Here is a 55,474-nt window from a genome sequence, read left to right on the forward strand (position 1 = left end):
ACGCGGATGGAGACATGCATTATGATGTCATTTCAGCCTTTCAAAAATCTATCCGCGGAAGCGACGTGGACGCTGCCCTCTTATACGCAGCACGCTTAATTGAAGCCGGTGAATTAACTATTTTATGTCGGCGATTATTAGTCATAGCCTACGAAGATATTGGTTTAGCCAACCCACAAGCAACTGAACGAACGGTAGCTGCAGTTCAAGCGGCCAACCAATTAGGCCTACCAGAAGCTCGGATTCCTTTAGCCAATGCCATTATCGATTTAGCCCTATCGCCTAAATCCAATTCGGCCATTCAAGGAATTGATGCCGCCCTTGCTGACGTGCGGGCTGGTAAATCTGGTATCATTCCAAAACACCTAAAAGATGCGCATTATAAAGGCGCTGAAAAATTAGGTCACGGCAATGAATACAAGTTTCCACATGCCTACCCTAACCACTGGGTAGCCCAACAATACCTGCCAGATACCCTAGTTGGTAGACGGTATTACGAAGCAGGAGACACTGGGAATTATGAGCGGGCTTTAGCTGAAAACCGCCGTAAACGTGAAGGTAAATAATCACTTATAAATATTAAATTTATAGTAATTGTCGGCTTTTTCAGGCCCTAAAACTTGAAATTTCCCTCAAAAGATTGTATGATATTTATAAGAAGAATTCCTCTGTAGTGTTCGCGATTTCTTTACATGTGTTGACCGAACAATTAGCTATCTAGGGAACTGCCAAGGTTTATGGATATAACGCCTCATCACGAGGACTGTTGAAGTAGATATGTGGTTCCCACCTGTATATCAATGCGGGTTCAATACAGATAGATCTCATCACGGCACATAACGGAGCTCTTTTATAAAATTAACTTTTTAGAGGATGCGTTTATCGCATCCTTTTTTGTTGTGGAAAAAATCCTCGGAACTAATATTGGAGCATTAGCACCGAGGATTTTACTCTCTAAATTTCAAATTTATTATGTATGTCGTTCCAGTCATTATTAAATTGAGTCACAGCATGATTAATATTAGCATCAGCTAAAAATGCATCAACAACATCCGTGCCAACTGTGACGAATTCTGCACCTGCTAAATTTGCCTTTAGAACTTGATCAACGTTCTTAAAACTGGCTGCCAGAATTTTAGTTTCACTATCAGTTCTTTTGATATTTTCATAAATATTACTAATAGCTTGGTAAGGATCAGTATTTAAATTTGACATCCGATTCACATATGGCGCTAAAAAATCAGCATTTAATTCAGTTGCTAGAATTGCCTGAATTTCATTATAAATGGCAGTAGCCGTTATCTTAACCCCTTGTGCTTTCAAAGTCTTAATCGCTGCGAGTCCGTCCTTATTCGCTGGGATTTTAATATATGTATCTTCCCCGATTAATCTTTGAATTGTCTCAGCATCTTTTAAAATCCCTTCATAATCACTGGCAATTGTTTGAACATGCATAGATTTGTCGGTTCCTATGATTTCTCTAATCTGTTTGATATGCTGCGCAAAATCAATTTTTCCTTCTTTTTTTAATATACTAGGATTAGTAGTAACCCCTTCAACAGGAAGGTATTTAACGTACTCTTGTATTTTTTCAATATTTGCCGAATCAATAATTAATCTCATTTGCTTCTCCTTAAAATCATCTGAACTGATCGATAGGAATTTGTTTAAAACTAGTTACGATTTGATCTGCAGCTGACAGGTCCTGATCAGGATAATCAGGATTGTTGAACCCAATTGTGTACATACCAGCAGCTTTTCCAGCTAACACACCATTTTTCGTGTCTTCAATCACTACACAATCTTCTGGTTTACTGTTTAGTAAGTCTGCTGCAAGTAAGAATACATCCGGTGCTGGTTTAGAATTTTCAACTTCTTCTCCACTTACCAGGTATTTAAAATGATCATTTAAATCTAAACTGGACATCACATGGTTGATATCTTTTTTAGGTGAAGAAGAAGCTACAGCCATTTGAAACCCCGCATCTGATAATTTTTTTATAAAATCTTGTGCCCCTAGAATGGCCTTCACACCATCATTTTGAATCATGAGTTTTCTTTTGTGATTCATCAATTTAATATATTTATCAATACTCAAAGGTAGTCCAAGTTCATCTTTCATAGTTTGCCACATATATTCGTAAGTGGTTCCCATAAATTGATATTGATAAGATATGTCTTTATCAAATCCTGCTTCTTTAAGAATCTCCGTTTTGGAATTTAAATATGTGTATTCGGAGTCTGTAATAACGCCGTCCATATCAAAAAATATATTCTTCAAGCTATACATCCTTTCAGACAATTACACTATTGAGATTTCTGAACCGTTTTCAACATTTGGAATAGGCTTATCTTCCACATATAATGTTCCTGCCAACTCAGGCGATACCGCTCCATCAAACTTAATCGTAATATGGCCCAATTCTTGTAAATTTTTATTCACAACATTACCAACAGCCGTTATTTGGAACTCATGACCTTCGATTACAACATATTGTCCTACTTGAATTTCTTCGGAAAGATTAGCCTTTTCAATTCCATAGCAATAATCTGCTAGGTCCGCTGGCGCATCATCTCCAAATAAAATCATCATTTTCTCTTCTTTAAATATTTCGGCTTCTGGACCAATATTTAAAATTTTAGTTTGATAAATACTCAATTTAATTTTCCTTTCTATTTATATAATCCGAAGCTTGCTAACCAAGCCACTACAACACGGGGAACACCATTAATAAATCTAGAGTATAGTACTGCAGGTACACCTACTTCTACCGTTTCTGAATCTGCTTCAGCTAACCCCAATGCAACTGGAATGAAGTCACAACCATTTTGTGTGTTAATCGCAAATAATGCTGGTAAAGCTAATTGAGGTGGAATATTACCTTTACCGATTTCAACCCCAATTAATGCACCAATTACTTGAGATACTACGGCTCCAGGTCCTAATAAAGGTGATAAAAACGGAACTGAACAGATGAAACCAATAACAATCAAGCCAAATACATTACCAGCTAAAGGTGCCATAAAGTTCGCGATGATTTTACCTACTCCCGAACCTTGAATTAACCCAATAATTAAAGATACGAATGCCATAAATGGAATCACAGTAGTCAACATGGTTTGCACTGCTTCACGAGCAGATTGGTTAATTGTAGCCATAAAGCTACCAACAGCTAAACCTATTTTCCCAATAATACCACTACCGCCTTGTTGGGTCATTTTTTTACTAGTATCATATGTAGGTTTCTTTTCATCTTTATTATGAGGCGATGCAGTTTCCTCTGATACAAGTGGCTGTCCTTCTTCACTTTCTTGATATAATTCAATTTGGCTATTACTTACTTTTGAAACATAAATATCTTCAGTAATATACTGTGCTAAGGGGCCAGCTTTACCAGTTGGAAGGACATTTATTGTTGGTATACCCTTTTTAGGGTAAATACCACAGCGCAAAGTCCCACCACAATCAATAATTGCTAAAGCAATTTCGTCATCTGGAATAGATGTCTTAAATCCATTAACAGCTTCCATACCTGTTAATTCTTCAATTTTATCGACGATAGCAGGTCGTTCTCCACCACCAACTACATAAATGAACTTGTGCTTCTGCTCTGTCGGTGTAATAACAAGTGGTCCACCAAAGCCACCACTGCCTTTTGAAACTTTAATACTTTTGTATGTTGTCATAATGAATTCCTCCCTTTACACTACCGTTTTAGCATCTTTACTCAACTGTATACCTTGAGATTTACATAGTCGCTCAGTAATAAAGTCAGTTGACCATCCACCAATGAAATTCATGACTAACCCAACTAATAAGTAACGTACTGCTAAGTCCATCTCATTTAATCCTAAATCAATTACCCCTTGTGCGATCCCCAACCATACAAATAGTTCTCCCGGATTTATATGAGGGAATACACCATTGCTAGTATGGCAAAATTGCATCTGTGATGCGATATAACTTGGTTTATAAAATTCAGGTAGGAATCGTCCCATAGTCATCGACATTGGATTTCCTAACATGAAAGCTGAAACAAATGGTAATACTAAGTAGCGTGTTACTGGATTTTTAGCGGATACTTCAGCTAGTTTTTCCACTCTCTCTTCACCTAAGAAGTTAACAATTGCATTCATCGCTACCATTAACATTAATACCAGCGGTACAATTGAAGTCATCATGCCAATAAAGGTATCTGCTCCTGATTGAAATAGGTTCATGAAACTTTCTGCAAATTTAACTATATAATTCATTCTTATATCCTCCCGTTCAATTTACTAACTAATTTTGATTTGTAAACATTCATCATATACATCATTCTATCTACTTGACCAGTAGTCTCTGGTTCATGGTATTTACCTGCATCCACTAATACGAATAAATCCCGTGCATTTTCCATTGCAAACTGAGTGAGTTTGTTTTCTTTTTGGACTAAAGGATGATGTTTATCAATAAAATGTAGATTTTGACCGACATACTGGTCTATTTGTTTAAATTTAGATAATACAGTTACTCCCTGCATTAAATAAGCATCAAAAATTTGACCATCATCGTTGATACCAAAGAAAACAATAGTACCTGCTCGAACTTTTCCAGACTTACGTCCTATTGCCACTTTTCCTCTGCTTCTAATATTTTGATATATTTTGTTGAAATTTCGAATTTGTATGTATCCAAATATCGTCTGTAGTACAAACGCACAAAACATTATTAGGCCTACGATCAGTATGTTGTCCATAAAATTTAGTCCTCCATTATTCTTTGCCGTAAATTGTCTTCGGAATCAACATCAGATAATTTCTTAATCAAATTCGAATCACTACTGATCCTGAAAATAAAATCGTAAACATCCAAAAGTAAATTATTAATTTCTTCATCTGCATTATTGGGAATTGCTAAAAGAAAGACAAATTTTGGAATATCATTTGTATCCTTATCGTATTTCCCAAAATTTAAAACTATCTTTCTATTTTTGAAATTCAAGGCGTGAGGCATGCCAATTGTAGGATCAAAAATAGTAGATTTCATATTTTCTCTTTCTAAAATACTGTCCTTAAAATTATCATCCACCAAGTTTGCTTCAATCAATTCCTCGGACATTTGGTTAATAAGATCTAGATAATTTGAATTGGCAGAGATTTTAGATATAACAAGTTCCAACTTTTTATCAGAAATTAGAGAGTTTTTCTCAATCTTTCTCCACTGTTCTTTAACAAATGAATCATTCACTATAGAATTCATCTGTATAACAGGCACCTTAGTATTTCTTGTTCTTAATGGTATTGTTGTAAATATAGCAAAATATTTATCCAACGTTTCATCGGAAACTTCTTGCTGTGAGTATGCTGTTACATGAACATCATGTCCGATTACTTTTTGTAGCTGGTTTTTAATGATCAAGGCCGTTCCCATCCCCGTATGACAAATCACTGCTATATGTCGCTTATTTGGTACACCGTTTCCACTAAGTTCCATTTCAAAATATAGGGTTAAATAATTAATTTCAGCTTTAGGAACATCTCTACCTACTACATCTGCAATTGTTCTTGATGTTTCCTCAGCAATCGCATATGAGGAAGGATATCTCTCTGCAACTTCTTCAAAAAATAAATCGTTCATATCCAGCTGCATAACTAACCTGTTAGTGAGATGGGTTAAGTGATATCGCATGATGTCGAAAAACTGGTCCTTAGATATAGATATTGAAAATACTTGCTCTACTTTTTCAATTATTTGATTAAATAAATGTCTAGTCTTGTTCATGTTATAAACTTTTTTAATCCCGCTACCTTGGTTAAACACATTAAGCGGGTAAACAATAAAGTCCATCTCAGTTGCACTCAAAGATATTTCAAAATTTTCTTCAATTAGGTAATATATGTATTCAAAAAATTCTGTGTTTTTTATAAAATTCTCATAATAAGGATTGATAGATTTGAGCAACTGTTTATTTCTAACTCTTAAGATACTTACTTCTATTACACTCGTTAACAATCTCGTGATATGGGCTGGGATATCATTCTTATGACAATAGGAAGATAACAAATTCTTAAAAGAATCATTTACTAGTTCAGGTGGGAAATATTCCATGACATAGTTAACATAAATTAGGCGTATGTCCAATTCTTCACCAATAATTACTAAGCCATTGTTAGTCTTTCCAATAATTTCTACCTCATAATCAGATATAATTTTTCGTAGCGTAGATATATTATTTGAAACTGTTCCCCTACTAACCATCATTTCTTCCGAGAGTTGATCAATCGTAATTATTTCTTCTTGTCCAATTAACCGTTTTAAAATATACGCCATTCTTTTAGTTGTAGAGTTAAAATCACTTTCTCTTTTTAATTTTCCTGCTAGTATTTTTTCATATTCATTGATATCAAAAACAGCTAAAGTATAAACGCCATCTTCAGTACTGATTGATGCAATTTGATCTAGCTCATTATTTAATAGATAGATATTTTTGGATAAAGTTTGACGGCTAATCTCTAATAAATCAGCCAATTCTTTTTGCTTTATACTTTGATAGTTATTCATAATTTGTAAAATTTGGTACCATCTATTAATAATTGCCATTTCAAATCATCCTAACCTCTAGTTTTTCCACCAGCCACATTAATTGTCACACCAGTAATATAACTTGATTTATCTGAAAATAGATATGCTACTAAATCTGCCACTTCTTCTAGTTTTCCACTTCTACCCAGTGGCGTAGTAGATGTACTAGAATAGCCATCTCTTAATTTTTCAACTGTGATGTTTCTAGTATAAGCTAATGATTCTTCATAATCTAACGTTCTTAAACCTGTTTCTTCCATTATACCTGGCGCAATTCCGACAACACGTACACCGTGCTTACCTAATTCTTTTGCCCATGATCTTGTATAACTATAAACAGCTGCCTTAGTTCCTGCATATGGACTTTGTCCTTCCGAACCTTCTAAACCAGATTCTGAACCCATATTAATAATTACACCAGCATTTTTGTTTACAAGTACTCTTCCTACCGCTTGTGCAACCAAAAATACACCTTTCTGATTAATAGCTAACATCTTATCAAACGTTTTTTCATCTAGTTCATATTTACCATGTGGATCTTTTGAGTCTACCAAAAGTCTCGGAATGTTTATACCAGCATTATTCACGACACCATCAATCGTTCCAAAAGTTGCCACCACTTCATTTACAGCATTTTCTACAGCTAAAGCAGAAGTTACATCTGTTTGTACGAATAATAGTTTTTCATGTGTCAGTCCATTATCCGAAATATCAAGATTTGCCACCTTTACATTCAACGCTAGTAACCTTTCTACAATAGTCCGACCAATTCCTGAGGAACCACCCGTAACTACTAACACCTTACCTTCAATATTTAACCAATCAGCCATCTAATTGCCTCCTTATTTATTTGATAGCTTTAGTTTAGCAAGCCCTTACATTTTTATTAATACAGGCTTTTTTCAACCTTGGTTAAATTTGTTGTATTAATCCATTTTTCGATCACGTAGGATACAAGGTAAGAGAAGGAACCTTCTACAAAGTCAATCATTATTGCTGTTTTTCATTTTTTTATCTATATAACTGCTAAATGATACTTAAGCGCTTACTTTATACTTTTTAAGTGGTATAATAAGTACAAAGGAGCGTGAGGAAAATGTATCAAGAATATTCACGTATATTAGCCCCAATTGATGGTTCCAACGAGTCAAGATTAGCGTTTAAAAAGGCTGTAGCTGTTGCTAAGCGTAACAATGCTACCCTAATTGTTGCCCATATCATTGACACCTCTGCTTTCCAAACAACAAATATGTATAATGAGGTCATTCCTGAAGCCGTGACGACACGTGCTAAAGTCATGTTAACTGATTATGAAGAAGAAGCACTAAAAGCAGGGATTGAACGAGTGGAAACTGTGATTGATTATGGTTCCGCCAAGTACCAAATTTGCCATACTTTAGCGCCAGAAAATAAAGCAGATTTAATTATGATTGGTGCGACTGGTTTAAATGCTGTTGAGCGTTTATTTATCGGCTCTGTTTCTGAATATGTGATTCGTAATGCCCCATGTGATGTGTTAGTAGTTCGTACGAATTTAGACAATGAACAAAGTGCTGACTAAATTTTCAGCAAAAGATTCATTCAAAGAAAATAAACCGCCAACTAGGCGATGTCATGTCTCCTGGTTGGCGGTTATTTGATTTGCTTAGTTTATTATAAATCTAAAATGGCTTGAATAGATAGTGCAACTCTTGGTACAAGTGAGGTCAAATCAGCTTCTTCCTCAAGGGTGTGGGCACCTGTCCCCACAATGCCCAAGCCGTCAACAACGGGAATGTCTACAAGAGATGCTAGAGAGGCGTCGGATGCACCTTGGCTTTCGACCTTAGCTAGAGGACCATAACCCATTTTGTAAGCCGTGGCTACGTAATGGTCTGCTAATTGATCGACTTTATCGGTGTAAACCATGGCATCTACGCCAGATTCAATTTCAAATTTGGTCGTTGTATCTTCTATATAGGGTTCAGCAATAACGCGTTCGATGTCCGCGATAATTTCCTCTTTAATGGTCTGGTTTGGGAATCTCAGTGAGAAGTTTCCTTTGGCAGTACCTGGAATCGTATTGGCAGAAACGCCCCCATTGATAATGCCGCAATTGATCAATTTCTTGCGCGGGATATCGGTTAAGGCTTCTAGGGCAACGACTTTCTGGGCTAACTCCACAACCGCTGACCGGCCGATTCCAACTTCCATACCGGAATGACCTTGGACACCTTTGACGGTTACGTTCATCATCATACCACCTTGACGGCCGACCACAATTTCATCAAAAGTTGGTGTGGGTTCAAAGTTCAGCATTAAGGCTGCGTCCTGTAATTCTCCAATCATTTCCTGGCGGGTATCTGAATACCGGTGGAGGGTTTCTTCATCCGGAATCAAAATTAGACTTAGGGGGTGTTTTTGATAGCCCATTTCAATCAAGTTTTTCACTACATACATGGCGATGACGATGCCACCCTTCATGTCCATCAGGCCGGCACCCTTGGCGAATCCTGGTTTATCCGATAATATACGGAAGTGATGGTCTTTAGTTACACCGGCATTGAAGACAGTATCCATATGCCCAGATAAAACGATGGGTTTCTGGTGCTTGTTTTCAGCTGTTTTATATTCAGCAATCAACAAGTCCCCTGCTTGGTCATGGGGAATGGTCCGGGTGGTCATGCCAATATTTTCACACCATTGGCTTATAATTGCCCCCACTTGATTGACACCAGAAATTTGGTCAATTCCTGATTCTGTATTCACTAATTCTTCTAAAAAGGCGAACATGTCGCTTTCTTGCCCTGCAATTAAGTCCTTTAAGGCTTCAATTTCCAAATAAAATCCCTCCAAGAATCTTTATCCTATAATTTCTCTAGTCTTAACCTTATTTTCCTAGCCTTATTTGCTTAACCAGATCCGGTCCAGAAAATCGACTTTTGACCCTGCTGTAGCGACTTCATCGCCAACAATTAGTGGTCGTTTAATTAACATGCCCTGTTCAGACAGTAAGTCTAAAAATGCCTCTTCTGACATATCGGTTAGCTTGTCTTTTAAGCCTAATTCACGGTACAAACCGCCTGATGTGTTTAATATTTTTGTATATTTACCCTCTACTTGGTTCAGTGCCCAGGCAATTTCTTCAGCCACGGGTGGTTGATCACGGATGTCGATGATTTCCCCGAAGGTTAACCCTTGGTCTTCCAAGTGTTTTTTCACCTTTTGTGTTGTGGAACATTGTTTTAAGCCATATATTTTTAGCAACCGTCTTCATCCTTTCTCTTTCAAGTTTCTACCTACCATCATAGCAAATTTTGCCCTTCATTAAAAGTCGATTAAATCCCCTTGAAAAATGACCACTCTTCGCCAAACTAAATGATCAAAGAAAAAAACTAGCACTTTGGAAAAGAACTAGTCTACCTAGCATAAATTTACTTTCAGTTTTAAATATATGCTGTCGTTATTCAGCACTCTTTTTTAATCTTGGTAAAAGCTGTCGATTGCGGTGGTTGCTTCTTTAGATATGGCTAAGTTTTGAACATGGGTGTCATAATTTTTCGTCATATAAGAAAAGAACAGCAGGTCAATGGCATAAAGCTGGGCTAACAAGGAAATGGTTGCCCCACTCCGTAACAAAGCCTCCTTGGTATCGGCCGTATGTAAGGGAATATCGGCTAAATTAGCAAGAGTATTGGCACCCGCTTTAGTTAAGGAAACGGTTTTTAAACCAAGTTCTTTGGCCATCTTTATGACTCTGGTTCCTTCAGCTTTTTCACCTGAATTGGAAATCCCAATATATAGTGAATCTTTTGGGGCAATGGCCATGGCTGCGACTAGTTCGTGTTGGTCTTGGGTCACCATGACTTGCTTACCAATCCGGGTAAATTTTTGCCGGAAGTCTTGGGCTACAATATTTGATGCACCGAGTCCATATAAAAAGACCACTGGACTAGCCATAATCCAGTCCGTAACTTGATCGATATCTTGGTTTAAAAGACTGACATTGGTATCGGCGAAGACTACACTGGCATTGGTTGCCAGCTTTTCTTTGATGGTATCTAGACCTTCGTTTGCATCAATATCCGTATAGTTTAAATCGCCTCTTTGACTTGTTTGTGCAGATAAAGCGAGTTTTAACGCGGTAAAGCCACTGATCCCAATCGAACGGCAAAAACGGATAACCCCCGCTGGACTTGACTTGGCCTCTTTTGCGAGCTCGGTCGCGTTCATCTGGATAACATCTTTTGGCCGCTCTAAAACAAGTTGACCAATCTTTTGTTCAGATTTGGGTAAGTCTTTCAGCATTTCGTTGATTGTTTGAAGGACATTTCTTGCCATCTTGGCACCTCTCTATCGTCTATCATTTCACAAATTTAAAGGGCTGCCAGCAAGGAGTTGACAGCCCTTTTCCACTTATTCATATCTTACTATAAATTGTCTAAGCCATCCATGGTATTTGATGGCGATCCAGTAATTTCACTGGCTTCTTGGGCAGTTTGGGGCACACCGAAGAAGTATGTCAGGATGAAGCCACCAATATAAGCTGCGACAAGACCCATCACGTATGCTGGCCATTGTCCGTCAGCAATCAATGGAATTAAGGCGACACCTGATGGTCCAATGGCAGTAGCACCAACGCCACCGATTGCCCCAAGGACAGCACCCCCGATTCCACCACCTAGACAGGCTGTAACAAAAGGACGACCTAAGGGCAGAGTTACCGCGTATATCAAGGGTTCACCGATACCTAGAATACCTACTGGTAGAGACCCTTTAATAATGTTGGTTAATTGCTTGTTCTGGCGACATTTTAACCAAAGCGCGAAGGCGGCACCTACTTGACCGGCACCCGCCATAGCAAGGATTGGTAGTAGTACGGTCTTACCTGTAGCCGCAATCATTTCAATATGGATAGGGGTCAGGATTTGGTGCAGGCCAAACATTACTAGCGGAAGGAAGCTTGCCCCAAGGATAAAGCCGGCGACTGCGCCACCTACTTGTAATACCCAGTTGATGGCACCAACAAGTGAAGTGGATACGAAACCTGCAATCGGCATAATCAAGAAGATGGTCATCATCCCAACAACTAATAGGGAAATGGTTGGGGTCACAATGATATCGATGGCATCCGGAATGACTTTACGTAAGCCTTTCTCAACTAGTGACAATAGGTAAACGGCGATAATAACTCCGATGACTCCACCTTGACCAGCCGCTAAGTCGCCACCTGTAAAGATATTTGGCAGTGGCGCTTCAGGTAACATACCAGTTAAATAAGTAACCCCTGCCGACAACCCCACCAAGGCCTTCTGTTGCACCGAATACCCGGGCAGCATTAATACCAATGTAGATGTTTAAGTAGGCAAATAACCCGTTTTGAAGGATTTTAAGGACAAGAAAAATGTTGTCCCACATACCCGGCTCTAATGCACCCGCCGTCAGCATATTTTGGATAATTGAGGCAATTCCCCCAATAATACCGGCCCCGACAAAGGCAGGAATTAAAGGCACAAAGATAGAGGCAATGACTTTTAGTGCTTGTTTAAAAGGTGTATTATTCTTTTGTTTTTGTTTGTTTTTATTTTCTGCAGTGATTCGTTCAGCTTCAGAACGCCCTGAAGTTAAATCTTGATCAAGATTTTCATGAACTTGACGCCCTTGTTGGACATGCCCTTGGTCGGCCATGACAGTGGCTACTTTGGCTGCCGTCCCTGGGCCAACAACCACTTGTAAGGTGTCCCCATCTTCAACGACACCCATAACCCCTTCAACTTGCTTCAGGGCTTCCATGTCCACTTGTTGGTCATCTTTGATGTTTATCCGAACACGAGTCATACAGTTGTAGACTTTACTCGTGTTAGTTGGTCCGCCAATATGTTGGTAAATTGCTTGTGCTAAACGTGCTTCATTACTTGTTTTAGCCATGATACCCATCCCCTTATCATTTGATTACTTGGTTAACAAAACCATTGGCTGCTGTAATTTTTTGGCTGGCTTCTGTCGCATCTAAATTAGTTAAAATCATCACGATGGCGACTTTGACATTTTGATTGGCAGCTTCAAAATAGCTTGCTGCATCTTCATAAGTACATTCAGTTGCTGCCATAATAATCCTTTTTGACCGTTCTTCTAACTTTTCATTGGTCGCTTGCACGTCCACCATCAAGTTTTGATAGACCTTACCGATACCAATCATCGATACCGTTGACAACATATTTAAAATCAACTTTTGTGCTGTCCCCGCTTTTAGTCTGGTTGATCCAGTTAAGATTTCCGGTCCACAGTCCACTTCAATTGGAATCTGGGCATAACCACTAATTTTTGCCTCCTTGTTGCAGGCAATTGAGACTGTTTTGGCCCCAACACTTTGCGCATACTTCAAACCACCAATGACATAAGGCGTTCGGCCCGAAGCAGCAATCCCAACAACTGTATCATTGGCATTTAAGTTCAACTTCTTGAAATCTTCTTCTGCCAAGGTCAGCGAATCCTCAGCGCCCTCAACCGCTTCAACCATGGCCTTGTCACCACCCGCAATCAAGCCGACCACCAAGTCTGGTGAGACCCCAAAAGTCGGTACACACTCAGCTGCATCCAAGACGCCTAAGCGACCAGACGTTCCGGCCCCAAAATAAATTAACCGGCCGCCAGCTTTTAAAGTCTGAATAATCATTTCAACCGCCGCTTCAATTTGTCCAAGCGCTTCCGCAATCGCTTCAGGCACCTGTTGGTCTTCCTTATTCATCAGCTCAAGTACCTGACCAACTGACATCTGGTCCAAATGCATCGTATTTGGATGCCGCTTCTCAGTCGTTAACTGATTAATTTCTACACTCATCTCTTTTCCTCCATTACTTATGCAACAATTTAAATGTTTGTCCTGGTCCAATGAAGGCGATCAAGTCTCTATCTGCCTGAGTCACCCGTCCAACCACATTGACTTTCTCATCTTCTAGTAAATCGACCTTACAAATTTGTACTTCTCCCTGGTAGCGTCCGTAGCCTTCATTATCGACAGTGATAGCGCCAAATTGTCGCGCACTAGTATTCACTGCTTTGATTGGGTCATTTGACCTTAATTGTCGTCTTGATTCTTGGCTCCTAACCACAAAAGCTGCCGCATCTTGCCGATTAGTGTGGTCGCCTAAAATCCATTCCACTTGTTCAGCAACCGCGTCCCTTGCACTTTCCACCCTTAAACAAATCCGGTTTTTTTCAATATATTCTTTAAATTGAAAAAGGACTTCCCGTGAAATTGCTGGATCACCGATATAGACATCGTCAATATAGCCATTAGTGATTAAATCTAGGGTTCCCGCCATAGGATGCAGGCTTCGGTGGGCTTCAACCGTCGGCAAGCCAGCGTGGATTGGCCCCCTCATTTTGTCATCACCAGGGACGAAAGCCATGGTCCGAAGACTCGTCGACTTCAGCCACCGGTTGTGGCGTTTAAAGGTGTCCATGTCTAAGCCAGTTTCGGGCCTTGGATAGTAGTTATGCCAGGCGGTTATTTGATTTAAGTCTGCTTGATAATAATGGAGTTGCTCTAAATCTTGTTCAGTCAGCGTGCTAGCATTTAAAGCGATATGAATTTCACGACTTAAACGAGCTACCGTTTCAAATCCAATGCCATAATCAATCCGCAAACCCGTAATCCCTAGATCAATGATTGGCCTGATATCTTCAAATGACCCACCAATTTTATGGAGGCTGGTCCCTGAAATATCTACAACTAGCGACAAGTCATAAGCCTTCGCAATGGCGCCAAGGTCTTGCATCCGATCTAGATAGGCGGTGGGATCATCTTCTGGAATATGGATTGATGTAAAGATACCAGTAAAACCAGCAGCAACCATGCGCTCGATGTGATCACTGTCAATTGCTTCATTTAAATATACGGAAAAACCATACATATACTCACCTCATTCAGCTTTTAACTTGCGCTCTTTTTGCTTGAAAACGTTTTAATACAAATTCATTATAGCACGTTGAAATATTTTTTCAATAAATTAGGAGTTATCCTGTAAAAATTTATTATAATGAAATTTAATTACATAATTTGATAAAAAAAGACCCAAGCTGCCTAATCAGAGACAACTTGAGTCCTTTGGAAAATGTTTGATTATTCGTTAATGTTACCTAAACGTACAGTATCGCGAACGATTACTAACTCTTCGTCCGTTGGAATCGTATAGATAGCAACTTTTGAATCTTCGCTAGAAATTTTTGCTTCATCACGTGTATCGTTTGCTGCTTCATCGATCTTCATACCAAAGAATGCCATGTGATCATCAATGATTTCAGCACGTGTACGTCCTGAGTTTTCACCAATTCCAGCTGTAAATACAACGGCATCAACGCCACCCATAACTGCAATATATTGACCAATATATTTACGTACTCGATCGTAGAAAATTTCTAGAGTAGTTTGCGAACGTTTATCGCCATTATCAGCTGCATCTTCAACATCACGCATATCGGATGACACACCTGATAAACCTAATAAACCAGATTTATTATTCAAAATAGAGACCATATCATCGATATCAGTAATATTCAATTTCTTCATTAAAAATTGAACTAGAGATGTATCAATATCACCAGAACGTGTCCCCATTGTAATACCTGCTAATGGTGTGAAGCCCATTGAAGTATCAACAGATTTTCCACCATCTACAGCAGTAATTGAACCACCATTACCTAAATGGCAAGTGATAATTTTTAAATCTTCAATTGGTTTACCCATTAGTTCAGCTGCTCGATTTGCTACATATCTGTGTGAAGTGCCATGTGCACCATAACGACGAGCACCAAATTCTTCATAGTACTCTAATGGAATAGAATATAAATAAGCTACTTCAGGCATTGTTGTGTGGAATGATGTATCAAAAATTCCGACAGCAGGTTTTCCAGGCAATACTTTTTGGAAAGCGCGAATAGCACGAGCCTCTGGTCCATTATGTAGAGGCGCAAATTCTGCTAAATCCTCAATCTTTTGAATTGCCTCATCATCTAATAACGTAGACTCTTTAAATATTTCTCCACCAGCTACCACACGGTGACCAGTACCAGAGATTTCATCATAGCTAGTAATAATGTTTAAAGTGCTTAATTGATTTAATAAGAATTCAATAGCTACTTCATGATCATCAATATCTTTAACATCCTCAAATTTTTGGCCTTCACCATACTTAATAGAAATGTTAGAGTTACCGATTCCAATACGGTCGATTTGACCTGACGCTACAACATCTTCGCTAGGCACTTCGTAAATTTTAAATTTTAAACTAGAAGAACCTGCGTTTACAGCAATTACTTTAGACATGCTTTCTCTCCTTTAATCTTAAATCAATATTATTTAATATACTTCATTATAACATGACATGTTTCGTTATGGTAAAGACATTTGTATTCTATTCCCTGTGAAATGCATTTTTTGCAAAGTAGCTATTTCAAAGTCTACTTCATTTTCTCAAGAAAGTTTTCAAAAGCCCCCAAGAACTTAGGCAATTCTTCCTTACTCTTCAAGTCCGGAATTTCACCAACAAGTACATTCTCACTTTGTTTAGCCTTGTCGCCCGCTTTTTGCACTAATAAAATGGCTTTTCTAGATTTCTCATTATTGAAAAGATTGCTTGGTAGCGACAGTAAAGCTTGAAAATAACCATGCTCACCAATGGCTTCAATTAAGGTCTTAATATTTTCATCTTGGACAAGGCCAGCAGGCACAATATAAATACCCCAACCATTCGGTTTCAGGTAACGTAATCCTTGTTCTACCATCAAATAATGAACAAAAGCATGTTGCCCTTCCTCACGGTTCTTCGCAGAAGAATAGGTGTCAGCTACTTCATCCACTGGATAATAGCCTAAGGGTAGGTCACCTACAATTAGATCACTTGGTGGGACAATCAGATTTTGTAATGAATCCCCTAAATATAAATTAGCTGGGATATCTTGTAGACGGGTGGAAACGTCCGCTATTGACAACATTAAGTCATCGTTATCATAGCCGAATCCTTGAATTTTATAACCAGAAGCCTTCAAAGCGTTATAAATAATGGCGTACAAGTTTCCAGTCCCCATTGTCGCATCAAAGAAGGTGATCTCAGTATCATCTGCTTTGTCAGCTAAATGCCCTTGATCTACCAGTTTAGTGGCAAAATAGCCCATTAAAACAGCGATAGCTTCAGGTGTCATATGGTAATTAGCTTGTAATTGATCAGCTTTTTCCCCTTCAATAAAGGCAAATTGAACCGCCTTACGAATGTCTTCAGCTTCGAATTCTTGGAGATTGATATTGCTATAAATCTCTCTCAATTGCTCAGCTTCTTCATCACTTGGTCGTTGGTCGATTTGTTGCACTTCGCCATCAGCAAGATTTTGCAAAGTTTCAAATAAAGCTTCTAGGTAAGAAAACTCTAGCGCTTCCTGAATCAAAATCGTTGAGTCATGCAATACACCAAATAATTGGTTGATATTTTCTACTGACATAGTACTTCCTCTCTCTCATTATCCTACTACATACCTATTTTCAACGAAGAATGGCTTCCTGTCAATCATTGCGACTATAGTCCGTCCTAAAACATACGATATGCCATCACAGATACATCCACCTTGTCTTTCTGCCTAAATAGGACCGCTAGCCTAAGCTGTTCTAGACTCATAATAGGATTTTTTTCGGGCAAAATAAAAACGCCTGAACCTTAAGTTCAAGCGCTCTTTGAATATCAAATTATTCAGCAGCTACTGGATAAACTGATACTGATGAAAGCTTTAACTAGACATCGTTATAAGTAGAAAATGCATAAAATCAACTTTTTAATTTTATCACAGGTCACCACAGATAGAAAAGAGAAAAATATTTGCCACTTTTTTGCCCCTCGTTTTATAGGGGCTTTTTCTATATTAATGTAGATATTTCCTGTTCAAACTCTTGCTCAATGTCTCTGCTGCCTTTATCCATCTCAAAAATGTATAAATTACCAAATACCGCAACCGCTGTGTAGGTAGTAAAGACATCATTATCTAACTTGTAAATTGCATACGCTGGACTATCATAGCACTCCGCTAGCAAACTGTAATCAATGTTAGGCTTATAACCAATCGATTGTAACCAAGCTGGCGTACTAAAATTTTCCTCTACTGGTGTTGTTGAAATTAACTTCATGTCTTTACCAACCTTTTATTGTGATGGCTAAATTATAGCATAAAAAAATGCCCCACTCGGTTAGGAGCGAGGGGGCGACATATTTAAGTAAGCAATAAGTTTTTTACTTCATCATCTGTGGCAAAATATTAATGAGGGCAACTATAATAGGGGATATCAATCCAATTATGGCAACAATTAAGCCAATAAACCAATATCGATTTTCATTTTTAGTATCTTTTATTTGTTCATTTAATGATTCAAACTGTTTTTCAATTCCATTTAACTTATTATCCATCTTTTTATCAATCTGGTTTAACAAGAGTTCCTGTTGCACTTCAAATCTTTTCTCGGAACGTTGTTCACGTTCTCTCATATCATCCTTTAATTCTTTGAACAGTAAATCAAAACTACTATTGTTGCTCATTTTTTCACCCCTCTCATTATCAAGATTTTGTTTAGATAGATTTATTGAGTCTGGAAATCGGTTCGCCGCAGCTATAACACTGCTCTCACCCTTACCATCTGTACTCGTATAATCCCAACGATTTGTTCCATCTGTCCCGATATCATCCATAGATTTTAATGATGCTCTGTTATTGTCAATAGAACTCGTGTTTGTACTTAACTCATTTTCAACAACGTAAGATTGATTTTGAATTGGATCATCTTGGTTCATAATTTTTAATCCAACTTATCTTGTATTACATCAAAAGTTGCTTTTGCTACTTCCTCATCATCAATCAATACCGTTAATTGCTGTACTCCTTCTTCAAGAATAGTTACTTTTCTCAAATTAATCACATTAGTAGAAGTTGTTGCTCGGATATTTACTTCATCTTCAATAAAAAAATTTCCTTGAACTAATACTTGGCTATCCGTATTTCTACTTAAAATAACTTTCAGATTATATTCTTTGCTAACCTCAAAGCCGTTTAAAGTTAGCAATGCATCCATGGAGATATATGCAGGAAAAGCTAATGCTGAAAAAACTGCTCCTGGTTTTTCTAAAAATACTGAGTTACCTTGATTCATATTTATCTGTTCTGCTAACATAATATTACCAAACATCAGACCAACTCACTTTCTTTTTTTATATAATATAAAACAAATTTATGTAAAAAGAAAGAGGACACATGTTTAAAACAAAAAAACAGGGTAGCAGACACTTAATCCACTACCCTGTTTCCTTACTACTATTTAACTGTTGCACCAGTACCTGGACCAGCGTAAATCGCAACTCGTCCTTTGACTTCTGTATCAATTAAGTAAATGTCTTTCGCTGGGTTACCCACAATATCATAAGTCAAACCACCGAATTTCTTAGGTGTTAATAGATGGATCTCGTTGCCAACTGTATAAGGTCCTTTGACACGATATACACGCCAAGTATCAGCACTTGCTGGTAAGTATAGTTTCTTATTTGTGTTAGCAACGCTACCACCTTTACCAGTAATTGATGCCCCAGTACCAGGTCCAGCATAAATAGCTACCGTACCTCTAACGCCTGTCTTAATTAAGTAGACGTGTGGAGCTGGGTTACCTAAAATGTCATAAGTTAAACCACCAAAAGCTGATGGTGTTAGTAGATGAACTTCGTTACCCACAGTGTACGGACCATTCGCTTTATATACTCTCCAAGTATCAGCGCTTGATGGTAAACGTAATTGTTGACCAGTTGACGTAGTGGTTGCTGGATTAGCCACATACAGTTTTGATTCTGGGAAAATAAGGTTAGGGTTCTCTAGCTTATTCCATTTCACTAGATTATCAACTGTAACGCCATATTTCTTAGCAATCGCACCCAGCGTTTCGCCAGTCTGTACAGTGTGCATTTTAGCGGTTACAGATACATAGCCATCATTTTGAGTGGCGTTTGTCGCTTGTTCTGCAACTTTGTATCCTGCTAATTCTGCTTTAAATTCACGCCATTTTTTCCAATCGTTCCATTGCCAATTACCGGGGCATAATTTACCAGACACGTCATAATGACGAATAACACGTTCGTCAGGGATATTGTACTTAGCTTGTAATTGCTTAGTTAGCCACTTGGCACGCTTGATAGTTTCAGGGTCAAATTCCCAATGCCAAACGTCTTTACCAGTGGTAACGTCCTGACACATCTCAATACCGATTGAGTTGTTATTTGTAGCACCATAACCATGGTAACCGTTGTAAGCACCTTTACCAGTACGATACCCATCTCCAACATGCCATGCTGGTGTATCGTCCTCAACCACTTGTACAATGTTATTAGGGTCAACAAAGTAGTGTGCCGAAGCCCCACGATACACTGATTTAAAGTAGTTAGCATTTCCCCAAGCCTGACCTGCTGCGCCCACAAAGTGTTCGATAATCCATTGTGGATTGTTCAAGCCTTTGGTCCCCTTGTTAATTAAGGTTAAGGCCTTTTGGATTGTGTAAGACATATTTAGTCCTCCTTGTTAAACTCTCTGTTAGACACCCCTGTAATAGCGCCTAAAAATGCCGTAAATGCCGTTAAAATAGTTAGTGCTGTATCTGTGTTAGCCCAACCGAAGGACTGCCCTAATACACCTAGAAACACTCCTAATGCCGGTAGGAATACCCACACTAGCCATTTCAGCACGTCATAAGTTTTGTTACTTAATTTCATTTGAACGCTCCTTTTCTATTAATTGATTTTTCAAATTTCCATTTTCAACTCGCAGTTGTCTATTCTCTTCCTTCAGTTCAGCATTTTGATGTTCCAACTCTTTTACTTCTTTGGCGTGCTTGGTTTTCATTTCGTCCATTTGTTTTCGCAAATCAGTCATATCCGCTTGCATGCGATCCATGCGGACTTTGTTTTCCTCTAATTGTTGCTTAGTTTCGTCATACAATTCTTTCCAAGCACTGCTGGCATACTGTTCACGCTCGTTTTGGAACTTGTATTTCGTACCAAGATATGTAAGAAAAGCTGGTACAATGGCGATTAAAAGTGGGTTTAAATTATCCATCCTTAAAATCACCTCTTAATGATATGCCGAAACCTAAAAGTGCCACACCTAAGGTCAGTATTCCAACCGTATTAGGTGGCTCACTTAGAATGAAGCTAAAGCCAAAAAACGTCCAAATAAAGCTGAAAATAGGGAGGGTTACCCTTTTCACTTTCTTTAGATTTAACATTGTAGCAATGGCATATAACGCTCCAAGTGCCACAAAAAATACGCCTATAAACCGGTGATCGAATACATCACGAATTTTCTGATAAACTCGATAGGTTTGTAAAATGTTTGGGTGGGCTATTAATTGCCAACCGTACGCAATGGAAATTAAAGCTAGCCAATATGAGTTGTAGTAGTAAATTACATGCTCTTTAAATTTCTTCATTTCTCACGCTCCTTTCTAAATTTGTGCATAATAAAAAGGCAGCCGGATGAGCGACTACCTTTAGTTCGTTAATTTACTTTTCAAATCTCTTATACATTTTAATTAATTTATTTAAATGTTCTAACTGGTTTGATTTTTCATTAAATCCTTTTTCTATTTCTGTTAGCCTATCAATTATTATGTCAATGTGCGGAGAGTTTACACCTTCATTTAACTTTCCTTCATTCTGAGTGACTGTTATCAAACCAGAAATATCACTTACAAAGGAATTGAAATTACGAATATTGTCAGAAATATAGGTATTATAAGCATCTATGATTAATGGTATACGCCACAGGAAAGTTTCTTCGTATTGTAACGGTATCAGTTCGTAATATAAACGAGCCGCATCAGTTCTATCTCTTTCTTTTACTATATCTCCAACTTGGTTATGCATGTCATATTTTAGATTTGTAACTTGTTTTTTTACGTAATTTTTAAACTCTTCAATACTGGAGACTCCTAAAGACTCCTCTATTTCTTTTATAACTTCTTGTTTGGTCAGTACCTTTATATGTTCCATTTGTTTATTGTTTAACCACCATTGCAAAGCTAATATAATAGCGATAACAATACCTAGAAACCATAAAAATATATTAAGGTATGTTGTTTGTAGATCCATTAATCGGTTAACTTGGTTTACATATTCTTCTGATGTCATAATAACCCACTCCCAAACTTTTACTATAATATAGCATAGTTTAGAAAATGTTCCATATTGTTTTGGTGTTCCAAACAGTTCCTACGCTTACCATTTCCTTAGCCGAGTATGACCAATAAACCTTATTGTAGTCATGTTGCTGATTAATAAAATTACGCATCTTATCAAAATTATCAACGTCCACACTCATACTCACTCCAGTTAAATCGCTAAATATTTTAATTTCCGACACGCCTGCCGTCATTTGACGTGTTGGCAAGCTAGTATCAACAGTAGACAAATCATATTCTGTGTATTCATCATTTCTAATTACTGATGTTGAAAATTCCGGTTTAATTGGCAACATAGATACATACGGATATACAACTTCTAAGTTTTCTAGCCACTCAAATCTTTGTTTTAATAGCAATTCATTATTTGCAAAAATATAGTGGCGTGTGAAATTTAAAAATTGGTCATCTTGTGTACCTTGTTTAATTAAGTATCCTTTAACTAGGAATTCAAACTTTTCAGCTTTGTATTCCCCAGTTGTGACCTTCTTATTATCGACAAACAGTATAATATTCGTACATTTTTCATATCCGTGCATCGTACCCATGAAGTCTGGTAAATCTTTTAGACTTATTGCAGTCTCCCAAGCCCCATTATTTACAATCGACTGACCTTTTACCTTACAGTCGGTTATCCGCCAGCTATCGTAATTTTGAGTAATACCGCCGTCAGAAAATGGTATCTGTCCATGCGTTAAAGTATATATAGTGTCTGCAATTTTAACTGTAATTTCAGTGTCCGTAGCATTCACATTTATTTTAGTAGAGATTTCAGTAATTTCTGAAGATGGTAAAACTATGTCGTTGGTAAATTGATATTTTTCTTGGTTGTAACCATCATATAGTGGCTCTGTGTATGCGCCCTCCAACACTTCGACATAAGCATCAGTATACCTAGAAGCCTGAATAACAACTGATTTATCGTTCGAATCACTCGTAAGCTGATAGTAATTTTCATTAATTGGTCCTGATTGAACAGAACCATCTAAACTTAAATTACCAATATGACTTTTAATTTGAGCTGCAGTCATGGTTGACGTTGCTAATTTAAAGTAATTAACACCATTTTCCAAAGCTTTATTTGGATTAATTACAGAATATATAACGTTTGGTTTAATGTCTAGAACAATAATTCTACCTTCTGTGTTTAAGATTGTATGCGATCCGTCTAAATATTTCCCTTGGATATACATGCCATCAAAAAGATTAGGACTCGTAGCTAACTCGAGAAAACTTAATTTTTCAGGTTTTAAGCTTTTAGTTTTTATGAGTTTTCCGTCCACATCGGATATTAGAGAACTACCTTCTATTTTCACATCATCAGAAAGTGTGACTTCTTCTACATCTGAACTAATATCGGTTGTACCAAATAAAATTCGTCCACTCTCCAAGTTACTTGTAGCTAGCGAAATATAAGCCAATTCCGCAACACTAGGAATGGTAATTGCACCAGCAGGAGAATTTACACTCGTAGCTTCACTTTGGATATTATTACCATTCTTGTCCATGTAAATGACGCTTGACGGCACACTTCGGTATAGATTACTCTCACCGCTCACATTTATCGGTTCTAGCGAAACATAGCCATCAATTTTTGTCTTGGTAATACCAGAGCTATTAACTGACCACATATAGTTAACTGAGTAAGTAAGTTTTTTAAGTAAATTTTTTGGCGTGTATATAAAATCCGTTTTCTCGTAAGTGACCGAATTGTTGGCTAATTTCGGCGTATCCACGGCACCATCTTTAATCTCAATCCCTTGATAGTCACCAAAATCTTCCCATGCTGTACCATTCCAAACATATATCTTAGCTGGGTCAGTTTCCCTTACTAAAGCGACCCCTGCAGCTCCGTTTGGGTAAGTCGTTTGTAGTTCGCTTAAAGTGTTCATGAAAATAGATGGTCCACCATCAAGAAGTGTTGCTACCCAACTATCAAACTCCGATTGCGGTAATGCTTGCTGTAATTTTCTTGCCCAATCTAATGTCTGGTCTGGGTCTAAACCTAAATTGACCGCAAATTGGATAATCATTTCAGCTAGTTGAGCTAAAGCCTCGTTGGTATCAGTTAAGTATTGCTTATATCGAATATAGTCTGGTAATTTACTCGACTTAATGCCGTGAGTAATTTCATCTTGAGTAAGTCCAGTTAAATCCAATTTATCGGGATGCGGACTATATGATCTAAGCACGCTCAAGGGTATGTATTGTTCATCTGCCAAATTTATCAGCTCCTTTTAATTAGAATAAAAAGACCAGTAATTAAACCGGTCTAGGTAATATTGTAGTATTGTCTACCGTAATGCCTAAGTAGTTCTGCGGATTCACTGTATTTCCACCACTGTGGAAGTTTCCATCAGGGCTAATTTCAAAGTGTAAATGTGGTGCATAATCTCCACCAGTACCGCCAATTACACCAATTACGTCACCAGATTTAATTGTCTGACCAACCGACACACTTATCGATTTCAAGTGCATGTAGTTACTCCAATATCCATCAGCAGTATGTTCCACGTACACCGCATTACCAATTCCGCCAGTCATAAATTCAGCCTTACGGACAACTCCGTCAGTCGTTGCGTGAGCTGTGTAGTTTCTATCTCCATTAGTACCAATATCATGACCACTATGAAGCACACCGTCACGCATGCCGTACGTCATATCGTACTCAATTGAGCCGACTGCTTTACCTGCTCGTACGAAATAGTTAACGCCCCCTAGAGTGTAGTCGACTGGGAAAACTCTGTTGGTCGCATATCCGTTTTCATCAACATCACTTCCACCGCCATTTTCAAGGCTTTCTAAAATCTGTTTTAGTTGTTTCTCAATATCTGGTACCTTACCAGCATTTTCAGAAACGGCATTGTACAGTTCCGAAAGTTGCTTTTGACCAGAAGAAACTAAATTCAACTGTCTAGACTGCCTATCAACTGTTGCTTTCAGCGTGTACACTTGTGTTAGGCGTTTAGCTTGCAGCGCTTGATATTGCGTTAAAGTCTTGAATGTAGATCCGACTGTTATCTGGTTTTTCTGTAAGTTTTCAGAATCAATGGTCATTTCGACAATCTGCAAATAATCAACTGTGTTAAATTCAATGTTGGCCATAATTGGATAAGTATTCCCTAGAACCAAAGCTTCAACGTCAGTCCTAATTAAGTCAATGTTCAACGCTGTAATTGAATAGCTTATTTTGGCTGACTGCTGTGCATCTCTGTACGATTTGGCACGATTTAAAAGTGTTGTAGGCTCACGGACGTCATCATAAATGATAGTCCCGTATTGAATACCGAATTCATTTTCTAGCGTTTCATCCACAATATAATCAAGACCATTATTCACACTAGCCATGGTAATTCTAGGGCTACTAACAGCTTGTGTTTCTTCAGCACCTTCTTCTGGTTCGTCATCAATCGTTGCACCCAACACTCGAATTCTAGTGATAACTTCAGTTGGGTCAATTTCACTTTCAAAAGATTGCAGTCGATTCTTTAAATGAATAGGTTCTTCTCGAACTTCCCCAATTTCCTCAAGGTAGTCAATATAGGTGCCGTCTGGCTCATCGCGCAACTGCAAATATCCGCCTAGAGAGTCCATTAAGTCCTCTTTAATCTCATCATAGGTGCTACCATATCCGATATACCTATAAACGTTATCAGTGTTGTTTTTGACCGTTACACGACCAACTTTAAAACGCTTATAAGGTTCAACTTGCCGATTATGATTGTCAATTAACTTTTTGAAAAAGTTATAGATGCTTGTATCTTGAACCTTCTCCCAAGATTGATGAGAATCATGCAAATAGGCCAATCGGCCTTCACAAGCAAAAGTTTTCGTAAAAATGCCAGTTTCATTCATTTTTCTTGTGGGCTTTAATACTCTACCTTTAAAAATATAGTCGCCAGTACGTTCATTGTAAATTTCAACCAGTGTACGTTTTGGGTGCATTTTATGCCATCCGGGATTGTTGACATTCATCTTGATTGAAACATCATCAATACCTTCTTTTCTCAAATTCAGCTTAAAAGGAGCTTTCCGAACTTTAGCACCGTCCATATGGATAAGTTCCCCCACTGGGTCATCTGGTCCATCGTAAATTGTCACACGATACATTAAATCAGCTCCTTATACCAGGTAAAATCAATCTTCAAAGTAACATTAGGGATATATAGTTGCAGGTTGTTTTCACCAGATTTTAAAACGAATTGTTCTGTTTTGTATATTCCGGGCATTAAGTTGTAAATTTCATTGTCACGTACAATTGTAACCGAGTGGTTGGTTGTGATTTTAGGTGGTACATCAATAATTCCAGAATTTACTAGGATAATATCCAAAAATTCCGTTTGAGCTTGCAATATATCCTGTTCTAGTAGCCAGCCATCATAGTTAGCTAGCTTATAAGCATATCTAGATGGCCTTAAATCAGAGATATTTACCGCAATCTTATCCACAATTCTATATGTAATCCCATGAAATCTAGGATTAATGCTAGCGCCACCGCCAGTTGAGGTATTCGGATCATAGTATTGAGTTGCCCATGCGCCATAGGTAGCCATATCGCCAACATTCAATTGCTTGAAATTACTCCAATTAGACTTAAATTCAAAGCTATTATACTGTCGTACGTCCAAGTCAACATTAATAAAGGCCACGAGATCGTGACCTTCAGGTAAAATACTTGTTTTGAATGGATAGCCTTTGAAAGTAATTTCGATAATTAATCTGTTGGATAAGTGATCATCAGTCACACGCACCCCCATACATTTAGCATGGTAGTAATATCCAACTGAATAGCTGTCATATAGTGGCATTTCTCCATATCTCATCAATTCATTCTCAATCACTGTTTGGTTATGTTTACGATAATCATAATCACGCTCTAACACGTAAAAGGTGTAGGATAATTCTCTAGATTCGTGATACTCTTGGCCGTCTAGTCCAGAAAAATCGTAATCACCCTGCATATACGCTAGCGATTCCCGTTTCTCTTTTCTAGCTGGTGTTGGGGCGGACCGTTCTAACAAGTGCATTTTACGTTTTTGGCTATCAAATTCACCAAAATTTATCTTTTCAATGATTTGTTCCATTATCCACCCCACCTTTCTACTAAACTTGCATGACTTCCGCCTACTCTATCGTATTGTGGGTATGTAGCCCCTACAAATTCGCCTGTATCAAGGACAATCTGTGAGCCACTTTCCGCAATTCTAGTTAGCAAGCTTTCAATTCTACTTGTATCTGTTCCGCTGAATACGTATTTACTACCAGTGTTATCAGCGTTCATCCGTCCAGCTTCACGGGCATAGCGCATGCTGACATCGTGTGGAATTACTTGGGCACCATTCGGTAAGTTAACCAACTCACCACGGCCACCTTCGTTCATCATTGCAAAACCACCGGACCAATTATCTGTACCATGTTGCAAGTAAGGTATGGTACCGATTGATACACCGGGAATCTTGTTGATTAAACCAACTGCAGCATTAACACCGCCGATAACATCATTCACGAAGCCTTTAACTTGATTCACTAATTGTTGAACCGCACTACCGATACCACTGAATACGCCACTAACAAAGCTTTGCAACCCTGTCCACGCATTTTGAATAGCGCTAAACACGTTTGTGATTGCGCTTGATACATTCTGCATGGTGCCAGTAACAGTGCTGTAAATGCTGTTAAATACACCGCCGATAATACCAGTTAAACTACTAATAATTTGTCCAATGGCATTAATTGCTGAACCGATAAAGGTCATAATGTTTTGCCAAATACCACTTACAACCGTGAAAACTGTGTTAAATATCCCAGTGACAACAGCAATAATTGGCGTAATAACTGCTATTACGGAACTAATTACACCAGCGACAAACACGATGATTGGCGTGATCACTGACATTATTGCCGAAATTACAGTTCCGATAAAAGCGACAATTGGCGAAATGGTGGCAATTACCGCCGACACCACTTGGACCACAATCGTTATAATAGACATGATAATTGGTAACATCGCATTAATAGCTGCAACAACCATTTGAATTATCGCAATTACCGCTGGGGCAACTGCTGTAACCACGTTCATCACTGCTTGTATGATGCTTTGGATTACTGGTAGCAAAGCACTCACTAAAGTTGCAACCAATGGCATTACTTGAGCTACCACATTCATAAACGCCATGACCAACTGCATAACAATTGGCACTAACTGGTTAAATAGCGAAATTACAACTGGTAAAACTGCTGTGATAATCGCCATAAAGGTTTGACCAATCAACATGACTGTTGGTACTAAGCTGGCCATTGCTTGTGTTAGCATTGGAATGGCTGCCGCTGCAAGTTGACCTAATGCAGTACCGATTGTTGCCACTACTGGAATTACCATGCTTGCGATTTGTTGGAAAGCACTCACAATTTGTGGTCCAAAGTTTTGGAACAATAAAATTATCCCTTTTATTAATGGACTAACCCCGATTAAAACGGTGCTTAGATTGATACCAAAACCGCTAGTTGCACCACCTACAGAATTAAAGCCATTGATAATACTGGTAAATAGTGTAGTAAATATAGGCGCTACTGCTTGAATAATACCCCACACCGTTTGGAACACAGTTGAAATCTGTGAACCTAAATTCTGTAGTGTTGGAATGATTTTCGGTGCAATATTTTGGAAAATAGTTGAAATACTAGATCCAAAACTTTCAAGCACTGGTTGAACTTGTGACCATAGATTTGACACTATCGGAATTATGGTATTGATCACTTCTGTAACCTTGCTTCTAATCGCTTCAAATACACTAAATACATTTGTCCTAAAGGCTTCATTGGTGGCCATTTGCCTACCAAATACCGCCCCTAAAGCTACAATGGCACTTATCACAAGACCAACTGGACTAATTAAGAAACCAATTGCCGTTACTAGTCCACCAATACCCATGGTCATTACACCTAGGATTGTTAACAATGGGCCTAATGCAGCAATTCCTAATGCCCCAAAGGCAATGAGTGTTTGTGTTCCATCGCTCAAGCCGTTGAATTGTTCAACAATACCAGTTGTCCAACTCGCTAGGTCTTGCAGAAATGGCGTTAACTTACTCATCATTGAAATAGTTGCTGATTCAATTGCACCAGTTAGATTTTCTAAAGCGCCGTTCAAGTTATCTTTCATTTGAGCGGCCGCATCCGCACTAGCTCCTTCTGAATTTTCTAATTCAGCAGTTAAACCAGCTAATTCTTCTTGACCAGCCGCTAACAAGATATTCATACCAGAAGCCGCTTCAGTGCCGAAAATAGTAGACAATGCTGCCATTTTCTGTGCTTCAGTCATTCCATCCATTGATGAGTTCAACTCGCCAACAATTGTGGTTAAATCTTTGAAATTACCATTTGAATCAACTGCGGAAAAACCAAGATTTTCCATTGCCGTTTCTGCTTCATTTGTTGGTTTCGTTAAACGAGATAAAGCCTGCCTTAACGTTGTACCCGCTTGTCCGCCCTCAAGACCTGCATTGGTCATGATACCGATTGAAGCTGATAATTCTTCAATATCAATACCTAGTGAGTTAGCGATAGGCGCTGCATATTTAAACGCATTACCCATATCACCAACGCCTGCTGCAGTTGCATTCGCCGCCATTGCTAAGATATCCGCAACACGTCCAGATTCGCCAGCTTCAAGACCAAAACCATTCAATGCACTAGCCACAGTATCAGCAGTTAACGCTAGATCTTCACCAGAAGCTTCAGCGGCTGAAATTACACCGGGCATTGCTGCAATTGTTTGAGTAGCATCAAAACCTTTAGCGGCCATTTCAGTCATCGCATCCGCAACTTCTGTGGAACTTAGTGACGTTGATGCACCTAATTCAAGCGCTGATTCGGTCATTTTATCAAGCTCACTAGAACTTGCACCCGCAATAGCACCCGCTTTGGTCATAGAGGATTCAAAATCGCCTGTGGTCTTGATTGCTTTTAAGAAAGGAGCAGTGAACCCTGCTGTCATTCCGGCGCCTGTAATGGTCATATTTTTACCGAAATCAGTAATCTCACGACCGGCATTTTGCACACCTTTTGATAAATTGGTCAGTTGCTGATTTGCTTGTTGAAATACTTTAGAAAAACCATTAGCATCCGCCGTCAGCTTAGCGCTTAAAACATAATCTGCCATTTAATTGCTCCTTTCTTTATTATTTGTTAATTGCATGCCGTTCGCTTGGAAAATCCTGTCAACCCACGACTTACCTTGAGTTGCATCCATTTCCAGAACGGTTTCAATTGCCTTGTTGTTATATTCAAAGTCTGCTTTGTTATTTTTAGGAAATAGGTCAATAAACTTCTTGTTTTTCCCACGGTTGATATTAGCTTCAGCATTTAACGTTGCGTTTCTATGCCAAGTTGTATCGTGGATGAATTTTTGTTCACTCCGTTTTTTGATAAAAAGCTTTTCAGCTTCAGTCAATGACCGGTAATCTGATAAGGACATCCCCAAATCGACAACAAAAAAAGCTAGCTCCATTTCACTTTGAAAGTCGCTAGCTAGTTCTATTAGTTTTATTTCCCTTGGTGTAAGATCTTTATTGCTTGTAATTTCTGATTCAATCAGATCTAGCGGAATAAAAAACCCATATCTTCCACAAATTTGTTAATAGTGGCAGTGACTAATGATTGATAACCGTTGTTATCTAATACCTTGTCATAAATATCAATCGCTTTTTGTCCATTTACAGGTTTGTCTTCCCCTTCTTCAACTAAACCAACGGTAAACATCGCTTGCAACGTTAATTGCGAAACCATTCCGTTTGTTTGGTTAAATTCAGCCATTAAGGACTTACCTGTTTGTTTTTCAATAATCATTTGTTTGCGTTTATTAAATTTTAAATTGTAAACTACGTCATCAATCGTAAACATGTATTACCTCCTAGACTTGTTCTGGTGATGGTGTATCTTCTAAATCAACTAATGCCCCTGTACCTGTAAGGGTCACTGTGTACGTCACAGCATCATCATAAGGCGCTTCAATAGGATAGCTAGTCACTAATGCTAAACCGCCAAATAAGTCAGTTTTAGCCTTTTGGTTAGTTACTTTAATTAATACTGGGTCATCACCGTCAAAAGCTTCTTTCATCAATCCGTGTGATTCGTGGTCACGAACGTAAACCCCGTCATTATCAATAGACCATTCTTTGAAACCTACAATGTTTTGTTTCCAACCTTGTGAGTCCTTAGAAGTTACTTCAATGGTGTCTTTATCACGGTTAATCGTTAATCCTTGTTGACCTGCGACCGCAATCAGTTTAGATCCAGTTGAATCCCATACAGATAAGAGAATATCTTTACCTGCAATTGCTTTGTTCAATTGTCCTTTTAATTGTGTTTCTAATTCTTGTGACATATTTTTATCTCTCCTTTAAATTTTCATTTTATATCCGCTAAATACAACAAAATCAAAGCCAACAACAGCATGTTTACTGCCGTCAGCTTGATCCATAGTCTGATTGACGCCAGTCGGAATTTGCAACGTCACTTCGTAATCATCCGGCAACTCAATATCAACAGTTAACGCTTCTTCAAGTTTTTGAATGGCATTATAAATCGGTACTGATGAACCACCTTCAGCAAATACATGCATGACGACTTGATAGCGGTCTTTCATCATTGTTTTGCTTTTTTCAGGCAAACTACCCACCATTTCTGCAACATAGAAAGGCCTCTGTGCATTCAATGGTACGCTGTCATAGCATGGTAGACCTGTATTTACTCGCACTTGCTTGATAATTGAAGCGATAATGCTTGTAAAGCTCATTTTCTGATACACGCTATCACTCCTTTAGCTTGGTTTTTAAGTCTTGCTTATAAATTTCACGTTGTGCATCGACACTTTTCTTCAAGTAGTATTGACCGGGAACGAAATTTCCACTTCTAGTCACATGACCGTACTCAACATGAGGTGCATAAGGGGCTGAATAGCCCATTTCATCATCACGATACTTAGCCGACATACGCAATTCATTTGTGTCTACCGGTGTACCACCTTCAGCGGGTACATTCCCACCGCTATAAGCGTTCTTTTGCGAACGTGAATAAATATCACGGATATTCTTTCTGCCAACTTCTGCAAAATCAGCTTCACTTTTTTCAAGCAGCTTTTTGCTTAGCGCTTCAACGCCATGCCATTCAATGTTCACGGTTCATCACTTCCATAGCGGTCAACCACTAAAATACGCCAACGGTCTGTATCGTCACCGATGATTTCCTTAATGTTATGAAATTTGCCTTCAAATTCGATTCTAGAGGCTATAAGCAAGTTTACTTGTGATTCCCTTGTCAGTATTTTTCGGCTCGTTGTAGTCACGTTTCTGACGTCTAAAGCGACTTCTTTTTCTGTCCATGTAGTAAACCGTCCTGTGGCTTCTTTAAATTCGACTAAATCGTAAATTGGGTTAAATAATTCATCTTCGCCAACTAACTGATTTGAATATAAAAAGAGTGGTTTAAATCTCATAAGAAATTCACCACTCCTCCACGATATTCAATGTCATCTTTCGCTTTCTTTTCTCGGTATCGCTGTAAATCTGTTTCATATTCACGTAAAACATCGTCTACAAATGACACGCTAAATGTATCAGCGTTTTCTGATTTGATGCCTTCGTAATACATACGATTATGCAAGGCGCAAACCACTTCAACAGCAACCGTTTCAAGCTCAACTGGCAATTCAGTTTCGCCCACACGAATGTTAATTCGGTCAGACGCTGTTTTTACAAGTTCATTTAATACCGGACTTCCTTCAAGCTCTGGCTTTCGAATAATCACGCGATCTTTTACAAACGTAAGTGCCATTTAATCACCTACTTTTCTGCTTCTAAAGCTTCAATAATTTCCTTTTTCGTGTTTTTATCAGTTGCTTCGATACCTTTTTCATTCGCCAATTTTAATAAATCAGCTTTGGTTAATGCACCGAGGTTTTCTGCTTCAGTTTCTTCAACTTCTAAAGCTTCAATATATCCGTTATCACGCAAGAAAATGATGCGGTCAGCAGTTGGCTCATAACCTTCACGAGGATAGGTCTTACCTACCCCCGGTTCATAAAGTCGTCCACCGTCCTGTTTGTCCACAAATGCTTTAATGACCTTGTTCATAGATTAACCCCCTAAACTGCTGGTGCGATTGTTCCGACTACAATACCATCTAAGCGTTCAGCAAATAACTCAATACCGTAAGCAGTTACTGTTTCCGCTTGTAAGCGTTGTTTGTTAATGTCATGAGTTACACCGATTAAACCAGTTGAATCAGTTGTGAAATCAAATGCTTGGTTAATTTGACCACCAGACATCAATGCGTATGCTGCAACTAAGTTCCCGTCAGCAGTTGAGTAAACAGTACCTTCTGGAATTTGTGCGGACATGAATACAACACGGTTGTTTAAGAAGTCCTCAATGTATGTCATACCGAATGCTGATTGAGTAGAGATGTTTGCATTCCCTAAGTAATCACCGGCATCATATGGGTTCATGAAAGACACCACTTGAACATCATCTTCATCAAATTTAGCTGTAACTGTTGCCCAGTTTTTAGCCATAACTTGTTGTAAACCTGTACCAGTTGCAGTTGCTGTACCAGTAGATAATTGAGTTAACAATTTAGTACGTACACCTTTTTGGATTTCATTGATTAATTTGTTGTCAGTTAATGTAACCGCACGATCAAAACCATATTTTTGGATGTCTTCCATAGTTACGGCTTTACGTTTCTTATCCCATTCCAATTCGTGAGATGGTCCATCTTCTAAAGTAACTTGAGATAATGGAATAATATCGCCTGGCGCTACTTGTGTACCGTCTAATGTCACAGATGAAGTGTAAGTTTTGATTAATGTTCCTGCTGCCATTGGTAATGTACGTTGTACACCTAATAATTCTTGTAACGTACGGAAACGTTGCCCGAATTGCTCCACGAAGTCAATTGATAATGCTGTTCCTAATTCTGTTGTTAAGTTTGGTTCTACTGCCATAATTTATCTCTCCTTATTGTTTAAAAAGTTGTGGGTTTTGTTGAATTAATTTCACCCGTTTAGTTGCATCTTTTTCATCCATAATCTGTTGCTTTGTAAGTTGTTTGCCAGTATTTGGATACTTAGGCGAATTGCCTGCTAGCGCTTGTTTAACGCCTTCCTTAACTTTGGCATTGAATAGATTGACAAAGCTTTCTACGGCTTGTTTAGTGCCTTCTGCATCGTCTTTGACTACTACTTGAAGCAATTCATCATCAGCCGTAATGTCATGTTCTGCTAGCATTTTTGAGGCTTCTTTTGACAAGTTATAAAAAGCATCTTTCCGGCGCAATTCAGCTAATTCTTTTTCTAACTGTTCACGGTCATATTCTGCTTTTTGGTCCTCGTTCATTTTTGCTAACTTGGTGGCTTCTTCGACTGCGGCTTCTTTATCCTTTTTGGCTTTTGCCAGCTTTTTCTGAACAATCTTATCCACATCTTCGTCTGAATATTTAAGCTCCGGAGTTTCATTGTCATCAGCCGTTTCTGCATTGTTGATTGTTTCATCTACTGGGTCACCGCCGTTTTCGATTGGCTCATTGTCTTCAGCAAAATATTGTAAGTTGAATTTCATTGTATTTAACTCCTTCCATATCTTTTATCGTGAATAAATGCTTGCACGTATCCATAGCTTTTAATGCCTTCAATGCTTGGGCAAAATAAAAACCACTAGTGTTGGCTAATGGATTAAATCTCTAATTCTTTATATTTATCGGCTATTTTCGGAATCTGAATAGCCATCCAATCAACAATTTCTTCATCTCTAGCCCACGATTCAATATTCAACCCACTTTCGTATAAGTATGCGTGTACTAATTCGTGTCGTAGAACTTTGTCGAAGTGACCGTCAACATCGGCCCATTCGTATCCTTCCTTTTCAGCTAAGTGAATCTCTTTAACACTATAATCGCAATAGCCGTCACAATCTTTAATTCTGATTGGGTTATCTTTGTCGTGCCTGATAATCGTATACACGGTACCTAAAATATTTATCTTCATTACTCGCTCCTTTAAAAGTTATCAGCTAACTTATTCTTAATTTCCGCCATATCCACCTTAATTTCAGATTCTAGATCATTAATCTGATTAACTTTCTTGATGATTTTCTGTTCATCTTTTAGCAATTTTAATTGTTGATATAACTTTTTGACTTTCAATTGCTTTTTACGAACGCTTGGGTCAATACAGGCGGTAATATATTCAGTTTGACAGTGGGGACACTTAAAGTAATTCTTTTCAATATCGCCGATTCTGTCCATTCGCATAACCACGTCGTACTCTTTATGGCAATTGTCACAAAGGATATTCATCCATATCACCCTTTTCGTCATATATCAAACCGTGCGAATATTCACCGTCATCAAAAAATAAAAAACCACCGTTTAACAAGTGGTCTACATCGTCTTTAGTTAGGTAAATGTTCTGTGCGCCCCACCAATTATCGTGTTGCTTGCATAATTCTTGATTTGTGTCTAATTGCTTTACTCTAGTTTTCATATAAAAGTCTTTCCTTTCAGTCAAGATACATAAGGATCACGCTCCTAATTATTTTCAACTGGAATAGTTGTAGACCTACACCATGGATGAAAAGGTGGCGCTGTGGCACCCACAACACGCTCTTTAAAACTAAAACGTTCACCATCTAAACTTCTACATGTTGGACTTGTTCTAGCATCCATAACAGCAGTTATTTCGTATTCTAAGATACCTGCTTCTTGAAATGCTTTAGCATTCGCTTCATTCAGGATATACGCCGATTCCGTTCGGACTAACCTAGTTGAGTCTCTTAAACCAACGTCCGTTCTGTGTCGCAATGTTTTAATCATGCTAGCGTAGCTATCCCCTCGAATTAAACCGTCTCGAATTTCATTGTTCAGTGTATTGATAAGCTTTGTTTTGTTATCCCAAATCCTATCTGAATAGTTTTTTCCGTCTAGCCATTTGTTGTCTAATGTCGCCTGCATAACCAATGGATCTACACGAAAAAAGGCTTGAGCATTATCTAATCCTTTCATACTGGAAAGATAACCATTCTCATAAGCCTTTGTGAGTGTTTTATTAAATTCTGACTCTTCAATTACGCCCAATTCAAGCAGTCGTTGTTGTGTTGAAAGTTGTAAGCCCTCTAACCTATTCAGATTATAAATAGACTGCCTTACAGGCATTAAATGGCGTAAATCTGTGTGCTTATTCATAAACGCATCATAGTTTTGATATAACAATGTTCGCTCTTTTTCAGACAATTGCTGAACCATTTGACGATATTCAATGACATCATCTTTTGAAAATCTAGCATAATATTGTGCGATTTCCTTTTCTATGTTCCTAGCCACACGATCATACTCTTTGGCCATTTTAGCCACAAACTTATCATCGTATTTATCTTGTTTAGCAAAAAGGTTAATTTGTCGCCGTTCCCAATATTCCTTGCTGTTCATGGCTATTCACCACTTTCATCAACAATAAAATCACCATTTTCATCAGTATTATAACCGGCTGAAGATTCCTGTTCTGTTTCAGCTTCCATTCGCTTGATTTCTTCTGCTGCATTATCCACAAACGATAGTGTAGAAAGTTGCGTTTCTTTTGATACGATTCCTTGTAACTTGACAGCAGTTGAAGCTTCATCAGCAATGTTCTCTGGAATATTGCGTGTAAAGGTGTATTTTAGACCGCTCCACTCGTCTTTCTTACCGCTTGGTACATTGGTAGGTAAAGTAAAGAAAAGCTTGAATAACTGGCTTAAACCTTTTGTAAACTTCCGCTCTTTCATGATGGCCAAGTTCGTCATCGGTTGTAATTTCATCTTCAAAGCCACACCACTAGCATTACCAAAGCTCTCGTCATTGATATTTGCAATCATCGAAGTTTGATAAATTAAGCGCTCAATACGATTCAATAGGTTTTCCTGTGAGGTATCACCATCAGGCTTGTCTAGAAATTCAATCTTAATTTTCTGTGCATCAATTTCGCCATTGGTTGAATACAGATTGATGATCCGATTATCTCGAATGCTATTCATGCCATCGCCAATATCAGCGCCTAATATTGATAGATACGCATCAGCAAAGTAATCCACATCATTCGCTTTCTCTGAAATTGCCTTGTCATAAGCATTTATTAGCGTTTCAATTGGCTCTATTAAACTTTGGCGTTCTTCGTTTTCGATAAATTCAACAACAGGAACAATACCAAAGTAATGAGCTTCTTCATTTTCAAAGACAAGGCTTTCACCATCAGCTCTAAACTGTAGTTGATATGTTTCTGTGAATAACTGCCCGACAATCGTTTCTTCTTCGTCTAGGTAGTACCTAACGGCAAATAATGGTGTTCTGCTTATTGTGTCGTCGTACACTACAAACATATCTAACGGACTATTATGCACCACACACGTTTCTGATTCTTCGTTTTGAAACGCATATACAAAAGCATTGCCATAAATACTAGACATTTTAGATGCTTCAGCAATCACATCGTCTAGGTTCTGTCGATTGATAAAGTCGTTTACCATTTGCGTTACTTCTTCATCTTCGTGCTGAATCTTGATAGGAATACCAATAAAAAAGCCGTTGAATGTATCAACAGCGTACTTTGCAAAGTTAACCACAATGCGGTTATCTGGCTTATATTCGTCTTTATCTTCTTGTTCTAGAATGGGTGCTTGGCTCTTATAAAGCTTTGCTAACTCATCATATCGTGGAACAATCGCTTGGTGTTCCTTGATGAAATCATTAACCACTTCTGGTGTGATTTCTTTTTCTCGTGAATGTACAAATACCATTTTCAACCCCCTTAAAAACCTTTATATGTTTTGATTACGATGCCTGCACCCATCTTCTCACCGATACCAGTTAATGCATCCGGCGCATCATCATGAGCGTTCTTGCCTTCTCTTTGATAAGTCATTAAGTCTTTATACAAATCTGGCCATTTGTTGTGCCAATTCTCTGGGAAATAAACATGTTCCATAACCCAAGTAGCATTTGATAAGATCCTCGCTTGCTTATTCTTAGATTGTGTAAATTTCGAAATAACAGTGCGATTATTAGGCAATTGCCTTTCAACAGCTCTAGCAAATCCACGTCCACCATTGTTTGATTCAATATGAGCCACATTGACCGAATTTTCGGCCAGTTTACGAGCAGTTAACGGTTCTGTGACTTCCATCGGCTCCTTGGTGTATATCGTATCTAGGATATAAGCATCGTCATCAAACGTAACGCCGTAGATAAAACCTGCTAGATTATCGCTACCAGTGTCAGCCGTATCAATATAAGCAGCAATCTCTTTAAATTCTGGTCTTTCTCGATATGTTTTAAAACCAGAATATAAAGCGCCTTTCAAGTCGATCGGTTCTTGTTGGTAGTTAGCGTTGGCTATGTCCGGTGACATCGTTTTAAACTTACGGGTAAACTCTTTTAAACTCAAAACATCTTCACATAGCATTGTGCCATCGTCCTGTTTAGCCTTTAAATTGATGTGCTTGACCTTGTAACCATTCTTAGGTAATTCATTCAGCACATATCCCGCTAAGTCGTTAGATGACCACCTCGTCATAATTATGATGATTTTACCGTTAGACTCTAACCTCGATAGCATTGTATCCGTAAACCATTCATGATGCTTCTGCAAAACTATAGCATTGTTAGCTTCTTCCGAGTTCTTAATTAAGTCATCAATGATAATCAAGTCAGCACCAAAACCAGTAGCTGTACCACCGGGAGAAGTCGCTAAGTAGTTGTTCGTCTGACTACCATCTAATGACCATAAATTCATATTGGCATCGCCATATTTGATTTTTGTATCGGGGAAAATGTCGTTATAGATTAAAATATCGTCATCCCCTTTAATCTCTTGAATACCATTTCTAACTGCTTTTGAAAAAGTAGTGGACAATCGCTCATTATAAGACCCTGTCATAATCTTCTTGCTAGGATCTATTCCTAATTGCCATTGTGTAAATTTGGTAGCTGTGAAAGATTTACCGTGCCTTGGTGGCATATTTAAAATGAGAATATCGTTATCATCATGCATAAAATCTTGCATGTCATTACACAAATCAATTAGATACTGACGATTAGGCTTATAAAACTTAGGCGTTACTAGATTACAAAATCTGAAAAAATCACGTCTGGCCAATTCCAGACGTGATTGTTGTTTAATATATGCTGTTTTATTCATAGCCATCAGCTAACTTTTTCAGTTCTTCTGTAGTTAATTCTGCAAAAGCATTTGTAGTCTTTAATTCACCAGAAATCTCTTGCTTTTCAATTGGCTTAAAGCCCGCTCGGTCTAGGAAATCTTTAGCAGCACTCAAGCGAACGCTCTCTGGTGTCATGTCGTCTTTCATGATTTCAAACATGACCTTCCTTGCCTCTAAAGCATCGAACATAAATTCTTTCCGTAACTCTTTTTCCAATTGGCTTTCTCGTTCGTCCAAATAAGCCCGAACCCTAGGATTCTTTAGAAGTTGAGAAGCTTGAGCTTCGGCACTCTTTGGACTATATCCAGCATTCAAAGCTGCCTTCTTTTGATTAGATTTTCTTAACTTCAAATACTCATCAATAAACAGCTTTTGTTGCGCTGTTGCTTCTTTCTTGCTCATCATCTCAACTCCTTTCAAATAAAACTATCTATTTAAGATTTCCTTCATCTCTTCTAATGTCATTTCATTCCTAACGCCGGTATTACTTCTATTAGCCATTACTTCCTCATATCTATTGAGGATATCCAGGTAACCCGAAATCCCAGGGCCACTACCATGACTATTTAGTTTATTAATATCTTCACGGATCATTTTTCCAGTATCATGAAATCTATTTTGTTTCAAAATTAAAAATTTCGCAAACGAGTAGTATTTGCTTTCGATGCTGTCATTTAAATCAAATCCAGGGAATATCACTGCATATTCAGAAATATTTTCTTTTAGGTTATCTGAATTATTCCAATAATATGTTAAATCATCATACATATTTATGATTCTAAACACATCACGACATTCTGCCTCTTCTAAAACTTCATTATCATTATAAGCGCCGTGCTCAAAATACATATATTCAAATCCATCATTATAAATTTCTTGCATTTCTTCATGATAATCTGACATATGCTCATCTGTTTGTAACATAGATAGAATCTGATGTTGGTTCGATAAAACTTGACGTTGATATTGTGTTAACTTCATTTAAATACCTCCTAATTCATATAGCTACAATCTCTTACAAGAAATTTTCCTCCTCTCACTCATTAATATAGCATGGTTAAGGGAGAAAAATACTAAAAAAGCCACCCGTCACTCGTAAGTGTGTCTATTTAAAGACTGGGTAACTATTGATGTTATTTTAATTACTCAAAACTACACAACCTTCAGAGTTATCAAGTCCTATCAAAATGTTAGGTAGGTTGACCCAACTCGGTGTGAGGACAATCGCATAAGTAGCTACCAAATACAATCACTCTATCAACGTTGTGCAGTTTTCAATAAGCAAGGTTAGTCAGTGATGATTAAATGTGCATTTATTTGAGCTGACTGTGCCTTGCTATAACTATTGTGGGAATCAAACCCACAGAATCGTGCTGTATTCTCGCTACCAAGCATAGTCACTGTTATATATAATCAGGAGGTGCCCAACTTTTGCCTTGCACCATTTCCGTGGCTCAAGGACTTTACTCGTTTATCTCACGAAATGGTAATCCAAAAAGGAGGCGAGATAAGTTTACCGACTTATCTCAATTAGCATAATACACGAATAATCAATCACTAGTCTGTCAACTTTCAATCAATAATCACTCATTTTCAAAAATTAGCAAACCACCACTTTGAAAAGCTTCCGCAAATTCTATCATGGCTTTACCAACTTCACGATAGTAAGTTGCTTCACTAATCTGTTCTGCACTTAATACTTCATAGTCATAGTACCTAGTAGAATTAATGTACTTATCGTATATGCGTTTTCTAGAATAAGCATCCAAGGTATTAATTGCAGCATTGATATCTCGATATAAGCTAACTGCATCTAATTTCTTAATAGTCCCATTCTCAATTGCGCTTGAATTCATGTCCGTAAAGCTCTTCGGATCTAGGCTATATGTTGCTGTGACCTTCTGCTCAATTGGCATGCCTGACAGACGTCTAATCTTATGATAGTTCTTTAGTAAACCATCCACTTTTTCTTTTGTTGCTTTTTCATTAACCTTTGGAAACAGCAAACTAGACACCTACTTTCTGATATAATTTGATTAACTAAATTTGGAGGAGCGTGTAATGCATGGATGAATATACAGTTTTAAGATCAGTTAAAGATCTAAATAACATTGAACAAGATACTATTAGATTTTTTGATTCATCTCCAGAAAAAATGGAAATTGATATACAAAGTAAGGCATTTGAATATCCGACAATTTGCTCGTTTTGTAATAGAACTGGAGATCAAGAGTGTATCGAAATAATTGGAATATCCGGTGAACATGAATTTGATGCTGTTGGAGTTTTCTATTGTAAATACTGCAAAAATAGTACTGTGAATTTTTTTATAAATGAAAAATTTTATTATATAGATGAAGAAAATGCTAAAACTCATTATCCCTACGTTTTAACTGTCACTGACCAATCACCCAGACTAACCTATCAGAATGAAATACCCGAAATAGTCCAAGCTAAATACAAGGATTTTTTTGATATATATAATCAAGCTGCTACTGCCGAAAGTAGCAATCTTTTACATTTAGCAGGAATGGGGTATCGGAAATCAATCGAGTTTCTAGTAACTGATTTTTTAAAAGACTATCCTACTGATGACTCAGTCACTCACGAATGGTTGGAAAATCCTAAAACAACCTTAAAGCAAAAAATTGAGAAGCTCCCGAATCAAAGATTAATTAGAACTGGAACGGCTATAGCCTACTTAGGCAATGACGAGACACACTATACATCTCGACACCCAGACTTTAATTTGCAACATATGAAGAAATTCATTGGTTTGCTTATTAAAGAATTAGAAAGTGAATTTATTTATGATGATGTTGAATCATTTTTAGGATAATAATTACGTACATAGTCAAGTAATAGTCGAGTAGTTTCGTTAGATTTATCTATGATTTCATTTTGTGTATCAATCACTAATTCAAGAAAATCTATTCTATTTTTTAAAATCTCATTTTCTTTTTGTAAATCTTTCATTATTTCCTCCTAATTAGGCTGATAAACTTCCGCCTGTGATTTTGAATGAATACTACGCCATTTGTTTGCAGCAATCTGATCTATTAATACTTTTGCTTGGTCAAACTTCCAATTGGCCACATTTTGATAGCCGCGCTGTTCAAGTTGGCGAATTTGCTTAGGTGTCGATAAATCCTGTTGGTTACGGTAATTTACACGTTTTAACAATTCATCAGCTTTACCTTTGGAATCAATCGAAGTCGGGTCAATCCCGGCTTTTATTATTTATTATAGTTTTTTCATACGTTTACGATGTTCCTGCATTTCTTTAATGTCCATAACCTCATAGTTAGCTAAGGTTTTAAAAGCTTTAGTAAAGCGAGCCATCAGTTCTAGCCAACCGCTAACAAATATGAAGCCAATAATAATCAATATCCACATCATTCCATCTGCTCCTCCTCTAATTTTTCAATGGCTTTGTCATAATTTAAAATAGTCTGATTAATTACTATCACCGTGTCTATTAAGTCAAACAGACGGGATTCGTATAATTCTCGTTCACTTAAGCATCGTTCTCTTTCACGTCTTAGATGTGTCAATGGATCTTCTAAACTAACTTTACTCACCATTATTCGCCTCCTAATACACAACCTTGTATCCAATTTCCCAACTCAACTTACTACCTCTTGTTGCAATATTTTTAAAAGTAATTGATCTCTTTTTTGGTTTGCGATTTTTGTCTTTTCGTTCTTTATACTTGCTACCAGCTTTTAATAAATCATTGCCAATAATCGCTGCTAAATTCTGATATTGTCTCCAAGATGAAATCTCTGAAATTGAATTTTCTATTTTGCGGACAGTTTCGTATGGTATGTCTGCTAAACTTGCTAGTTTACTAATGCTATAGCCATTATCAATTCGGTATTGAGCTATTATATTCGGGTCAATATCGCGTGCAATGTTTCTGTGGCGCTCATACTTTCTGATATTTTCAGGACTATGATAATCATCTCCAAAAAGCTTAGCTAAGCCTTTGTCAATTTTTGGCAGCATATCCTTAACGTCTTCGTCTCTATTCCAAAGAAAGGCTGTTACTTCGCAAGCTTCCCGCATTTTTGTTTGAGTAATGTCATACTCAAAAGATAATAACCTGTATAAATCTCTAGTTGATAAGTAATTCATCTTCTATCCTCCTAAAAAGGCAATTGATCATCTGTTACGTTGATATTATTTTGTTGATTGGCAAACCCACCAAACTGACTAGCGCTATTTGCTCCATACTGCCCCTGTGCGGTGTTTTGTGTTTGTTGGTTGTATTCACCCACATTGTTGTTTTGAGTTCCATTAGCGTTATTATTTTGACTATTCTGACCTATAAATCCAAAACTATCTACAACAATCTGTTTGTTATAGTGAGTTACACCATCTTTTTCATAGTTGTTATCTCTCAGTTCGCCAGCTACTCCAATCATATCGCCTTTGTGGAAATAGTTAGCAACTGCCTCAGCTCGATTTCCAAAGATCACACAATTATGAAAGTCAGCTTGTCTATCACCATTAGCATCTTTGTACGCTCTGTTAACGGCCACTGTAAACTTAGCTACAGCCTTGCCGTCTTGCATATGCGATAGCTCTACATCTCTTGTTAAACGGCCATTTAAAACCGTAAGGTTGTCTGCATTCATTTTTTAGAATTCCTCCATTTTCCAGTAACCACCATCTCGTTTGACTATATAAAGTGGCCCATATCTCTTAATAAACATCTGTGCTTTCATTCTGAATACCTGTGTTTGCATACCTTTTACATCGATGACCTTCTCAGTGCCATCTGCATATCTGACTAAAAAGTCTGCAACATACTTCATTGCGGGTATCTTTTTAGGTGTACCGCTTTTATTCCTCTTCGTTGGATGGCTAAAGCCTTCTTGTAAGATAAAGGGTACTTGCATCTCAAATTTGATTACTTCACCGGCCTTTACAAGCATATTTAAATGCCTGTAATAAGCTGCTTCTGCCTTACTATCAAATTTAATATCGTCAACAATCACTTTCTTAGCGCCGTATTTATTTCTAATTGCCACTTACTCACCACCTAATACTGATTTTTTTAATTCCTCAATTGCTGCTAATTCGTCATCAGTCATCTCTTTTTGTGCGCTTGCTTCGACATCACCTTGATATTTCTTTTGTCGTTGATCACTACTTAGCCATTTAGGTGCTACAGATTCTTTTTGTGACTTTCCATATGACTTCTTAGCTTGTTTATTTTTGTGTTCAAGTTCTAGTGCATCAATATCCTCAATGGTTTTCGCATTGTTTTCGTACCACTTTTTCAATATGGCTCGAACATAGTTATAGTTACGTGCATTGTTGTCTAGTGCTATCTGCATAGCTTTGATGACAATGTCATCGTTAAAGGTATCTATCGCATCAACTATTTGTTGACTGGTGTAAGGATTCAAGACACCAAAATTTTGTTGGTAAAAATCAATGGCACCGATGACACCAACCTGTTCTTCCGATGGTGCTACCGAATTTTCTAACGTATCGGTTAGCGAATCGTTGCACGATACGTCGACCGTATCGGTATTAGTATTAGTATTAGTATTAGCTTTATTATTAGTATTATTTTCTTTTGCTTCTTTTCTTTTAAAAATCTCTTTTTCAAAGATCTCTTTAATCTTAAAATCAATATCCCGTCCAGAAATTGACCACCATTCAATCATTCGGCTATGAGTCATTTCTAAAGAACTGATGTTTTTAACTTTTTCAATCTCACGTAAAACCATATCTTCAATGGGCTTACCACCTTTTGAAATTGAATATCTCAAAGTATTCAGTACCGCTACTTCTTGTTGCTCTTTTGAGTACACAATCATCTTGTATTTGTTCTCAAATCGCTCTAGCAGAACCTTTACTGAATCAATCGAATAACCAAGGTCAAATGCTGCTATCTTGACTGGTAGCGCATATATGCCTATTGATGTTGTTCTGGGATTAGTCAGCAGGTAAAGCATGAAATACTTATCCTCTGGCGAAAACATATCAACTACCTTCTCATCTTCCCAAAATACTGTGCTAACTACTCTCTTGGCCATACTTTCACCTCCTAACCTGCGATGTAAGTCGGAACGCCTACAATCGCCTGTATTTCTCGTTTAAACTGCTCTGCATCTGAATTTCTGTCACTAAGATGCAGTAAATGTACTTCTTGCAACTTTGATAAATCATTAACTTTTAGAAATTGCTTCACATTACTTAATTCAAAGTGACTTGTAATGATTCTTAAACGCTGCTTTTTATCTATTTTTCTAGATAAGAAGTTATCTTCTAAAATGTCTAGATCATAGTTGCACTCAATCATTAGATGAGTGATGCCAGTAAATTTATATCGAATATAATAGGTGTCCGTTGCAAACAGTACTCTCCGCTTAGTAGGCGTTTCGATGAGGAAACCCAAAGGCTCTTTAGCATCGTGTTCAACGTCAAACGGCATAATTTTCCAACCACCGATATTAAAGCTTCTTTTACTACTGGCCACATGGATTCTATGGCTTGGTACACCTCTGAGTACGCTGCTCGTACCTTCTGAGCAATATAAATCTGCTCCTGTTCGCTTAATGATTTCTTTTGCATATTTTGCGTGGTCTTGGTGTTCATGGCTTATCAATACCCCCTCAATCTTTGACCAATCTAGTTGCATTCTTTTTGGTTGTATGCCAGCTTCAAGCAATAGGTAGCTGTCACCGTCTTTCAACAAGTAACAGTTACCATTTGAGCTTGAGCCAAAAGTTTTAATTTCTAGCATGATTAGAAGCCAGGTTCAATATCTTCAAAGCCTTTACTTGCTGGTGTAGTTTCGGCCTTTGGTTTGAAGTTGTTTGATTTAGGTGCTATCTGTTCTTCTTGGATTGGGAATGGATCTTCTGACTGGTTGAAGTCTAATTCTTCTGTGTTAGCGTTTTGATTAATCTCTACTTGTACATCGTCAACAGACTCAGTCACATCTACTCGTTGGATTTGTCCATCATTATCGATATCGCTAACTGTATCGTCTGCTAGCACCCCTTGTTGCATTTCGATGGATAAGATACCCCACTTGCTTAAAAGGTTTCTAAGCACTGTTTTTTGCGCCATAGCATCATAGTTTGATGCCCATACACCTGTAAGCTTCCGCTTGTCTTTTCCTTTGTTGTTTTCAATACGGTGCTTTTCAACTTGTTCTTTAGTCCAGTAAGTGGTTTTCTCAAAGCCATTCAGCAGTTTAAAGTAACCAATATAGCCAACAACTTCATCACTAATTTGATTGTCAGGATTGAATTTTGCTTGTTCAGTAAGTGGATTCCAACTTTCTAGTTGGCCATCATATACACTGATTACATTAATTGATTGGTATTGCCCTGAGCGCTGTGCTAACTGGATATATCCACGATATCCAAGCATGAATTGTGCTTTTTTCTCCCATTGTCCCGTTTGTTTGTTCTTAGCATTGAATGGGACAATATAGGCAAATCCGAATTGTTTTTCGATTGGTAAGTCTAATTGAGCTGCTTGCATCGCACTAGCGACGATACTCATAGGTTCTGAGTCAGAAAGATTTCCATCACCGTTTACTAAACTGATTAAGCTTGAAGTGAAACTATTTGATTTATCTTTTAATACGTCATTGAATTTCTTTTGAATGGCGGGGTTTTTAAGTAGTCCTTGAACTGAATTATTTTGATTAACTAGTTGGTTTGTCATATTGCTTTGCCTCCTATAAAGTCGTTACATTTAGATTTTTATGTTTTGAAACTGATAAAGTGATTAGTTGTGTGTCGATGCCGATTAACTCGTTAACACCTTCTGCGTTATCAATAAATACTGGTACTTTTGTTTGGTAGTAGTCCATTAAGGTGTTGATGATGTCTAGCCCTGCATTGATGCGTGCTGCGTTATTCAATCCTGTTGAATAGTTGTTACCGTCAACCGTTGGCTCACATATTTCTTCAAGGCCACCGTTGATGTTTTCTTCAAACAACTTAAATTTAACGAACTTGAATTTGTCATTAATCGCATCAGTTAGAAGATTGACTTTTGTTCTGGTGAATTCTTCTAACAGGTAAAGTTGTGTTTGTAACACCCCATAGTGTGCTGAAATCTCTTTCTCGCTATCGATAAGCTCTTGTTTACGTTTATATTGATTAGCGTATGTAGTGAACTTATATAGGTCATCATTTATAAGGAGTAATTCAGCCTTAACGATGTCGATTTTCTCGTTTAATAACTCGATATCATCTACATGGTTGGCATCACCCGCATCGATTTTGGCTTGAATGTCTTTACCTTCTTTAGTTAGCTTTTGACCAAGTTCAGTATCTTCAAACGGTGTTTGGTCTTCTTTAATAGATTTGATTTCTGTTTGAATTTGGTCAATAGATTCATCTAAATCAGCAATACCTTTTTCAAGCTTTCCAATTGCACTGTTGATATCCAATTTCTGTTTTTCAAATGCTTCAACCATTTCTTCGAGATCCTTGATTTTCGTGGCTTTTTCTTTACCTTGTACTTGGATATCTTCAATCTTTGTAGCTTTATCTTGATTAAATTTTTCTACTTCTTTTTGATAGTTTGCTCTGATTTCTTCAATTTGATCAGCAGGTAATTCTTGGCCACACATCTTACATGTTGTTCGATGTTCATCAAAGCTAGGCATTACTTCATCTCTGACCTCAAAGAATTGTTTAGATAAGCGGTCTTTTTCTGCTGTTGTGGCTTCAATCTCTTTTGTGACATTTTCAAGGTTAAAGTTAGCTTGTTGTATCTTGTTGTTAGCCTCTGTTAACTGCATTGCTAACTCATTTTTTTCAGTTTTTTTAGCTTGCATCATTTCCTCAAAGCCAGAATATTCTTCTTTTAGTTGGTCTTTATAGTCAGATAACGATTCACGATATTCTAGTTGTTTGTTAGCCAAGTCATTTTTTAACTTACTTTGACCATCGCCATTCTTGATATTTGCGATATCTTCTTGGTACTGACTGATTAGTTGTTCTTTAGCTGATTCATCAGCATGCAGCTGTTTCCTATCTAAGCCAGTTAAATCAGGCAAACTTCTATCCACTTCATCAATTCGGCTCGGTAATGCCTTGATATCGTCATTAGCTTGCTTCATTTGCTGTTTAGTTAGCTTCATTAGTTCTTCTGCTGACTTGCCCTTTAAAAGCTCTGTAAGTGGCTTTAAATCGTTATTTGAAGCAATAACATCTGTATCGGTAATATCTCCAACCATTTCAATTAGGACTTCACGACGTTTCTTCCAATCAAGGACCTCAGGGAAGTAGTTAACGTTGGTTAATAACTTAAAGCGTTCTTCACCAATTAAGTCATCTAAATAGTCGGCATATTCTTTCTTCTTAACTGACAAATCATCAATCTTGAATGTGGTGCTATGACCAGAAAATGTATCTTCAATTGACCCACGCTTTTTGGTCCATTTTTCTGCAATCATCCGACTTAGTTTCTTTTCTTGGCCATCGATATCCAGCAGCAATTCCACTTCTGTTTCTAGGTGATGTAATTCGTTTCCTTGACTATCTAATGGTTTCCAGTCGAATTTACTATCTGACTGATCAGTTGAATTCTTACCGAATAGCGCCCATAAGAATGCATCATACAGCGTTGTCTTACCTGTACCGTTATCGCCTTGAACATTTACTGTTTCACCATCTGGTGTTAACTCGTAAGCTTGAATGCCTTTGAAATTTCGAATCGTCATTTTTAATAATTTAATTTGCATGGTATACTCTCCTTAACTTAAGTTTTATTTAGCGCCTATTGTCGTAGGTGCTTTTTTTTATGAAAAATTCCTAGCGTGAAAGTAATTAGATAGCTGCATATTTTTTAGGATTTCATCATAATGTTCATTGATTGCTTCAATATCTTCCAAATACACTGATTCTCCATTTTCTGCATAGGACTTAACTGATTTTTCAATCTGTTGTTGACGCTGTTCTTTAATCCATCCGATAGTTTCTGTCTTTTTCATGCCTACCCGTCCTCCTCTTCAAACCCAACAAACAGGTCCGCATCTCCTGCGCTAACAATGGTCAAACATAAAGACCAAACAAATGGCACAAACAATAGAATTGCAATCCATCCGGCATATCCTGCATAGATTGATTGACACATTCCGACAAAATAGATTACTGCGTTCATTCCCCAAAATAAGAAATTCTTCGATGCTTTATTCATTTTCCTCATCCTCTCTAAATTCGTTAATATCTACACCTAATGCGTCTGCTAATCTAAATGATGCTTGCAGCCCTAAATTCTTTCTTTCACCACTTGCCACCCTATATAATTGCGAGTGATTAATTTTACTTTCTTGAGATATTTGATGTATGGTTCGATCTGTATTATTAATATAATCAATTAAACATTCTTGTATTCTACTCATTACTACCTCCATCTAGTTGTTGATAACTTATCCACAACTATATATTGTGTTATTTGTCATATGATGTTATAATCTATACGACAATAAAAACCTTAGAAATGGTGATCCAAATTCCCTGTTCCGGGGACCATATATAGATTTTTGATGTCAAAATAAAAATGAAAGTGAGGTGAATAAATATGCCATACTACTTATGTAATAAAGATGTTGATAATAAAGGAAGACATGAAGTTCATACTAGAGATTGCTCTTTTAAACCTTCTGTTTCTAATTCGGTTGATTTTGGTTACTTTTCAAATTGCCAAGAAGCAATTAAGGCTATGAAGAGTGCGAACCCAAATCATGAATTTGATGGTTGTTATTATTGTTCTAATGCATGCCATAAAGGTTAATGATCACGCAAAACTTGTCTTCGATACATCTCATCTTGAAATCGTATGATTTCTTGCAACTTATCAACTTGGTCAAAACTAGAATGTCCATTCACCAATTTAGAATGAAATTTTAGTGGATCTAACTTGATACTATGTTTTTTACCTTTCACTCGCCCAACTACCACACCGACTAACAATCCTGTGGTAAATAGTGCGAGTGTTTTTATTGTGTTTTTCATTATTTATACCTCCTGAACTAAGTAAGTTTGAATATCCAACATTTCTTTCAACCTTGGTAAATCCTGTTTAAACGTCACTGTTCTACTACCTGCAGTCGCAAATTCTTTATTCTCGTTAAACCAAAGAATAGGAATCACATCATAAAGTGAATCTTTTCCAGACCGCTTATGATAGCCACGATATGGACTGAAGTAAGATGGATTTTCATCCACAAATTCTCTGAAATCTCGTAAGAAGTTTGATACATTTTTTTGATTAATTAGCACCTTTATATCTTTGGCGTACACATATGGACTATGCATCGCCCTTACTTTTACTACTTCCATGTCTACACCCCCAAAGTCGTTTGAGAGTTAGATTTTTTGATTTCAAAAGCTAATTCCATAGATGGTTTCCACATCGCTGCTAGATCCATAGCTTCATCAAATCTTAGTTTTGGGATTTCTTCATAACTAGCTACATCGAAATAGTTTTTGATTTCTCGCCAGTGTTCAGAAATAGCTTTTTTATAAAAGCCTTCATAAGCTTGCGAATGTTTTCCACCAACCGCTTCCATAGCGTTCTTACGAACTAACTTTGATAGCTTTGACTTCTGTAATCTGCTTAGGTCAATTTCTTGTTTTAATCCTTCAACATCACTTGATACTGTCGAAATTTGTTTCTTCAGCTCTTTTTGCGTTTCCAGTGTGGCAATCATAATATCTTCTGGGCTCATTGGTAGTTGTCGCTGTTCAATGTAATTTTCCATTTCATTAAAGGCATTGATATATGCTAATTTGAATTGAAGCGCTTTGTTACCGGTAAAACCCATGGCCAATAATGTGAAACCGTCACGATTCATATAAATCATTCGATACTCTTGTTTATTCTGCGGATGAACATAAGTTGATTCACTGAATAAGTCTCCCCAGTTTTGGGTAAGCCCCTCTTTGAGTTCGTCTAAGTCTCTTAGTATATGATCATGTCTTTTTTCAAAGTTTTCAGCTACTTGCAAACTTGTGGTAACTGCCTGCTTGTCTTTCATAATTACTAAATTTTCCATTTACTTTTCCTCCATTCCCTCACCAATCAATGACCGATAAGATACACCTAGATAATCTGCAACTTTTAGCAATCTCGTTGATTGTGGCACTGCTGTATTCCACTTTGAAATAGACCCGTTTGAAAAATTTAAATCTCTTTCAATACGGTAAATAGAAATACCTTTTTTGTTCGCAATTTCTTTGATTTTGTCGTAAATCTCCATACACCTCACCTTTTCTCTAAGAAAATAATCGAATGCTATTGACTTTTAATAGAATGTTTTCTATCATGTGTGTATGACAAATAAACACATGAAGCTATTGGCGTAGCAATCAAGTTTTTTCGATTAATTCTTAATAAATTATTTATGCTTTTCCCGAGCACATACTTAGTTTATTAGATTTAATTCTATTTGTCAACCATCAATAGACTAAAATCTATATTTATTTGAACTGAGGTAAATTATGAATCCAAAAATGATAGTAAATAAGCTGATACATCAAAGTTCTGACGTTAACAGCATAGCCGAATTAGAAAGGAAGTTAGATATATCGAATGGAACAATAAGTAAATGGGATAAGTCTAAACCAGGTACGCAGCATTTAATCAAAGTTGCAGACTACTTTAATGTTAGTACTGATTACCTATTAGGTAGAACTGAAATCAAAACGCCACATTGGGCTTTAAATGAAAAAGATGAAAAAGATATCGCTGAAGAAGTTGAGAAAATCATCAGTGGTTTAGATGACGGATCTGGTGCTGAAATCAACTTCTATGGCGAACCTATGTCTGAAGAACAAAAAGCTTTATTTATGAATTCTCTTGAAATGGCTTTGCGTATGGCCAAAGAGGAAGCGAAAAGAAAATATACGCCTAAAAAATATCGTGACTAGGCGGTGTGCTATTTGATTAGAAAACGAGTTAATCAGATTGTCAGCAAATATAAGACCAATGAGCCAAGAATTATATTGAGAGAAAAACAAATTAAGATTTTAAGAAGCCCATTAGGTGGTAAGTTTGCTTACAAAACTACTTATAAGCGATCTAGTGTAATTACATTAGATGAAAATTTAGATGAATACGAAGAACGTTATATTTTAGCTCATGAGTTAGGTCACATTGTGTTGCATAAAGGGCAAAGCACTACCTTTTATCGAGCTAATAACTTTGGCAATATACCTAAAATAGAGCGTGAAGCTAATGAATTTGCTACACTATTGTTGTTGCATGGTCAAATGTACGACAATAAATATGATGCTTTACGTGAAAATGGGATTCCATATGAAATGGAAAGATTTATATAGGAGGAAATATAATGAAGTTTTGTCCAGAATGTGGGAATAGTATCGAGGGTATGAAATTCTGTTCAAATTGTGGTTTTAAAGTTGATGGTGGCGGTGCTGCTACCGCAAGTAATAAACATGAAATTTTGAATAAAGAGGAAACAATCACTACTTTTTCAACACACCTTTTTGGTATGGAAGATAAAAAGCAAAATCTTGCCGGAAAAATTGACCTATCATTACCACGGGTTAACTACACGCTTACTAATCAACGTATATTACTAGAACGCAAGAATCTAACCACTAAGCGTGAAGAAATCGAACTTGGTGACATTATTAAAATTGATGTGAAGCAAGGATTAAAAGAAAAGGTTTTAAAAATTGGTCACATTGTTTTAAATTTGAATGACGGTAGAGAAGTAATGTTTAAACAATTACAGAATCCATACGAGATTAAAGATCAGATCCGTGCTGCAACTCAAAACTATCAAACAAGAAGTAAAATTGATTATCGAGTTGATTTATAAAATAAAAAAAGCCCTACCCTTTGACTTTGGACGGTACACGGGTAAGGCTTAGGAACAAAAACGCACTAAGTGTGTGCTTTTTGTATACCCAATTTTATCATAAGAAAGGAAGTTTTGAAATGTGGTCAGAAAAAACACCTAATGGAAAAGTAAAATTTGTTGAACGATATAAAGACCCGCTAACCGATAAAATGGAACGTGTAAGTGTGACAATGGAAAAGAATACAGCAAGCACTAGGAAACAAGCTACTGCAATTTTAAATGAAAGAATTGAAGAATTAATAAACGCACCACAAAGTGGCTTAACTTTAGAGGATATTGCAAACGATTGGTTTAAAGTACACAAGCAAAATGTTAAACAGTCAACTGCCCAGCGAACGGCTAACAATATAAAGTTGCTAACCAATAAATTTGGTAACGTTAAATTTGAAAAATTAGCAGCAAATATGATTAATAACTACTATTTAGAGTTGTTAACAAATGGTAGATATAAATACTCATCAGTCGTACTCGCCAACAATACATTGAAACAAATAGTAAAATTTGCTTTGAAGTATAAAGGCATTGATCAACATGTGTTACTAGACCTGTTAGAAGTGCCTAAAATCAATCGGTCTGAAAAGAATAAATTGAAGTATTTAGAGCCTGATGAACTAAATCAAATTATTGACTATTTTAAAAGTGAAGATAATGAAGAATATGCTCGTATGGCAATCATACAATCTGGGACAGGTATGCGGTTTAGTGAAATGGTGGCTTTGAATTTTGATGATGTTAATTTAGAGGAACACACGCTTGTTGTCAGCAAGAATTATGACCATGACCATAAAATATTTACTGCTCCAAAAAACGGTGATGATCGTGTGGTATTTTTTAATGATGATGTGAAAAATGCTTTAACTGAACAAATCCAACACGCTAAATTAAAAATGTTAGAAACGAATAAAAATAGAGAACAACGACTATTATTTGTAGGCAACACTGGCTATCCTATCAGACCTGCACAAATGAATGTTAGCTTAAAAGGCATTATAAGCAAGCCTGTGAGCACTCATTACTTTAGACATACATTCATATCTCTTGCTGTTCAGAACGGCGTATCAAAGGAAATAATCGCTGAACAGGTAGGTCACGCTGACACTAAGATGATAGATAAAGTGTATGCTCACTTTACGAAAAAAATGCGAGCACAACAAAAAAACGCAATGCTCAATTTGAACATTGCGAAGTAGTTTGCCCCTTATCTGCCCCTTAGGGAAGCAAGAGAGCTTATAAATGTTGATATATCAGCTTATTATTCAGCAGCTACTGGATAAACTGATACTTGTTTTTGGTCACGGCCTTTACGTTCGAAGCGAACGATTCCGTCAACTTTAGCAAATAAAGTATCGTCTCCACCGCGTCCTACGTTTACACCTGGGTAAATTTTAGTACCGCGTTGACGGTATAAAATTGAACCACCTGAAACTTCTTGACCATCAGCACGTTTAGCACCTAAACGTTTTGATTGAGAGTCACGACCATTGGCAGTAGACCCGCCCCCTTTTTTGTGGGCGAAGAATTGTAAATTAAATTTCAACATGGGATAACCTCCTCTAATATTTCGTTGTTTTGGATACATGTATAAAGTCACCGTAATTGGCTTCAACGTCTTCAGACAAGGCCAAATAGCAACTTGTTAATAACATTTGAGCAAGTTCACCCTGCTCTGTAGAGAGATCCTTGGTTAACTCAACATACAAGTAACCGCCATTTTCTTCATCGGCTTCAATAAGTGGCTCGATACTTGCCATACGTGTCAGGTTATTCACTGTCGATAAAACGACTGCGGATACTCCTGCACAAACAACATCTTGCCCATATTCACCAGCAAAGGCGTGGCCAGAAACTTCAAAGCTAACAAATTGATCTTTCTCGTCAGTTTTAAAGATTGCTTGAATCATAACATCACACTTTTAATTAAGCATTGATTGAGTCGATAACAACTTTAGTGTATGGTTGACGATGACCTTGTTTACGGTGAGAATCTTTTTTAGCTTTGTATTTGAAAGTAGTTACTTTCTTTTGACGACCTTGTTTTTCAACAGTTGCTTCAACAGTCGCACCTTCAACTAATGGTGCTCCTACTTTAACATCGTCACCACCAACAAAAACTACTTGATCAAAAGTAACTTTGTCTCCTGCTTCTGCATTTAATTTTTCAATGTAGATAGCTTGTCCAGCTTCAACTTTAATTTGTTTTCCACCAGTTTTAATAATTGCGTACATCTAACGCACCTCCTTATATAGACTTAGACTCGCCACGATACGTGGTCTTTCGACACTTAAAATACGATATCATGCGCGGTTGCAGTGTGGTGCTCACACTTTTTACAACATCATATATATTACCAAATTAACCTAACCACGTCAAGAAAATCATCATGATTAAGTTAAATAGTTGATAAAATCTAGAATTTAGCTTAGATTATTTTGCGAATTCAGTCGATGACTCAATTCTAGTTCCAATTTGTTTACCGAACTCAGTATCATGGGTAACAATCAGAATGGCTTTACCTTGGTCCTTAGATAAGGCTGTGATAAGGCCACCGATT

The 55,474-nt window shown here is 37.4% G+C and carries 75 protein-coding genes, 1 other RNA gene, 1 pseudogene and 1 other annotated feature (2 of these 78 only partly in view); of the genes and pseudogenes, 8 read left to right on the top strand and 69 right to left on the bottom strand.

All coding sequences use genetic code 11. The annotated features are described in order from the left end of the window. Together ACUW85_RS04955 and ssrS are read left to right on the top strand one after the other, a co-directional pair. Positions 1–566, top strand: partial view of a replication-associated recombination protein A gene (locus ACUW85_RS04955; protein WP_149314669.1) — the end only. Its footprint begins 706 nt before the window's first position; the window shows 566 of its 1,272 coding nt (coding positions 707–1,272); its start codon lies off the left edge, out of view; the stop codon is at positions 564–566. 96 nt (positions 567–662) lie between these two features. Then, a non-coding RNA gene (gene ssrS / locus ACUW85_RS04960) (6S RNA) lies at positions 663–850 on the top strand. 104 nt (positions 851–954) lie between these two features. On the opposite strand, the gene ACUW85_RS04965 is transcribed toward ssrS, so the two are convergent. From ACUW85_RS04965 to ACUW85_RS05000, 8 genes are read right to left on the bottom strand one after another with little or no spacing between them, the layout of a single operon-like run. Further along, complete coding sequence (locus ACUW85_RS04965; RefSeq protein ID WP_149314668.1) at positions 955–1,623, bottom strand: fructose-6-phosphate aldolase; 669 nt, start codon at positions 1,621–1,623, stop codon at positions 955–957. A 16-nt stretch (positions 1,624–1,639) separates the two neighbouring features. Next, positions 1,640–2,290, bottom strand: a complete 651-nt coding sequence (locus ACUW85_RS04970) for an HAD family hydrolase (protein WP_149315434.1) — start codon at positions 2,288–2,290, stop codon at positions 1,640–1,642. 12 nt (positions 2,291–2,302) lie between these two features. After that, complete coding sequence (locus ACUW85_RS04975; RefSeq protein ID WP_149314667.1) at positions 2,303–2,659, bottom strand: PTS glucitol/sorbitol transporter subunit IIA; 357 nt, start codon at positions 2,657–2,659, stop codon at positions 2,303–2,305. 14 nt (positions 2,660–2,673) lie between these two features. Then, entirely contained in the window at positions 2,674–3,687 is a 1,014-nt protein-coding gene (gene srlE / locus ACUW85_RS04980) for a PTS glucitol/sorbitol transporter subunit IIB (RefSeq protein ID WP_149314666.1), read from the bottom strand. Positions 3,688–3,702: 15 nt separating this feature from the next. After that, entirely contained in the window at positions 3,703–4,254 is a 552-nt protein-coding gene (gene srlA, locus ACUW85_RS04985) for a PTS glucitol/sorbitol transporter subunit IIC (RefSeq protein ID WP_149314665.1), read from the bottom strand. Positions 4,255–4,256: 2 nt separating this feature from the next. Then, positions 4,257–4,739 carry a transcriptional regulator GutM gene (locus tag ACUW85_RS04990; RefSeq protein WP_149314664.1) on the bottom strand — a complete coding sequence of 161 codons (483 nt, stop codon included), beginning with the start codon at positions 4,737–4,739 and terminating at the stop codon, positions 4,257–4,259. Positions 4,740–4,744: 5 nt separating this feature from the next. After that, entirely contained in the window at positions 4,745–6,583 is a 1,839-nt protein-coding gene (locus ACUW85_RS04995; protein ID WP_182023420.1) for a BglG family transcription antiterminator, read from the bottom strand. A gap of 11 nt (positions 6,584–6,594) precedes the next feature. Further along, on the bottom strand, positions 6,595–7,395 hold the full coding sequence (locus tag ACUW85_RS05000) for an SDR family oxidoreductase (RefSeq protein ID WP_149314662.1): 801 nt from the start codon (positions 7,393–7,395) through the stop codon (positions 6,595–6,597). A gap of 266 nt (positions 7,396–7,661) precedes the next feature. Between ACUW85_RS05000 and ACUW85_RS05005 the strand changes: the two genes are divergently transcribed. Next, positions 7,662–8,126: a universal stress protein gene (locus ACUW85_RS05005; RefSeq protein ID WP_069286017.1), complete on the top strand. Its 465-nt coding sequence runs from the start codon at positions 7,662–7,664 to the stop codon at positions 8,124–8,126. 92 nt (positions 8,127–8,218) lie between these two features. Here ACUW85_RS05005 and ACUW85_RS05010 read toward each other — a convergent pair whose 3' ends face one another. The 39 genes and pseudogenes from ACUW85_RS05010 to ACUW85_RS05200 form a co-directional block, all read right to left on the bottom strand. After that, the gene (locus ACUW85_RS05010; protein ID WP_149314661.1) at positions 8,219–9,385 is read right to left on the bottom strand and encodes a M20/M25/M40 family metallo-hydrolase; all 1,167 of its coding nucleotides are present in this window, start codon (positions 9,383–9,385) and stop codon (positions 8,219–8,221) included. Positions 9,386–9,448: 63 nt separating this feature from the next. Further along, a complete protein-coding gene (locus tag ACUW85_RS05015) occupies positions 9,449–9,811 on the bottom strand; it encodes a Spx/MgsR family RNA polymerase-binding regulatory protein (protein ID WP_149314660.1) in 363 nt (120 codons plus the stop codon). Positions 9,812–10,024: 213 nt separating this feature from the next. Beyond that, positions 10,025–10,885 (bottom strand): MurR/RpiR family transcriptional regulator, encoded by an 861-nt coding sequence (locus ACUW85_RS05020; protein WP_069286014.1) that lies wholly within the window; start codon positions 10,883–10,885, stop codon positions 10,025–10,027. 89 nt (positions 10,886–10,974) lie between these two features. Next, a pseudogene (locus ACUW85_RS05025) lies at positions 10,975–12,472 on the bottom strand (PTS transporter subunit EIIC). Between the two features lie 16 nt (positions 12,473–12,488). Then, entirely contained in the window at positions 12,489–13,385 is an 897-nt protein-coding gene (murQ, locus tag ACUW85_RS05030) for an N-acetylmuramic acid 6-phosphate etherase (protein ID WP_149314658.1), read from the bottom strand. A 13-nt stretch (positions 13,386–13,398) separates the two neighbouring features. Then, entirely contained in the window at positions 13,399–14,460 is a 1,062-nt protein-coding gene (locus ACUW85_RS05035) for a DUF871 domain-containing protein (protein ID WP_182023419.1), read from the bottom strand. Positions 14,461–14,669: 209 nt separating this feature from the next. Then, positions 14,670–15,872, bottom strand: a complete 1,203-nt coding sequence (locus tag ACUW85_RS05040; protein WP_048727222.1) for an acetate/propionate family kinase — start codon at positions 15,870–15,872, stop codon at positions 14,670–14,672. 134 nt (positions 15,873–16,006) lie between these two features. Then, positions 16,007–17,041 carry a class I SAM-dependent methyltransferase gene (locus ACUW85_RS05045; RefSeq protein ID WP_048727220.1) on the bottom strand — a complete coding sequence of 345 codons (1,035 nt, stop codon included), beginning with the start codon at positions 17,039–17,041 and terminating at the stop codon, positions 16,007–16,009. A 409-nt stretch (positions 17,042–17,450) separates the two neighbouring features. Continuing rightward, positions 17,451–17,717, bottom strand: a complete 267-nt coding sequence (locus ACUW85_RS05050) for a hypothetical protein (RefSeq protein ID WP_182023418.1) — start codon at positions 17,715–17,717, stop codon at positions 17,451–17,453. 103 nt (positions 17,718–17,820) lie between these two features. After that, positions 17,821–18,375 (bottom strand): hypothetical protein, encoded by a 555-nt coding sequence (locus ACUW85_RS05055; protein WP_182023417.1) that lies wholly within the window; start codon positions 18,373–18,375, stop codon positions 17,821–17,823. Positions 18,376–18,380: 5 nt separating this feature from the next. Further along, positions 18,381–18,767 (bottom strand): hypothetical protein, encoded by a 387-nt coding sequence (locus tag ACUW85_RS05060; RefSeq protein WP_182023416.1) that lies wholly within the window; start codon positions 18,765–18,767, stop codon positions 18,381–18,383. Positions 18,768–18,892: 125 nt separating this feature from the next. Then, on the bottom strand, positions 18,893–20,125 hold the full coding sequence (locus ACUW85_RS05065; RefSeq protein WP_182023415.1) for an N-acetylmuramoyl-L-alanine amidase: 1,233 nt from the start codon (positions 20,123–20,125) through the stop codon (positions 18,893–18,895). Between the two features lie 2 nt (positions 20,126–20,127). Next, on the bottom strand, positions 20,128–20,331 hold the full coding sequence (locus ACUW85_RS05070; RefSeq protein WP_149315373.1) for a phage holin: 204 nt from the start codon (positions 20,329–20,331) through the stop codon (positions 20,128–20,130). Next, positions 20,318–20,674, bottom strand: coding sequence for a hypothetical protein (locus tag ACUW85_RS05075; RefSeq protein ID WP_182023414.1), 357 nt, complete (start codon positions 20,672–20,674; stop codon positions 20,318–20,320). Before ACUW85_RS05075 ends, ACUW85_RS05070 begins: the two co-directional genes overlap by 14 nt. Continuing rightward, entirely contained in the window at positions 20,667–21,047 is a 381-nt protein-coding gene (locus ACUW85_RS05080; protein WP_182023413.1) for a hypothetical protein, read from the bottom strand. The genes ACUW85_RS05075 and ACUW85_RS05080 overlap by 8 nt, the downstream gene beginning before the upstream one ends. Positions 21,048–21,120: 73 nt before the next feature. After that, positions 21,121–21,747, bottom strand: coding sequence for a hypothetical protein (locus tag ACUW85_RS05085; protein ID WP_182023412.1), 627 nt, complete (start codon positions 21,745–21,747; stop codon positions 21,121–21,123). Positions 21,748–21,787: 40 nt separating this feature from the next. Next, a complete protein-coding gene (locus ACUW85_RS05090) occupies positions 21,788–24,019 on the bottom strand; it encodes a hypothetical protein (RefSeq protein WP_182023411.1) in 2,232 nt (743 codons plus the stop codon). 40 nt (positions 24,020–24,059) lie between these two features. Beyond that, positions 24,060–25,907: a peptidoglycan DD-metalloendopeptidase family protein gene (locus ACUW85_RS05095; RefSeq protein ID WP_182023410.1), complete on the bottom strand. Its 1,848-nt coding sequence runs from the start codon at positions 25,905–25,907 to the stop codon at positions 24,060–24,062. Then, the gene (locus ACUW85_RS05100; protein WP_182023409.1) at positions 25,907–26,881 is read right to left on the bottom strand and encodes a hypothetical protein; all 975 of its coding nucleotides are present in this window, start codon (positions 26,879–26,881) and stop codon (positions 25,907–25,909) included. Before ACUW85_RS05100 ends, ACUW85_RS05095 begins: the two co-directional genes overlap by 1 nt. Then, positions 26,881–29,958, bottom strand: a complete 3,078-nt coding sequence (locus ACUW85_RS05105) for a phage tail tape measure protein (RefSeq protein ID WP_182023408.1) — start codon at positions 29,956–29,958, stop codon at positions 26,881–26,883. Before ACUW85_RS05105 ends, ACUW85_RS05100 begins: the two co-directional genes overlap by 1 nt. Next, positions 29,959–30,306, bottom strand: coding sequence for a phenylalanine racemase (locus ACUW85_RS05110; protein ID WP_182023407.1), 348 nt, complete (start codon positions 30,304–30,306; stop codon positions 29,959–29,961). It abuts the gene before it with no gap. Positions 30,307–30,395: 89 nt separating this feature from the next. After that, a complete protein-coding gene (locus ACUW85_RS05115) occupies positions 30,396–30,698 on the bottom strand; it encodes a segregation and condensation protein B (protein ID WP_182023406.1) in 303 nt (100 codons plus the stop codon). Positions 30,699–30,708: 10 nt separating this feature from the next. Continuing rightward, positions 30,709–31,182, bottom strand: a complete 474-nt coding sequence (locus ACUW85_RS05120; RefSeq protein WP_182023405.1) for a phage major tail protein, TP901-1 family — start codon at positions 31,180–31,182, stop codon at positions 30,709–30,711. A 15-nt stretch (positions 31,183–31,197) separates the two neighbouring features. After that, a complete protein-coding gene (locus ACUW85_RS05125) occupies positions 31,198–31,605 on the bottom strand; it encodes a DUF5072 family protein (RefSeq protein WP_182023404.1) in 408 nt (135 codons plus the stop codon). 4 nt (positions 31,606–31,609) lie between these two features. After that, the gene (locus ACUW85_RS05130) at positions 31,610–31,975 is read right to left on the bottom strand and encodes a hypothetical protein (RefSeq protein WP_182023403.1); all 366 of its coding nucleotides are present in this window, start codon (positions 31,973–31,975) and stop codon (positions 31,610–31,612) included. Further along, entirely contained in the window at positions 31,972–32,292 is a 321-nt protein-coding gene (locus ACUW85_RS05135; protein WP_182023402.1) for a hypothetical protein, read from the bottom strand. Before ACUW85_RS05135 ends, ACUW85_RS05130 begins: the two co-directional genes overlap by 4 nt. Continuing rightward, positions 32,289–32,630, bottom strand: coding sequence for a phage head-tail connector protein (locus ACUW85_RS05140; RefSeq protein WP_182023401.1), 342 nt, complete (start codon positions 32,628–32,630; stop codon positions 32,289–32,291). Before ACUW85_RS05140 ends, ACUW85_RS05135 begins: the two co-directional genes overlap by 4 nt. A gap of 8 nt (positions 32,631–32,638) precedes the next feature. Further along, positions 32,639–32,929 carry a hypothetical protein gene (locus ACUW85_RS05145; protein WP_182023400.1) on the bottom strand — a complete coding sequence of 97 codons (291 nt, stop codon included), beginning with the start codon at positions 32,927–32,929 and terminating at the stop codon, positions 32,639–32,641. A gap of 11 nt (positions 32,930–32,940) precedes the next feature. Continuing rightward, positions 32,941–33,801: a hypothetical protein gene (locus ACUW85_RS05150; protein ID WP_182023399.1), complete on the bottom strand. Its 861-nt coding sequence runs from the start codon at positions 33,799–33,801 to the stop codon at positions 32,941–32,943. 13 nt (positions 33,802–33,814) lie between these two features. Next, positions 33,815–34,414 carry a DUF4355 domain-containing protein gene (locus ACUW85_RS05155; RefSeq protein ID WP_182023398.1) on the bottom strand — a complete coding sequence of 200 codons (600 nt, stop codon included), beginning with the start codon at positions 34,412–34,414 and terminating at the stop codon, positions 33,815–33,817. Between the two features lie 113 nt (positions 34,415–34,527). Next, positions 34,528–34,839, bottom strand: a complete 312-nt coding sequence (locus ACUW85_RS05160; RefSeq protein WP_182023397.1) for a hypothetical protein — start codon at positions 34,837–34,839, stop codon at positions 34,528–34,530. 11 nt (positions 34,840–34,850) lie between these two features. Further along, a complete protein-coding gene (locus ACUW85_RS05165) occupies positions 34,851–35,105 on the bottom strand; it encodes a hypothetical protein (protein ID WP_182023396.1) in 255 nt (84 codons plus the stop codon). Between the two features lie 28 nt (positions 35,106–35,133). Continuing rightward, positions 35,134–35,337: a hypothetical protein gene (locus tag ACUW85_RS05170; RefSeq protein ID WP_182023395.1), complete on the bottom strand. Its 204-nt coding sequence runs from the start codon at positions 35,335–35,337 to the stop codon at positions 35,134–35,136. Between the two features lie 44 nt (positions 35,338–35,381). Next, positions 35,382–36,278, bottom strand: coding sequence for a minor capsid protein (locus tag ACUW85_RS05175; protein WP_182023394.1), 897 nt, complete (start codon positions 36,276–36,278; stop codon positions 35,382–35,384). 2 nt (positions 36,279–36,280) lie between these two features. Then, positions 36,281–37,621, bottom strand: coding sequence for a phage portal protein (locus ACUW85_RS05180; protein ID WP_182023393.1), 1,341 nt, complete (start codon positions 37,619–37,621; stop codon positions 36,281–36,283). 11 nt (positions 37,622–37,632) lie between these two features. Further along, positions 37,633–39,021: a phage terminase large subunit gene (gene terL / locus ACUW85_RS05185; protein ID WP_182023439.1), complete on the bottom strand. Its 1,389-nt coding sequence runs from the start codon at positions 39,019–39,021 to the stop codon at positions 37,633–37,635. Next, the gene (locus ACUW85_RS05190; RefSeq protein WP_259345383.1) at positions 39,014–39,448 is read right to left on the bottom strand and encodes a terminase small subunit; all 435 of its coding nucleotides are present in this window, start codon (positions 39,446–39,448) and stop codon (positions 39,014–39,016) included. Before ACUW85_RS05190 ends, terL begins: the two co-directional genes overlap by 8 nt. A 21-nt stretch (positions 39,449–39,469) precedes the next feature. Then, positions 39,470–40,024 carry a YfbU family protein gene (locus ACUW85_RS05195; RefSeq protein ID WP_182023392.1) on the bottom strand — a complete coding sequence of 185 codons (555 nt, stop codon included), beginning with the start codon at positions 40,022–40,024 and terminating at the stop codon, positions 39,470–39,472. A gap of 602 nt (positions 40,025–40,626) precedes the next feature. After that, positions 40,627–41,049: an ArpU family phage packaging/lysis transcriptional regulator gene (locus tag ACUW85_RS05200; RefSeq protein ID WP_182023391.1), complete on the bottom strand. Its 423-nt coding sequence runs from the start codon at positions 41,047–41,049 to the stop codon at positions 40,627–40,629. Positions 41,050–41,108: 59 nt separating this feature from the next. Here ACUW85_RS05200 and ACUW85_RS05205 point away from each other — a divergent pair, with 59 nt between their 5' ends. Then, on the top strand, positions 41,109–41,882 hold the full coding sequence (locus ACUW85_RS05205) for a hypothetical protein (protein ID WP_182023390.1): 774 nt from the start codon (positions 41,109–41,111) through the stop codon (positions 41,880–41,882). Here ACUW85_RS05205 and ACUW85_RS05210 read toward each other — a convergent pair. From ACUW85_RS05210 to ACUW85_RS05295, 18 genes are all read right to left on the bottom strand, one after another. Next, the gene (locus ACUW85_RS05210; protein ID WP_182023389.1) at positions 41,852–42,019 is read right to left on the bottom strand and encodes a hypothetical protein; all 168 of its coding nucleotides are present in this window, start codon (positions 42,017–42,019) and stop codon (positions 41,852–41,854) included. The genes ACUW85_RS05205 and ACUW85_RS05210 overlap by 31 nt on opposite strands. Before the next feature lie 9 nt (positions 42,020–42,028). Further along, complete coding sequence (locus ACUW85_RS05215; RefSeq protein ID WP_182023388.1) at positions 42,029–42,226, bottom strand: hypothetical protein; 198 nt, start codon at positions 42,224–42,226, stop codon at positions 42,029–42,031. A gap of 60 nt (positions 42,227–42,286) precedes the next feature. Next, positions 42,287–42,442 carry a hypothetical protein gene (locus ACUW85_RS05220; protein WP_182023387.1) on the bottom strand — a complete coding sequence of 52 codons (156 nt, stop codon included), beginning with the start codon at positions 42,440–42,442 and terminating at the stop codon, positions 42,287–42,289. After that, entirely contained in the window at positions 42,439–42,627 is a 189-nt protein-coding gene (locus tag ACUW85_RS05225) for a hypothetical protein (RefSeq protein ID WP_059134461.1), read from the bottom strand. The genes ACUW85_RS05220 and ACUW85_RS05225 overlap by 4 nt, the downstream gene beginning before the upstream one ends. 10 nt (positions 42,628–42,637) lie before the next feature. After that, on the bottom strand, positions 42,638–43,180 hold the full coding sequence (locus ACUW85_RS05230; RefSeq protein WP_182023386.1) for a helix-turn-helix domain-containing protein: 543 nt from the start codon (positions 43,178–43,180) through the stop codon (positions 42,638–42,640). An 11-nt stretch (positions 43,181–43,191) separates the two neighbouring features. Further along, complete coding sequence (locus ACUW85_RS05235; RefSeq protein ID WP_182023385.1) at positions 43,192–43,683, bottom strand: single-stranded DNA-binding protein; 492 nt, start codon at positions 43,681–43,683, stop codon at positions 43,192–43,194. Between the two features lie 3 nt (positions 43,684–43,686). Further along, positions 43,687–44,079: a DUF1064 domain-containing protein gene (locus tag ACUW85_RS05240; RefSeq protein WP_182023384.1), complete on the bottom strand. Its 393-nt coding sequence runs from the start codon at positions 44,077–44,079 to the stop codon at positions 43,687–43,689. Next, positions 44,080–45,096: a DnaD domain-containing protein gene (locus ACUW85_RS05245; protein WP_182023383.1), complete on the bottom strand. Its 1,017-nt coding sequence runs from the start codon at positions 45,094–45,096 to the stop codon at positions 44,080–44,082. 11 nt (positions 45,097–45,107) lie between these two features. Beyond that, on the bottom strand, positions 45,108–45,806 hold the full coding sequence (locus ACUW85_RS05250; RefSeq protein ID WP_182023382.1) for an MBL fold metallo-hydrolase: 699 nt from the start codon (positions 45,804–45,806) through the stop codon (positions 45,108–45,110). A 2-nt stretch (positions 45,807–45,808) separates the two neighbouring features. Continuing rightward, on the bottom strand, positions 45,809–46,741 hold the full coding sequence (locus tag ACUW85_RS05255; protein ID WP_182023381.1) for a recombinase RecT: 933 nt from the start codon (positions 46,739–46,741) through the stop codon (positions 45,809–45,811). A 13-nt stretch (positions 46,742–46,754) separates the two neighbouring features. Next, the gene (locus ACUW85_RS05260; protein ID WP_182023380.1) at positions 46,755–48,773 is read right to left on the bottom strand and encodes an AAA family ATPase; all 2,019 of its coding nucleotides are present in this window, start codon (positions 48,771–48,773) and stop codon (positions 46,755–46,757) included. Between the two features lie 57 nt (positions 48,774–48,830). Then, positions 48,831–49,022 carry a hypothetical protein gene (locus tag ACUW85_RS05265; protein WP_182023379.1) on the bottom strand — a complete coding sequence of 64 codons (192 nt, stop codon included), beginning with the start codon at positions 49,020–49,022 and terminating at the stop codon, positions 48,831–48,833. Positions 49,023–49,024: 2 nt separating this feature from the next. Further along, positions 49,025–49,228, bottom strand: coding sequence for a hypothetical protein (locus ACUW85_RS05270; protein ID WP_149358668.1), 204 nt, complete (start codon positions 49,226–49,228; stop codon positions 49,025–49,027). Next, complete coding sequence (locus tag ACUW85_RS05275; RefSeq protein WP_182023378.1) at positions 49,221–49,433, bottom strand: helix-turn-helix domain-containing protein; 213 nt, start codon at positions 49,431–49,433, stop codon at positions 49,221–49,223. The genes ACUW85_RS05270 and ACUW85_RS05275 overlap by 8 nt, the downstream gene beginning before the upstream one ends. A gap of 388 nt (positions 49,434–49,821) precedes the next feature. Next, a complete protein-coding gene (locus ACUW85_RS05280; RefSeq protein ID WP_182023377.1) occupies positions 49,822–50,046 on the bottom strand; it encodes a hypothetical protein in 225 nt (74 codons plus the stop codon). A 3-nt stretch (positions 50,047–50,049) separates the two neighbouring features. Continuing rightward, a complete protein-coding gene (locus ACUW85_RS05285; RefSeq protein WP_182023376.1) occupies positions 50,050–50,373 on the bottom strand; it encodes a hypothetical protein in 324 nt (107 codons plus the stop codon). Positions 50,374–50,375: 2 nt separating this feature from the next. Further along, positions 50,376–51,089, bottom strand: a complete 714-nt coding sequence (locus ACUW85_RS05290; RefSeq protein WP_182023375.1) for a Rha family transcriptional regulator — start codon at positions 51,087–51,089, stop codon at positions 50,376–50,378. Continuing rightward, positions 51,090–51,293, bottom strand: coding sequence for a helix-turn-helix domain-containing protein (locus tag ACUW85_RS05295; RefSeq protein ID WP_182023374.1), 204 nt, complete (start codon positions 51,291–51,293; stop codon positions 51,090–51,092). It abuts the gene before it with no gap. 241 nt (positions 51,294–51,534) lie between these two features. On the opposite strand from ACUW85_RS05295, the gene ACUW85_RS05300 reads away from it, so the two are divergent. The 4 genes from ACUW85_RS05300 to ACUW85_RS05315 all read left to right on the top strand — a co-directional run bounded on the left by ACUW85_RS05300 (position 51,535) and on the right by ACUW85_RS05315 (position 54,112). Beyond that, positions 51,535–51,963, top strand: a complete 429-nt coding sequence (locus ACUW85_RS05300; protein WP_259345382.1) for a helix-turn-helix domain-containing protein — start codon at positions 51,535–51,537, stop codon at positions 51,961–51,963. Between the two features lie 12 nt (positions 51,964–51,975). Next, positions 51,976–52,374 carry an ImmA/IrrE family metallo-endopeptidase gene (locus ACUW85_RS05305; RefSeq protein ID WP_182023373.1) on the top strand — a complete coding sequence of 133 codons (399 nt, stop codon included), beginning with the start codon at positions 51,976–51,978 and terminating at the stop codon, positions 52,372–52,374. An 11-nt stretch (positions 52,375–52,385) separates the two neighbouring features. Continuing rightward, a complete protein-coding gene (locus tag ACUW85_RS05310; RefSeq protein WP_182023372.1) occupies positions 52,386–52,880 on the top strand; it encodes a PH domain-containing protein in 495 nt (164 codons plus the stop codon). Between the two features lie 119 nt (positions 52,881–52,999). Continuing rightward, positions 53,000–54,112, top strand: coding sequence for a tyrosine-type recombinase/integrase (locus ACUW85_RS05315; RefSeq protein ID WP_182023371.1), 1,113 nt, complete (start codon positions 53,000–53,002; stop codon positions 54,110–54,112). Positions 54,113–54,174: 62 nt separating this feature from the next. Here the strand turns inward: ACUW85_RS05315 and rpmA are convergent, their stop codons facing one another. The 4 genes from rpmA to ACUW85_RS05335 all read right to left on the bottom strand — a co-directional run. Continuing rightward, positions 54,175–54,462 carry a 50S ribosomal protein L27 gene (rpmA, locus tag ACUW85_RS05320; RefSeq protein ID WP_016897563.1) on the bottom strand — a complete coding sequence of 96 codons (288 nt, stop codon included), beginning with the start codon at positions 54,460–54,462 and terminating at the stop codon, positions 54,175–54,177. Between the two features lie 13 nt (positions 54,463–54,475). Next, a complete protein-coding gene (locus ACUW85_RS05325) occupies positions 54,476–54,823 on the bottom strand; it encodes a ribosomal-processing cysteine protease Prp (protein WP_003140932.1) in 348 nt (115 codons plus the stop codon). Between the two features lie 16 nt (positions 54,824–54,839). Further along, the gene (rplU, locus tag ACUW85_RS05330; protein WP_003140931.1) at positions 54,840–55,148 is read right to left on the bottom strand and encodes a 50S ribosomal protein L21; all 309 of its coding nucleotides are present in this window, start codon (positions 55,146–55,148) and stop codon (positions 54,840–54,842) included. A 15-nt stretch (positions 55,149–55,163) separates the two neighbouring features. Further along, positions 55,164–55,239 (bottom strand) — a sequence feature (ribosomal protein L21 leader region). A gap of 108 nt (positions 55,240–55,347) precedes the next feature. Next, positions 55,348–55,474: the 3' portion of an amino acid ABC transporter ATP-binding protein gene (locus ACUW85_RS05335; protein WP_048727216.1), read on the bottom strand. Its footprint extends 551 nt past the window's final position; 127 of the gene's 678 nt are visible here — the last part of the coding sequence; its start codon lies off the right edge, out of view — the gene reads right to left on this strand; the stop codon is at positions 55,348–55,350.

It is taken from the genome of Aerococcus sp. 150760013-2, from assembly GCF_053627715.1.

Bases quoted from the DNA above. Each gene is read 5' to 3' on its own strand.
- ACUW85_RS04965 (WP_149314668.1), bottom strand. From the start codon at position 1,623: ATGAGATTAATTATTGATTCGGCAAATATTGAAAAAATACAAGAGTAC.
- ACUW85_RS04970 (WP_149315434.1), bottom strand. From the start codon at position 2,290: ATGTATAGCTTGAAGAATATATTTTTTGATATGGACGGCGTTATTACA.
- srlE (WP_149314666.1), bottom strand. From the start codon at position 3,687: ATGACAACATACAAAAGTATTAAAGTTTCAAAAGGCAGTGGTGGCTTT.
- srlA (WP_149314665.1), bottom strand. From the start codon at position 4,254: ATGAATTATATAGTTAAATTTGCAGAAAGTTTCATGAACCTATTTCAA.
- ACUW85_RS04990 (WP_149314664.1), bottom strand. From the start codon at position 4,739: ATGGACAACATACTGATCGTAGGCCTAATAATGTTTTGTGCGTTTGTA.
- ACUW85_RS04995 (WP_182023420.1), bottom strand. From the start codon at position 6,583: ATGGCAATTATTAATAGATGGTACCAAATTTTACAAATTATGAATAAC.
- ACUW85_RS05000 (WP_149314662.1), bottom strand. From the start codon at position 7,395: ATGGCTGATTGGTTAAATATTGAAGGTAAGGTGTTAGTAGTTACGGGT.
- ACUW85_RS05005 (WP_069286017.1), top strand. From the start codon at position 7,662: ATGTATCAAGAATATTCACGTATATTAGCCCCAATTGATGGTTCCAAC.
- ACUW85_RS05020 (WP_069286014.1), bottom strand. From the start codon at position 10,885: ATGGCAAGAAATGTCCTTCAAACAATCAACGAAATGCTGAAAGACTTA.
- murQ (WP_149314658.1), bottom strand. From the start codon at position 13,385: ATGAGTGTAGAAATTAATCAGTTAACGACTGAGAAGCGGCATCCAAAT.
- ACUW85_RS05035 (WP_182023419.1), bottom strand. From the start codon at position 14,460: ATGTATGGTTTTTCCGTATATTTAAATGAAGCAATTGACAGTGATCAC.
- ACUW85_RS05040 (WP_048727222.1), bottom strand. From the start codon at position 15,872: ATGTCTAAAGTAATTGCTGTAAACGCAGGTTCTTCTAGTTTAAAATTT.
- ACUW85_RS05045 (WP_048727220.1), bottom strand. From the start codon at position 17,041: ATGTCAGTAGAAAATATCAACCAATTATTTGGTGTATTGCATGACTCA.
- ACUW85_RS05050 (WP_182023418.1), bottom strand. From the start codon at position 17,717: ATGAAGTTAATTTCAACAACACCAGTAGAGGAAAATTTTAGTACGCCA.
- ACUW85_RS05055 (WP_182023417.1), bottom strand. From the start codon at position 18,375: ATGAACCAAGATGATCCAATTCAAAATCAATCTTACGTTGTTGAAAAT.
- ACUW85_RS05060 (WP_182023416.1), bottom strand. From the start codon at position 18,767: ATGTTTGGTAATATTATGTTAGCAGAACAGATAAATATGAATCAAGGT.
- ACUW85_RS05065 (WP_182023415.1), bottom strand. From the start codon at position 20,125: ATGTCTTACACAATCCAAAAGGCCTTAACCTTAATTAACAAGGGGACC.
- ACUW85_RS05070 (WP_149315373.1), bottom strand. From the start codon at position 20,331: ATGAAATTAAGTAACAAAACTTATGACGTGCTGAAATGGCTAGTGTGG.
- ACUW85_RS05075 (WP_182023414.1), bottom strand. From the start codon at position 20,674: ATGGATAATTTAAACCCACTTTTAATCGCCATTGTACCAGCTTTTCTT.
- ACUW85_RS05080 (WP_182023413.1), bottom strand. From the start codon at position 21,047: ATGAAGAAATTTAAAGAGCATGTAATTTACTACTACAACTCATATTGG.
- ACUW85_RS05085 (WP_182023412.1), bottom strand. From the start codon at position 21,747: ATGACATCAGAAGAATATGTAAACCAAGTTAACCGATTAATGGATCTA.
- ACUW85_RS05095 (WP_182023410.1), bottom strand. From the start codon at position 25,907: ATGTATCGTGTGACAATTTACGATGGACCAGATGACCCAGTGGGGGAA.
- ACUW85_RS05100 (WP_182023409.1), bottom strand. From the start codon at position 26,881: ATGGAACAAATCATTGAAAAGATAAATTTTGGTGAATTTGATAGCCAA.
- ACUW85_RS05105 (WP_182023408.1), bottom strand. From the start codon at position 29,958: ATGGCAGATTATGTTTTAAGCGCTAAGCTGACGGCGGATGCTAATGGT.
- ACUW85_RS05110 (WP_182023407.1), bottom strand. From the start codon at position 30,306: ATGGAGCTAGCTTTTTTTGTTGTCGATTTGGGGATGTCCTTATCAGAT.
- ACUW85_RS05115 (WP_182023406.1), bottom strand. From the start codon at position 30,698: ATGTTTACGATTGATGACGTAGTTTACAATTTAAAATTTAATAAACGC.
- ACUW85_RS05120 (WP_182023405.1), bottom strand. From the start codon at position 31,182: ATGTCACAAGAATTAGAAACACAATTAAAAGGACAATTGAACAAAGCA.
- ACUW85_RS05135 (WP_182023402.1), bottom strand. From the start codon at position 32,292: ATGAGATTTAAACCACTCTTTTTATATTCAAATCAGTTAGTTGGCGAA.
- ACUW85_RS05140 (WP_182023401.1), bottom strand. From the start codon at position 32,630: ATGGCACTTACGTTTGTAAAAGATCGCGTGATTATTCGAAAGCCAGAG.
- ACUW85_RS05145 (WP_182023400.1), bottom strand. From the start codon at position 32,929: ATGAACAAGGTCATTAAAGCATTTGTGGACAAACAGGACGGTGGACGA.
- ACUW85_RS05150 (WP_182023399.1), bottom strand. From the start codon at position 33,801: ATGGCAGTAGAACCAAACTTAACAACAGAATTAGGAACAGCATTATCA.
- ACUW85_RS05155 (WP_182023398.1), bottom strand. From the start codon at position 34,414: ATGAAATTCAACTTACAATATTTTGCTGAAGACAATGAGCCAATCGAA.
- ACUW85_RS05160 (WP_182023397.1), bottom strand. From the start codon at position 34,839: ATGAAGATAAATATTTTAGGTACCGTGTATACGATTATCAGGCACGAC.
- ACUW85_RS05165 (WP_182023396.1), bottom strand. From the start codon at position 35,105: ATGCGAATGGACAGAATCGGCGATATTGAAAAGAATTACTTTAAGTGT.
- ACUW85_RS05170 (WP_182023395.1), bottom strand. From the start codon at position 35,337: ATGAAAACTAGAGTAAAGCAATTAGACACAAATCAAGAATTATGCAAG.
- ACUW85_RS05175 (WP_182023394.1), bottom strand. From the start codon at position 36,278: ATGAACAGCAAGGAATATTGGGAACGGCGACAAATTAACCTTTTTGCT.
- ACUW85_RS05180 (WP_182023393.1), bottom strand. From the start codon at position 37,621: ATGGTATTTGTACATTCACGAGAAAAAGAAATCACACCAGAAGTGGTT.
- terL (WP_182023439.1), bottom strand. From the start codon at position 39,021: ATGAATAAAACAGCATATATTAAACAACAATCACGTCTGGAATTGGCC.
- ACUW85_RS05190 (WP_259345383.1), bottom strand. From the start codon at position 39,448: ATGATGAGCAAGAAAGAAGCAACAGCGCAACAAAAGCTGTTTATTGAT.
- ACUW85_RS05195 (WP_182023392.1), bottom strand. From the start codon at position 40,024: ATGAAGTTAACACAATATCAACGTCAAGTTTTATCGAACCAACATCAG.
- ACUW85_RS05205 (WP_182023390.1), top strand. From the start codon at position 41,109: ATGGATGAATATACAGTTTTAAGATCAGTTAAAGATCTAAATAACATT.
- ACUW85_RS05210 (WP_182023389.1), bottom strand. From the start codon at position 42,019: ATGAAAGATTTACAAAAAGAAAATGAGATTTTAAAAAATAGAATAGAT.
- ACUW85_RS05220 (WP_182023387.1), bottom strand. From the start codon at position 42,442: ATGATGTGGATATTGATTATTATTGGCTTCATATTTGTTAGCGGTTGG.
- ACUW85_RS05225 (WP_059134461.1), bottom strand. From the start codon at position 42,627: ATGGTGAGTAAAGTTAGTTTAGAAGATCCATTGACACATCTAAGACGT.
- ACUW85_RS05230 (WP_182023386.1), bottom strand. From the start codon at position 43,180: ATGAATTACTTATCAACTAGAGATTTATACAGGTTATTATCTTTTGAG.
- ACUW85_RS05235 (WP_182023385.1), bottom strand. From the start codon at position 43,683: ATGAATGCAGACAACCTTACGGTTTTAAATGGCCGTTTAACAAGAGAT.
- ACUW85_RS05245 (WP_182023383.1), bottom strand. From the start codon at position 45,096: ATGGCCAAGAGAGTAGTTAGCACAGTATTTTGGGAAGATGAGAAGGTA.
- ACUW85_RS05250 (WP_182023382.1), bottom strand. From the start codon at position 45,806: ATGCTAGAAATTAAAACTTTTGGCTCAAGCTCAAATGGTAACTGTTAC.
- ACUW85_RS05255 (WP_182023381.1), bottom strand. From the start codon at position 46,741: ATGACAAACCAACTAGTTAATCAAAATAATTCAGTTCAAGGACTACTT.
- ACUW85_RS05260 (WP_182023380.1), bottom strand. From the start codon at position 48,773: ATGCAAATTAAATTATTAAAAATGACGATTCGAAATTTCAAAGGCATT.
- ACUW85_RS05265 (WP_182023379.1), bottom strand. From the start codon at position 49,022: ATGAAAAAGACAGAAACTATCGGATGGATTAAAGAACAGCGTCAACAA.
- ACUW85_RS05270 (WP_149358668.1), bottom strand. From the start codon at position 49,228: ATGAATAAAGCATCGAAGAATTTCTTATTTTGGGGAATGAACGCAGTA.
- ACUW85_RS05275 (WP_182023378.1), bottom strand. From the start codon at position 49,433: ATGAGTAGAATACAAGAATGTTTAATTGATTATATTAATAATACAGAT.
- ACUW85_RS05280 (WP_182023377.1), bottom strand. From the start codon at position 50,046: ATGAAAAACACAATAAAAACACTCGCACTATTTACCACAGGATTGTTA.
- ACUW85_RS05285 (WP_182023376.1), bottom strand. From the start codon at position 50,373: ATGGAAGTAGTAAAAGTAAGGGCGATGCATAGTCCATATGTGTACGCC.
- ACUW85_RS05290 (WP_182023375.1), bottom strand. From the start codon at position 51,089: ATGGAAAATTTAGTAATTATGAAAGACAAGCAGGCAGTTACCACAAGT.
- ACUW85_RS05295 (WP_182023374.1), bottom strand. From the start codon at position 51,293: ATGGAGATTTACGACAAAATCAAAGAAATTGCGAACAAAAAAGGTATT.
- ACUW85_RS05300 (WP_259345382.1), top strand. From the start codon at position 51,535: ATGAATCCAAAAATGATAGTAAATAAGCTGATACATCAAAGTTCTGAC.
- ACUW85_RS05310 (WP_182023372.1), top strand. From the start codon at position 52,386: ATGAAGTTTTGTCCAGAATGTGGGAATAGTATCGAGGGTATGAAATTC.
- ACUW85_RS05315 (WP_182023371.1), top strand. From the start codon at position 53,000: ATGTGGTCAGAAAAAACACCTAATGGAAAAGTAAAATTTGTTGAACGA.
- rpmA (WP_016897563.1), bottom strand. From the start codon at position 54,462: ATGTTGAAATTTAATTTACAATTCTTCGCCCACAAAAAAGGGGGCGGG.
- ACUW85_RS05325 (WP_003140932.1), bottom strand. From the start codon at position 54,823: ATGATTCAAGCAATCTTTAAAACTGACGAGAAAGATCAATTTGTTAGC.
- rplU (WP_003140931.1), bottom strand. From the start codon at position 55,148: ATGTACGCAATTATTAAAACTGGTGGAAAACAAATTAAAGTTGAAGCT.